The sequence below is a fragment of the Lujinxingia litoralis genome (assembly GCF_003260125.1).
GTDB classification, from domain to species: domain Bacteria; phylum Myxococcota_A; class Bradymonadia; order Bradymonadales; family Bradymonadaceae; genus Lujinxingia; species Lujinxingia litoralis.
The window spans coordinates 173,015-230,685 of record NZ_QHKO01000005.1 but is presented as its reverse complement, the minus strand read 5'-3'; the positions used below and the strand labels follow the sequence as shown (position 1 = coordinate 230,685).

Sequence of the window (57,671 nt, the reverse complement as noted above, 5' to 3'; positions counted from 1 at the left end):
ATGCCGACGAGATCCTGGTCGCCGACGGCTCTCTTCCCCTGCCCATTGAGAGCCTCGTCGCCGGCGAAACCGTGGATGACATCCCGCTGAACTTCCGTGCCCAGCTGCGAGAGCTTCCCCTCTCCAAACTGAGCACCTTCAACTACGAATTTTCCAAGGTCACCGGTGACATCGCCGCCTACCTCACCCTTGACGGAAGCCTGCGCGCCCCCCGCCTCAATGCCCGGGCCGGCCTCTTTGAAACTCGCCTGGGCGACGGATCCACCGGCACGCTCAGCCTGGAAGTAAGCGGCGCCGACAACGCCATTGAGGTCGATGCGCGCCTCTGCCGCCAGTACGAAGACGTGCTTACCCTGGCCGCCTCGCTCCCGGTGAACATGGACACCATCGGACTCGCCACGGGAGCGCCCTGGCAGGCCCCCGGCGAGCTGCGTGTCGATCTGGAGAGCGACCCGCTTCAACTCGACAAAGTCCTGCCCCTGCAACTCCTGACCGATCTTATCAAGGACCCGCAAGGAACCTTTGAGGCCGATCTTAAGGTCCGCGGCGACTGGGAAACCCCCTCGATCGACGGCCAACTGCAGCTCCGCCAGGCCGCCCTCACCCTGGTCGATATGGGCCGACGCTTTGTCGATATCAACGCCGACATCGAACTCGACGACGACCAGCTCCGAATCAACACCTTCGAACTTCACGACGGCCCGGGCCAGGCCTCGCTCACCGGCGCCATCGCCCATGAGCGCTTTGTCCCGGACGAGCTCAACCTCGACCTCAACGCCGACGGATTCAACGTCGAAGGACTCGCCGTCGACTTCCCCGTCTACGTGACCGGCGTCGTGGGCGCCCGGGGCAACCTCCAGGGCTCGCCAGGCAACGTCAACCTGCGCATCAGCGGCCTGGAAGTCCAACTCACCGACACCCAGGACACCGGCCTGCACGCCACGGAACTCAACTCCGACATTGTCGTCCTCGACCGCAGCGGCCGCCGACGGGCCTCCTCCGATGCTGCCGAAGCCAGTGAACTGGCCACTCGCGATCTCAGCGCCCCCTCGGCGCTGAACCTCCGGGTCAACATCCGCGTGGACCGCGACGCCTGGGTGCGCCATCCCATCGGCAACGTCAACCTCCAGGCCGATATCGTCGCCCTGCTCTCCGGCACCAACGTCTCGTTAAGCGGCTCGGCCGAAGCCCTGCGTGGTGATCTCGAATTTCTCGGGCGTCGCTTCAACGTCCAGCCCAGCGAGGTCGCCTTCACCGGCGCCTCCCCGCCCAACCCTCGCCTCCAGCTGGAAGCAACCTACGAGCTCGATCGCGCGATCACCCAATCGCTGGGCCCGCCCTCCGATGGCGACCCGCGCATCATCTTCCGAATCTCGGGCAGCGCCGACAACCCGCGGCTGGTCCTCCAGAGCGACCCGGCCATGACCGACACCGAGATCCTCTTCGTCTTGATGACCGGACGCCCCCCCAGCCGGGGCGAAGTTGGCCGCGACGAAGGCGTGGCAAACCAGGCCCTGGGCGCCGTCAGCGGGCTCTTCTTCGGCCTGCTCCAGGACCAACTCTCGGGCACCGTCCCGGTCGACGTGCTGCGCCTGGAGCCTGGCGAGGGGGGCCTGCAGGGGGGGCGCCTGGAGTTTGGGAAGTACATCACCAACGACATCTTCCTCTCCTACCGCATCCAGCTCGGCGGCGACGAGGATGAGGCCACCAACATCGTGCGCGTGGAATACCACTTCCTGCCCCGCTGGATGGTCGAACTCACCTACACCGACCAGAACGAGGGCGGCGCCAACATCTACTGGGATGTCTACTGAGCGCGCGCCCCGGACCGGTGGCCACAAAAAAACGCCGGGGCGATGGGCCCCGGCGTCTACATCTGCCGCTTCAAAGAACGAGCGCTACGCGCTCGCCTCCTTTAGCTCAGCGCCTGTTCCAGGTCGGCCACCAGGTCATCCACGTCTTCAATGCCCACCGACAGACGCACCAGCCCGTCGTTGATGCCCAGCTCGGCACGCACCTCCGGGGGCACCGAAGCGTGCGTCATGATCGCCGGGTGCTCAATCAGGCTCTCGACCCCGCCCAGGCTCTCGGCCAACGCAAAGACTTTGACCCGCTCCAGCATCTGCCGCGCCGGCTCCAGACCATCTTTGAGAATGAAGGTGATCATCCCGCCAAAGCCCGACATCTGCTTCTTGGCGATCGCGTGCTGCGGGTGGCTCTCCAGCCCCGGGTAAAGCACCCGCTCCACCGCCGGATGCTTCTCCAGGTACGCCGCGATCACCTTGGCGTTGGCCTCGTGCTGGCGCATCCGCACCGCCAGCGTCTTGACCCCGCGCAGCACCAGCCAGCTATCAAAGGGACCGGGCACCGCCCCCATCGAGTTCTGCAAAAAGCGCAACTTCTCCGCAGCCTCATCATCGTTGGTGATCACCACCCCTCCCACCACGTCGGAGTGACCGTTGATAAACTTGGTGGTGGAGTGCACCACCAGATCCGCGCCCAGCATGAGCGGGTTCTGGAAGTAGGGGCTCATAAAGGTGTTATCAACCACCACCGGAATGCCCTGCTCATGGGCGATATCGCAGATCGCCTCGATGTCGCAGATTTTCAGCATCGGGTTGGTCGGACTCTCCAGCCACACCAGCCGGGTGGCCGGGGTCAACGCCGCCTTAAACGCGTCCAGGTTGGTCATGTCCACAAAGCTAAATCCCAGCCCCATCGGACGAAACACTTTGGTGAACAGGCGGTAGGTTCCGCCGTACACATCGTCACCGCTGACCACATGGTCGCCGGCCTTGAGCATATGCAGGATCGTCGTGGTCGCCGCACACCCCGACGCAAACGCCACCCCGTGCTTGCCCTTCTCCAGGCTCGCCAGGCAGTCCTCCAGCGCGTTGCGCGTGGGGTTGTGCGTACGCGTGTACTCAAAGCCCTGGTGCTTGCCCGGCGAGGACTGCACGTAGGTCGAGGTCTGAAAGATCGGCGTCATGATCGCGCCGTTCGACGGGTCCGGCTCCTGGCCCGCGTGAATCGCCCGCGTATCAAAGCCCATCGTGGCGTAATCGAGTTCCGGCTTATGCATGCTCGCTCCTTATAACTAAACAGTAGGCGTCAACATCCTCGGGTTACGCCGCCATCATAGGGCTCGCGCGCCATTTCACAACCGCCACCGCCCCTACTTGAACATCTTCCCCAAGCCCTCTCCGGCTTGGCGCCACAACGCCTCAACGTCCCGGCCCTCCCCCCACTCCGGCGCCGTCGGGCCACCGACACCAACTCGCCACCCCACGCCGACGTAGCGCGGGCAAAAATATCGCCGTCCACACGTTGACAACCTCAAATCTCGTCGTTAACTTCCGGCGTCGCCGCCATGTCCGCGAACACGCGTGGGGTGCGCCCGCAACCCGGGATCACCACCTCAACCTTATCCACGCCGCGGACCCGAGGCGCATAACTGACTGAACGGCGAAGGTCGCCTTCTTCGAGACGCCGGCCATGGTGGCCAGCGGGCGCATCTTCCCAGAACCAACCGTCGCTCCTCGGAGCGATATGTCCAAGGTCGTCAATGACTGTTCAAGAAAACCAAAACTTCCCAACCACCGATGACTTCGCGGCGCTGCTCGACACCCACGAAGACTTCACCAGTGCGGTGCGCGAAAACGAGATCACCACCGGTCGCGTGCTCGAAGTGGGCGAAGACTACGTGCTCGTCGACATCGGATTTAAGTCCGAAGGCCGCATCGACCTCTCGGAGTTCATCAACGAGAAAGGTGAAGTCACCGTCAGCGCCGGCGATGATGTCGACGTCCTGCTTGAGAAGCGCGAGGACGAGTCGGGTCAGTGCATCCTCTCCAAGGAGCGCGCCGATCGCATGAAGGTCTGGGAGATCATCAGCGAGAAGGCCGAAGCCGACGAGCTGGTCCGCGGTACGATCACCAACCGCGTCAAAGGCGGCCTCCAGGTCGACATCGGCGTCAAGGCGTTCCTCCCCGGCAGCCAGGTCGAACTGCGCCCCACGCGCAACCTCGACAAGTACATCGGCCAGGAATTCGCGTTCAAGATCATCAAGTTCAACAAGCAGCGTGGCAACATCGTGCTTAGCCGCCGCGCCCTGCTTGAGAAAGAGCGCGCCGAGCTCAAGAAGAAGACCCTCGAGAAGCTCAAGGCTGGTGCGGTCATCGACGGTATCGTCAAGAACCTTACCGACTACGGTGCCTTCGTGGACCTGGGCGGCATCGACGGCCTGCTGCACATCACCGACATGAGCTGGGGCCGCGTCTCGCACCCCACCGAGCTCTTCAACGTCGGCGACGAAATCCAGGTCAAAGTCCTCAAGTTCAGCCCGGAAAGCGAGCGCGTCAGCCTGGGCTACAAGCAGCTTACCCCCGATCCGTGGGAAGGTGCCGAGGATCGCTACCCCGACGGCGCGCACGTCCTGGGTCGCGTGGTCAGCCTCATCGACTACGGTGCCTTCGTGGAGCTGGAAGAAGGCATCGAAGGTCTTGTCCACATCAGTGAGATGAGCTGGACTCGCCGCATCAAGCACCCCAACCGCGTGGTCAGCGAAGGCGAAATCATTCGCTGCGTCGTGCTCAACCTGGACACCGACGCCAAGAAGGTCAGCCTGGGCATCAAGCAGGTCGAGCCCAACCCCTGGACCCTTCTCGAAGATCGTTACCCGGTCGGTACCCGCATCCTGGGCAAGATCCGCAACATCACCGACTTCGGTATCTTCGTGGGCATCGAGGAAGGCATCGACGGCCTGGTCCACATCAGCGACATCAGCTGGACCCAGAAGATCCGTCACCCCTCCGAAATCTACGAAGTGGGTCAGGAAGTCGAAGCGGTCGTGCTCAACATCGACGTCGAGAACGAGCGCTTCAGCCTGGGCATCAAGCAGCTGGAAAGCGATCCGTGGGAGACCCTGCCCCAGCGTTACCCGCCGGGCAAGATTGTCGACGCCACCATCACCAAGCTCACCGACTTCGGTGCGTTTGCGGAAGTGGAAGAAGGCATCGAAGGGCTCATCCACATCTCCGAGCTGGCTGACGAGCGCATCGAGAACCCGAGCGAAGTCGTCAAGGTTGGCGAAGAGCACAAGGTCGAAGTCATCAGCGTCGATCCCAAGGAGCGCAAAATCGCGCTGTCGATCAAGAACTTCGTGCGTCGTTCGGAGTCGGGTCACCTGCGCGAGTACGCCGAAGAAAGTGGCGCCACCGCGCAGCTCGGCGACCTGCTCAAGGGCAAGCTCGGCGATCTGACGGGCGACGAAGAGGAGTAATCCTCCCGGTGCGACCTCTCCTGCGGAGGTTGCACCCCGTAGCGCCTTTTTGATGCGAGGCGGCCCCCTTATCGGGGCCGCCTTGTTGCGTTTTATTGCCCCCCGGCCCTGCCTTCCTGCCTCATTGACACCTCGCGGGTGCCTCTCTACAACCAGATGGCCCCGGAGCCCCGCCCTTGATATTTGACGTTGCCCACTGCACCGATGTCGCTAGCTTGTCCCTGTTGTTTTGGCCCGCAGTGCAAGGAACTTCCCTACGATGCTGGACCCCCTTCTCGACAAGCGCTTGATCTTTGTCACCGGCAAAGGTGGCGTCGGCAAGAGCACCGTCACCGCCGCCCTGGGCAAAGCCCTGGCTTCCACCGGTCGCCGAACTCTGGTGCTGGAAACCGACACCTTCTCGGCCATGGAAGACCTCTATGGCTACCAGGGCAAAGGCCTCACCCCGACCGAAATCAGCCCCACCCTCTCGGCCGCCAACCTGACCGCCGAAGACTGTTTTGTTGCCACACTCACCCGCTTTGTGCCTGGCGAACGCGTGGCTCGGGCGGTGATCAACAACCGCGTGGCCCGGGTCTTTTTTAAGGCGGCCCCTTCGGTCAATGAGGTCACCATCCTCGATCAGATCCGCGTCTTCTACGAAGCCGAAGATGCGGGCAAACCCCGCTACGATCACATCATCGTCGATCTTCCGGCCAGCGGGCACGCCGTGACCTTCTTAAATGTCCCGGCCACCATGAACGGCATGATGCGCGGCATCGGCCCCATCGCGAAGATGACCGCGCAGGTGGCAGAGTTGGTCAACGACGCCAGCTTAACCGCCATCGTTGCGGTCTGCCTCCCCGAGGAGATGCCGGTCAACGAGACCATTGAACTCGCCACAAACCTGCGCCAGGTCCTCGGTCGCCCGCTGACCCTGGCCCTTGCCAACATGGTTCACCGCGCGCCCCTGCACGACGACGATCGTCCACTCTTCGATGCGCTCCTCACGCGCGTACGCGCCGAGTCGCCTCGCACCAGCTCTTTGCTCTTCGACGAAGAACCCACCGACGAGCGCGATGCCCTGGCCAGACTGGTCGAAGGAAATGCCCTGGCCCTGGGCTGGCACGACCGCGATCAGCGCTACCTCGGCGAACTCCGCCAACGCGTCAATGTCCCCGTGGTCGAGCTGCCGATCTTTTACGAAGGCGCGGGGACCGACGTGGTCAACCGCGTTGCCGATCAGCTGACCGGTGGCGACTCCTCCACTCCCGAACCTCTGGCCCTCTAAGCGCCCCCAGGAGCCCCTCGGTGACAGCCAGTAGCAGCCCCGACCCCAACGCCTCCACGCTTCGCGATCTTCTCGACTCCGGCCGTCTCATCGTCTGCGTCGGACCTGGCGGGGTAGGCAAAACAACCACCTCGGCCGCCATCGGTCTCCGCGCGGCGATGGCCGGCCGCAAGACCATCGTCATGACGATCGATCCGGCGAAGCGCCTGGCCAACAGCCTGGGGCTCGACGATCTCACCAACGATCCCCAGCAAATCGATCTGAGCGACGCGCTCGCCATGGCCGGAGGGGAGGACCAGGGCGGTGAACTCTGGGCAATGATGCTCGACGCCGAAAAAACCTTCGACGACATGGTCACCCGCCACGCTCCCGACAAAGGGGCACTGGCCCGCGCCAAAGAAAACAACATCTACCGCCTGCTCTCCTCCGCGCTACACGGAATGCAGGAGTACATGGCCCTGGAGAAACTCCACGATCTGTACACCGGCGGCTACTTCGACCTGGTCATTCTGGATACACCGCCGACCAAAAACGCCCTGGAGTTTCTCGAAACCCCGGGGCGAGCAAGCACCTTCTTTGATGAGCGCATTATCAAGTGGTTCTTGCCCAACCGGCGCAGCGGTCTGCTCGGACGGGTCTTCAACCCGGGATCCGTTGTGCTCGGCCTGATCTCACGCGTTCTCGGCGAGAGCTTCGTCAACGATCTGGTGGAGTTCTTTGACACCTTCCACTACCTGCAGGAAGCCCTGCAACAAAACGGCGAACTCATTGAGTTCATCTTGCGCGACCCGCTCACGCATTTCTTTGTGATCACCAGCGCCGACCCCCGGCGTATGAAAGAAGCGGTGTATTTCCACGAAAAACTCGGCCAGCTCGACCAACGCGCGGACTTCTTCATCATCAACCGCGTCATCCCGCGCTTTCACCCGGAAGACATCGCCAAAATCGAAGACGCCGATCTCGATGCGTTGCTTACATCGGGTGACCACGGCGCCACATCGACCCAGATCCGAGGTCTGCGCCAACGGCTGGAGACCCACTACCTTCAACTCGCTCGCCTGGCCATTCGCGATCGCGAGGCCATCGCCGGCCTGGCCGCCCGCGTGGGCGAAGAGGCCCTCCGGCTGATCCCACTCCTGGGAGAAGACGTGCATAACCTGAGCAATCTGCTTCGACTCAGCGACTTCATTACCCCGATCGACTCCCCGCCACAGACGGGCACGGCGCAGGGATAAACCTCATGCCGATCTCCGACTTTTTGAAAGGACTCCGCGAGAAGGTCGGCCACGACCTGCTTTTTGTCCCTGCCGTTGCCGCTGTCGTGCGCGATGAGCACCACCGGGTACTCTTTCAACGCCGCAGTGACAACGGGCTCTGGACCCTGCCCTCCGGAACCATCGATCCCGGCGAATCCCCGGCCACAGCAATCGTGCGCGAAGTCTACGAAGAGACCGGACTCGAGGTGCGCCCCACCCACATTTTGGGCGTTTACGGTGGCGATCGCCGTGGCTTTCGCGTCACCTACCCCAACGGCGACCACCTGGAATCGGTGGTCATCGTCTTTGCCGTCGAAGTGCTCGGCGGCACGCTGGGCGGGCTTGATGGCGAGAGCCTTGAGCTCCGCTACATCGACCCAACCCGGCGCCCGGAGCTGATGTCGAACTACCCCGACGAAGTCTTCATCGGCGGGGATCCAGCCCCCGCCCATTTTGATCGCTAAATCTCAGGCGTCGGGACGCAACTCGGCGATGCGCTCACACAACGCGTTGACGATCGCGTCCACCGAAGCCTCAGTGGAGTCGATGCCCAGGGCATCTTCGGCCTTCTTCAACGGCGCGATCTTCCGCTCCGAGTCGCGACGATCACGCGCCACGATCTCACTGAGCACCTGAGCCACGTCCACAACCTCCCCGGCCTGACGCATCTGCTCTACCCGCCGATGGGCGCGTACCTCCGGCGACGCCGTGATGAACACCTTGAGTTCGGCGTCGGGAAACACCACCGTCCCGATATCACGCCCTTCCAGCACGCTGGAGCGCTCTCGCCCGACCTGGCGTTGCTGAGAGACCAGCTCTTCTCGCACCTGGGGATGTGCCGAGATCACGCTGGCATTACGGCTAACTTCCGCGCTGCGGATCTCCTGGTGCAGCGCGCGGCCGTTGCAGTAGATGACGTTCTCGCCATCTTCAAACTTAAACTCAAAACGCAGACTCCGGGCGATCTCCGCTACCGCCTCGGCATCGGCCAGATCCACCCCGGATGCAGAAGACTCAAACGCCACGGCCCGATACATCGCGCCGGTATCTACCAGCTGAAACCCCAGACGTTCGGCAAGCGCCCGCGCGATCGTCGATTTGCCAGCACCAGCAGGCCCATCAATAGCTACAATCACGCCTCCTCCCTTTGCACAAGCGTCGGAAGGACCTCGTAAAGAGAGTTCAGGCAACGCCTCACCTCATCGGGCGTACCGATCGAAATGCGCACATAATCTCCCAGACCGTAGCCCGCCATCGGCCGCACGATCACGCCCTTACGCAGGAGCGCATCGTAGACCTTCACGCCCTCCACCGGCACTTTCACGAGCAAGAAGTTGGTCTGGCTGGGAATCCAGCTCACGCCACTATCGGCCAGGGCCGAAAGCCCCTCTTCAAGGATGCCCCGCCCCTCTTCATTGATGGCGACCGAGCGCTCAACAAACGCCAGATCATCCAGCGCAGCGGCCGCGGCATCCTGAGCGAGCAAGTTCACGTTGAAGGGCTCCCGCACACGGTTCATGCGATCGATCAACGCTGCCGGTGCGATGCCATAGCCGGCCCGAATACCCGCCAGACCATAACACTTACTAAAGGTACGACAGATGATGAGCCGCTCGTGCACATCACGCATCGTTTCCGCGCTGGCGTAATCCTCGGCCTGCACGTACTCGTGGTAGGCCTCGTCCACCACCACGATCACATCGTCGGGCACTTCCCCGAGAAACCAGCGCAGCTCATCGGCCGGCACATACGTCCCGGTGGGGTTGTTGGGGTTTGCCACGAACACGATCTTCGTCTTCGGCGTGATCGTCTCGGCCATCGCCTTAAGATCGAAGGTCAAGGGCTCCTTCATCGGCGCGCGGTGAATCGTCATACCCTGCGCCTGGCAGATGATCGGGTACGCCGCAAAACTATACTGCGACACCACCGCCTCATCGTCGGCCGTGCAGAAGGTGCGTACCGCGATGGTCAGCACTTCATTTGATCCGTTCCCGGTAATCACCTCATCGGGACTCACACCGTGAAACTTCGCCACCGCCGCACGCAGACGGTGAGCGGCGCCGTCCGGGTAGATATGCCCCTTCTCCAGCAGCGCGCGCGCCGCCTCGGTGGCCTTCGGACTGGGTCCCAGCGGGTTTTCATTGCTGGCCAGTTTAATCGACCCTTCAATGCCCAGTTCTCGCTCCAGCTCCTCAATAGGTTTGCCGGGGACGTAGGGCTTGAGCGTCTCGATATGCTCTCCGACTAACGCCTTCATCGTACCTCTTTTCGCTATCTTTCCGGGTGGGAGCGCTACGCGCGCTCCACGTTATACGGGTCGATCTGGGCCCATTCAAGCGCGGGTTTTCCACCGCCGACAAAGCTCCTGAGGTCCCTCTCGATCACCTCGGGAAGCGCCCCGGCACGCAAGAGCGGCGCCATCGCCCAGTGGGTCTGAGGCTCACCACGAAACCAGGAGATCTGCTGTTTGGCATAGCGCCGGGTCTGCTGCTTGATCTCTTGAATGGCCTCCTCCAGTGGCCGTCCCTGGAGCAGGTGTTCCCCCATCTGGCGATACCCCAAACTTTGCATCGGCTTGTGCTGCGGACCGTAACCCCGCGCCAGGAGCTCGCGGTATTCCTCCTCCAGCCCCAGCGCCACCATCTGATCGACCCGCTGGTTGATGCGCTCATAAAGTTCTGGACGCGGGCGTATCAACGCGATCTTCAACGCATGATAGTGCGGCTTCTGAAAACGATGACGACGTTGATGCTCACTTAAGGGAATCCCCGTCTGATCGAAGATCTCTAGCCCCCGCGTCACGCGCACAAAGTCATTGGCGTGAACACGTGCGGCCAGCTCCGGATCCACGTCTTTAAGACGTTCATAAAGTAGCTCCTCCCCTTGCTCATCCGCCAGCGCGCGATACCGCGCACGCAGCGCTTCACTGGGGGGAGGCGCCTCAAAGAGACCATGCACCAACAGACGTACGTAAAGACCGGTGCCCCCCACCAGCAACGGAACTTTTCCACGTGCAACAATCGACTCGATCGCCTCGCTGGCCCGAACGCGAAAGTCCGCCGCATTAAAGTCCTCATCCGGATTCACCACATCAATAAGATGATGTGGCACCCGGGCACGCTCCTCCCGGCTGGCTTTGGCCGTGCCGATGTCCAGGTAGCGGTAGACCTGCAGGCTATCGACACTGACAATCTCGGCATTGAGCGCCTCGGCCAGAGCCAGCGAAAACGCGGTCTTCCCCACCCCGGTGGGCCCGACCAATGCGATAATACGGGTGAGCCCTTCGTAGCTCTCAGGTGTATCGGCAAACTCCATCATCGGCGATCAAATGCCTCTTCAAGTTCCATCAACGGGATTCGGTAATACACCGGGCGGCCATGCGGGCAGTTAGCCCGGAAGTCAATCTGGTCCATCTGCACCAACAACCCATCGCACTCCTCCGCACTCAGCGGCGTCGGGCCCCGCACAACCGAATGGCAGGCCATCCGACTCAGCACCGACTCCATGGCCTCCTCAACCCGGCTTGAGCCACCGAAGTTCGAAAGATCATCCAGTGCGTCTTTGATGATCTTTTCATGAGGAGCCCGCTGCAACACCGCCGGCACTTCTTTTAGAACGTAGGTCGTCCCACCGAAATGCTCGATTTCAAAGCCCGCCTGCGCAAAAAACGCCTGAGATTCGCTCATCGTCTCAGCGCGCAAGGCATCAAGCTCCATACGTAGCGGAAAGAGCAGCGGCTGCGTCTCCTTATGTTCGTGCTTAAAGAGGTTTTTAAGCCGCTCAAACCCCACCCGCTCATGCGCGGCATGCTGATCGATAATGACCAACCCGGACGCATCCTCACAGACGATGTACGCTCGCCGAAACTGACCGATCACCCGCAAGGTAGAGAAGTACGCATCGCGCACCACCGGCCCGTCCTCTCCCGAATCTGCACGACGACCGAGCCCACCCAGATCCACGCGCGGCGGTTCGATCAGCGGCGAAAGCCCCGGAGCCGAAAACCCTCCCTGCCCGGCGTCTCCACCTGACGAGGCGAATGGCGAGCGCAGTTCCCCCAGATCCAGTCGGTCCTGCTCCGAAAAACGCCGATGCCGCACGTTCAAAGGCTCGATTTTTACATCGCCCGGTCGAAGCATCGTCGCCTCGTCAACACCGCCTGTAGACCCACGTTCGCCGTCTCCCCCTGCCAGATGCCCCGAAAGCGTGCGCCGCTCACCAAGCGCATAACTTCGGGAGGGCTCCCCCTCCAGCCAGGGCGCTTCGGCCAGCGCATCGGCAATCGCGTGATAGACGGCCCGATAGATCGGCTGGGTATCGTGAAAGCGCACCTCGGTTTTGGCCGGATGCACGTTGATATCCACCATCGAGAAGGGCACATCGATAAAAAGCACCACGCTGGGGTAACGGCCCCGCTCCAGCAGGTGCTTATATGCCCCGGTCACGGCAGCACGGATCGTGCGGTCATTGACGTAGCGACCATTCACGAAGGTGTACATATTGCCCGGCGAACGCTGAGAGTGCCCCGGACGAGAGAAATACCCCCGGCACACCACGCCATGGATCGCCGGGTACTCAAAGGTCGGATAGAGATCGTCGTAAACCTCGCGACCAAGCACCTCCAGAATCCGATCCTTGAGCCGGTCCACCTGCGGCAGATCCAGGCGCAACTTGCCATCTTTCACAAACTTGATGCGCACATCGGGCCGACTCAGCCCCACCCTCACCAACATCTCGGTGATATGGCGGGTTTCCGTAGCCGGAGTCTTCAAAAATTTGAGCCGCGCCGGCGTATTAAAAAAGAGCTCCTCAACCAGAATCGAGGTTCCGGCGGCCATCCCCACGTCTTCGATCTCCTGCATCACCCCCCCCGCGATATAAATCCGGGTCCCCTCCAACTGATCGGCCGGCCGGGTGCACAGCTCCATGCGCGCCACCGAGGCAATCGAAGGCACAGCTTCGCCCCGAAACCCCAGCGTACCGATCGCAAAGAGATCATCGACCCGGGCAATCTTGCTGGTGGCGTGACGCTCGATCGCCCGGAGTGCATCTTCCCGACGCATACCACACCCGTCATCTTCAACCCGGATCAGATCTCGCCCTCCCCCCTCGATCGTCACCTCAATACGCCGCGCTCCGGCGTCCAGGCTATTTTCGACCAGCTCTTTGACCACCGAAGCCGGGCGTTCCACGACCTCCCCGGCAGCAATCTGGTTGGCAAGCTCCGGTGGTAGTACTGCAACTCGCCTGGGTTCCCCGGCAGCATGTCGGGCCGCGGAGTTTCTCCACAGAGGATCTTCCTGCTTCACACCTGACTCCCTTCTCGAACGCACAACTTGGGCCCTACCATCGTGATCCGGCGGCCCCGGCTGGAAAGCACTGCGCTTCTATCGTAAAAGAGCGCCCCACGCGACTGACCGCCCCTTCTCGCTCTCCCGAGTCTGCTCTCATGATATCTCCCCTCACCAAACTCTGGACGCTGTGCCGACGCGAGATCCGGCGAGTTGAAGTGCAGAGCCGCCACGCCCAGGCAGCCCGCCCCGAGGATGCCATCGACTGGACCACCATGGGCGTGCTGACCCTGGCCGCTTTGATCCTGGCGATTCTCGAGTACTACGGCTCCTCCACGCACTGGAAGAGCCTGGAGATCTTCCTGACTCCATTCTCCGACGACCCCGCGGCCGCACTGAGCGCGGTCTTCACCAATCGCGAGTACGGACGCCTCGCACGCCTCACCTACTGGAGCGCGACCACCTTCATCGGGTACTTCGTCGTGCCCGCGTTGTTCGTAAAGCTGATCATGCGTCGCAACCTCAGCGATTTTGGCATGAAGCTCAGCGGCGCGATGAAGCACTGGAAGATCTACGTCGGACTCTACCTGGTGGTCTTGCCCTTTGTGATTGCCGTAGCCTTCCATCCAAGTTTCCAGCGCACCTACCCCTTCTATCAGGCCGCCGATCGCAGCCTGCTTGACTTCTTCGCCTGGCAGCTTGTCTACGCCGCCCAGTTCTTCGCGTTAGAATTCTTCTATCGAGGCTTTCTGATTCACGGGCTCAAAAACCGCCTCGGGATTTACGCGCTCTTCGTCTCGGCGATCCCCTACTGCATGATCCACTTTGGCAAACCTCTACCCGAGACGGTGGGCGCCATTCTGGCCGGCGTGGCGCTGGGCGGACTCTCCCTCTACACCCGCTCGATCTGGATGGGCGTGGCAATCCATGTTTCTGTGGCTATGACCATGGATATCACCTCCCTGGCCATCCAGAACCGACTCCCCTTCTGAATCCCGGCGGCCCGCAAAAAGCGCCCCACAACAATAAGCGCGGCGCTTTCTGCGCCGCGCTCCCATCTTTTCCCGCCTAGTTCAGACGCCGAAACACCCCGACCACCGGCCCCAGCACCAAGGTCTCGCGCGCATCCTCCTCGTGCACGTAAATCGGCTCCATGCTCTCGTTCGACGGCTGAAGTCGGATTTTACCGGGCTCCCGGAACAGGCGCTTCACTGTCGCCTCCCCGTCGACCATCGCCGCCACGATCACGCCGTCGCGCACATCACTCTGCTTACGCACGAAGATGTAATCCCCATCGAAGATGCCGTCCTCGATCATGCTCTCGCCCTTAACCTTCAGGGCAAAGAGATCCGGATGGCGGCCCAATAACCCCTCCCCGATCGCGACCATCTCTTCGGTCTGCTCAATCGCCGAAATCGGCAGCCCGGCGGCGATACGCCCAACCACCGGGACCTGATGCACCGACTGGTCCGGCTCCATCGCCGCATCCACCTCTCCGGGCGCCCCACCGCTGAGATCAAAAACATCGCCATTGGGCCAGTACAGCGGCTTGAGCGTACGCGACTTGGCATCTTCCCGAGAAAGGTACCCCTTCTTCTCAAGCGCCTTGAGATGATCGTTGACCCCGTTGGTCGAACGGATCCCCAGCTTATCTCCGAGCTCACGAATCGTGGGCGGATACCCCACCGTCTGAATATGCTCGGCGATCAACTCCAATACCTTGGCTTGACGGCTTGTCAGCTTGGTCATCGGCTTCATGGTCGGCCTCGTCCCTGGCCAGCTTACCCTCATTCATACGCCTGGGGCCTTGCCAGCGTTATGGTGAATGTGCCTCTTTTCGGGCAACGATACAGCCCAGACTACTGAACACGTGTGTTCAGGTCAATCAAAGCTGAACACTCATACAGACAAAACAAGCACTCGCCCTTAAAACACCTGCACCTACCATCAGGATGCAGCCGGGATCCTCCCGCCAATGGTGGGCCGCTCCCCTTTGTGAAGGGCCGTGTTTGACACTTCGCGAGATGCCGTGTTAGGCACTCAGCCGGACTGAAATGCGTCGCCCTTTAACGCGATGCAGGCCTCCTTTTTATACCCCGAGGCCACCTGGATGTTCACCCCGTGCACATGAGCGCGCTCCATGGAAATTGCAAATTACTTACCCTTGATCTTGCTGGTGCTGGTGGCCGTCGGCGTCGTCGGCGCCATCATCTTTCTGGCGGAGTTTTTCGGGCCCAAAAACCCGACCCGCGAGAAGCTGATGCCCTACGAGTCGGGTTCCGACCCGCTCTCCGAGCCCCAAGCCTCACGCTTCAGCGTGAAGTTCTACATGGTGGCCATCAGCTTCATCCTCTTCGACCTGGAAACGGTCTTCGTCATCCCGTGGGCGATGAGCTGGCGCGAGAGCGCCGCGCTCGGTCACGGCTTCTACTCTTTTGCAGTCATGGCACTCTTTCTGACGATCCTCACCATCGGTCTCGTCTATGAGTGGAGCCAAGGGGGTCTCGAATGGGACTAGAACATCAACTTCCTGAAGTCATCACCACCCGCCTTGAAAGCGCGGTGGGCTGGGCGCGCAAGCACTCGCTCTTCCAGTACCCCTTTGTCACGGCCTGCTGTGGCATGGAGTACATGGCCACGGCGGCGGCTCGCTACGACATCTCGCGCTTCGGTGCGGAGATCCCGCGTTTTTCGCCGCGCCAGGCCGACCTGCTCTGGGTGGTAGGTACCGTCAACCACAAACTCGCGCCTTTCCTGCGCCGTATTTACGAGCAGATGGCCGAGCCCAAGTGGGTGATCTCCTTTGGGGTCTGTGCCTCCACCGGTGGCTTCTACGACAACTACGCCACGGTCCAGGGCATCGATAAAATCATCCCGGTCGACATGTACATCCCGGGCTGCCCGCCGCGGCCCGAGCAGGTGCTCGACGGTCTTCTCAAACTTCAGGAGAAGATCCAGAACGAGCCCTGGGATAAGTACGCCTACGAAGAGAAGCGCCGCCGACGCCTGGCCGAAGGCATCGAAGAGGAGCCGACCTTCCTGGAGCGCTTCGGTACCAAGGTCTAAACCGGCCTTGCACCAGCACATCGGGACCGTATAACCCGGTCGACCCTCTGTTTTTGGAGCGCTTCGGCGCTCCCCCTTTTGGACTCTGAAATGGCCAAAAAACTCATCGATTTTGTCAAAAAGCACTTCGGCGACGAAGTCCTTGACTCGCATTCGCGTCTGGGCAACGACACCGTGGTCGTGGAGCGCAAGCGCCTGCCCGAGATCATCGAGCGGCTGCGCGATGATGACGCCACGCAGATGAACATGCTGCGCGCGATCACCTGCGTGGACTACCTCCACCGTGAACCGCGCTTTGAGGTGGTCTACATCCTCTACAGCATCGCCAAAAAGCACATGCTCACCGTGCGGGTGGTCGTCAGCGAAGATGACTGCAACGTGCCCACCATTGAGCATCTCTATGGCGCGGCAGCCTGGATGGAGCGCGAGGTCTGGGATATGTACGGCGTCACCTTCGAAGGTCACCCCGATCTGCGCCGCGTCCTCCTCTACGAAGAGTTCGAGGGGCACCCGCTGCGCAAGGACTACGCCAAACAGGCCTCCCAGCCGCGCGTGGAACTGCTCGGCAAAGAGCGCGACAGCGTCGAAGAGTTCAACCAGTACGTCAAAGGCAAGCCCTCCGAGGGCTCTCGCCAGGCCTGAAACCGCCGGCGCGCCCCTCTCCTCTTTTAAGGGTTTTGAATCATGGCCGAAGATATCTACCAGCCGATTGACCAGGACATCCACAGCGAGCCGATGATCCTCCAGATGGGTCCAAGCCACCCTGCCACCCACGGCACCGTGCGCTTCACCCTGACCATGGAAGGCGAAAAGGTCATCAAATGCGAGACCGAGGTCGGCTACCTGCACCGCGGGTTTGAGAAGGAATGTGAAGAGGCCACCTGGACTCAGGTCTTCCCCTACACGGACCGACTCAACTACGTCAGTCCCCTGCTCAACAACTTCGGCTACGCGCTGGCCGTCGAGAAGCTCCTGGGCATCGAGGTTCCGGAACGCTGCGACTGGATCCGCACGATCATGGGCGAACTCAGCCGCCTCTCCGACCACCTGACCTGCATCGGCGCCGGTGGTCTGGAACTCGGCGCGATGACCGCGTTCCTCTACGCCATCGAAGGACGCGAGCTCGTCTGGGACCTCATTGAGCAGGTCACCGGCGCGCGTCTCACCGTAAGCTACGGCCGCATCGGCGGACTCAAGGATGACCTGACCCCCGACTTCGCCGAGCGCTGGGCCTACACCCGCAAGCGTCTCATCGAAATTCACGAGACCACCCACAAGCTGCTCACGCGCAACCGTATCTTCCTCGACCGCATGGAAGGCACCGGCGTAATCACCCCCGAGATGGGCGTCTCCTACGGCTATACCGGAGTCTGCCTGCGCTCGACCGGTGTGGCCTACGACGTGCGTAAAGATCACCCCTACTTCAAGTACGGCGAAGTCGACTTCGACGTCCCCGTGGGCAAGCACGGCGACAACATGGACCGCTACCTCTGCCGTATGGAAGAGGTGGTCCAGTCGATCCGCATCATCGACCAGTGCCTGGAAAAAATGAAACCGGGCCCGATCAACACCGACGATCCCCGGGTGGCCCTTCCCAATAAAGAGAAGGTCTACAACACGATCGAGGGGATGATCTCTCACTTTAAGATCATCTTCGAAGGTGTTCAGGTCCCCGCCGGTGAAGTGTACAGCTACACCGAGGGCGGCAACGGCGAACTGGGCTTCTACATCGTGTCCAACGGCACCGGGAAGCCCTGGAAGATCCACGTTCGCTCGCCGAGCCTGATCGTGATGGGCGGCATCCACAAGCTCTTTGAAGGCGGCCTTCTCGCGGACATCATCCCCACCTTCGACACCATCAATATGATCGGTGGCGAGTGCGATAAGTAATTATGGAGCGTGGTTCAGCGCGCCCTACCCTGATGAGGGGCGCGCCCACCCCTGGAGTAGTCAAATGCCAAAAGTCACCATCAACGGGACCGAGATCGAGGTCGAGAAAGGGACCACCATCCTGCGCGCTGCCGCTCAGGCTGGCTATGAAGTGCCCCACTTCTGCTACCACCCCGCGCTCTCGATCCCGGCCAACTGCCGTATGTGTCTGGTCGAAGTCGAAGGCTCCTGGAAGCTGCAGCCCTCGTGCTACTCCCAGGTCAGCGACGGGATGGTTGTCAACACCAAGAGCGAGCGGGTGATCAAGGCCCAGAAAGCCGTTCTGGAGTTCATCCTGATCAACCACCCGGTCGACTGCCCGATCTGCGACCAGGCCGGTGAGTGCAAGCTCCAGGATTACTACATGGCCTACGACGCGCAGGAATCTCGTCTGCGCACCGAGAAGACCGCCAAAGTCAAAGTCTTCCCGATCGGCCCGGAGGTCCTCTACGATGGCGAGCGCTGCATTCTATGCACCCGCTGCGTGCGCTTCTGCGAAGAGATCACCGGCACCAACGAGCTCACCGTCGTGCAGCGTGGTGACGCCGCCGAGATCCGCCCCTTCCCCGGGCGCACTCTCGACAACCCCTATTCGGTGTGCACGGCCGACATCTGCCCGGTGGGCGCGCTGACCTCGCGGGACTTCCGCTTTAAGTGCCGCGTCTGGCTGCTGAGCTCTACCGATAGCGTCTGCACCGGCTGCTCCAACGGATGCAACATCCACCTGGAGCACTTCCGCAACGAAGTGCAGCGCTACCGTCCGCGCTTCAATCCGGAGGTCAACGACTACTGGATGTGCGATGCCGGTCGCCTGACCTACAAAGCCATTCACGCCGACCGCCTGGTGCGTCCGATGAGCAACGGCGCCGAACTCAACTGGCACGGGGTCTGCGGCACCGCCGCCGACAAGCTGGCCCGGGCTAAAGAAGACTCCGGAACCATCGGATTTGTGCTCAGCCCCCAGGCCAGCTGCGAAGACCTCCACCTGGCCCGACGCTTTGCCACCGAAGTGCTCGGTGCGAATCGACTCTACGTGGGCGGTAACCCCGACGGCTTCGAGGACGACTTCCTCATCAAAGCCGACAAGAACCCCAACCGCCGCGGGCTGGCCACGATCTTCGCCGGCACCGGCGAGTTGCTCGGCTTCGAGGCATTGATCAAAGACATGGAGAGCGGCGCGGTCAAGTCGCTCTACATGATGGAAACGCAGATCCCGGTCGACGGAGACGCCCGTGAGCGTTTCCTGGCGGCGGTCGACAAGCTCGACCTCTTCGTTCTGCAGTCTCAGCACCACGGTGAGTTGTCCACCCGGGCGCATATCGCCCTGCCGGCCTGCTCCCATGCCGAGACCGAAGGCACCTTTGTGAACTTCGACGGCGTCGCCCAGGAGTTTGAGCGTGCCTTCGCGCCCCATGGCGAGTCGCTGCCGCACTGGCAGATCTTCATGCGCCTGGCCCGCGCCATGGATCACAAACTCACCTACACCTTCGTCCATCAGATCCGAAAGGAGATGTTCGAGGGCTCGGCGGCCACCGAAGAGGCGTCTCAGTCTCCTGCTGAGTAATGGAATCGAGCCCTGTTCAAGGCCCTGCTCGTCGTTGAAAGGATGGAATCATCATGATGGTCGAAGTGCTCATTAGCATCGCCAAGATCTTCGTCATCGTCCTGGGGTTTGTCATGGCCGTCGCCGGCCTGCTGACACTCCTGGGCGACCGCAAGCAGTCGTCGAAGATCCAAAACCGCGTGGGACCGAACCAGGCCAAGATCCTGGGCATCGGGATTCTGGGTATCCCCCACTTCCTGGCCGACGGTCTCAAGCTGGTGCTCAAGGAAAACATTACGCCGGCCGGGGCCAACCGCTTCTTGCACACGCTGGCACCGACCCTGGTGCTGGCACCGGCGCTGATCGGCTGGGCGGTGATCCCCTTTATGGATCACTTCTGCACCGGCTCGATCCAAACCACCACCGAGTACACCGAGATCTGCGTGGGGGGAGACTGGAAGAACTACTTCTCCATCATGCATCTCAACGCCGGCCTGCTCTTCGCGTTTGCCATTGCCGCCATCTCGGTCTACGGCGCCGCCATCGCCGGGTGGGCATCCAACAGCAAGTACAGCCTCCTGGGCGGCCTGCGCTCCTCGGCTCAGATGATCTCTTACGAGGTTTCCATGGGGCTGAGCCTGGCTGGCGTCCTCCTGATCTACGGCACCCTGGACCTCAACGAGATGGCCCGCATGCAGGGCTACCTGCTCTGGGACTGGCTGCCGATGTGGGGCGTGGTGGTTCAGCCGCTGGCCTTCTTCCTCTTCTTTTTGGCCGGTATGGCCGAGACCAAGCGTGCGCCCTTCGACCTGCCCGAGGGCGAGTCTGAGATTGTGGCCGGGTACCTCACCGAGTACTCCACGATGAAGTTCGCGATGATGCAGCTGGCGGAGTACGCCGCCACCGTGTTCATCGCCGCGCTCATCGCCGTGATCTTCCTCGGCGGCTGGCAGGTGCCCTTCATCTACGGTGATGGCATCCGCATCTTCGACAACCACTGGGTGCCCTTCGGTGAGCAGGCCTGGTACTGGATCTCGATCTTCCTGCGCATCGGCGCGATGGTCTTCAAGATCCTGCTGCTCGTCTGGCTGCAGTTCATGATGCGCTGGACCCTGCCGCGCTTCCGCTACGACCAGGTCATGACGCTGGGTTGGAAGATTCTGCTCCCGCTGAGCATTGCCAACCTCTTTGTCACCGCGCTGATCGTCACCCTGCTTTAATCCAAGCGCCGGGGCTCCACCGCAGCCCTGGCCTTTCGCCGCCTGAACCGAGGTCGTATATGGCCACCGTGAACGTTAAAGTCATCGATCGCCAGCCGCAGTCGCTCTGGGAGAAAACCTACATCCCCGAGATTATCCGCGGCCTTGCGGTGACCACCGGTCACTTCTTTCGCAACCTCAACCCCAACCACGAAAAGCGCACGATCTTCACGCGCAACTACCCCGAAGAGCCCACGATCTATCCGGAGCGCTACCGGGGACTGCATCGCCTGATGCTTCGTGATGACGGGCAGGTGCGTTGTGTCGCGTGCATGTGCTGCTCGACCATCTGCCCGGCCGACTGCATCCACATCGAAGCCGGCGAGCATGACGATCCGACCATCGAGAAGTACCCGGCGGTCTTTGTCATCGACGAGCTGCGCTGCATCGTCTGCGGTCTCTGCGTGGAGGCCTGTCCCTGCGACGCGATCCGCATGGACTCGGGCACGCATATCCCGCCGTATGGCGCCCGCGAAGACGCGTTCTACAACCGCGACCTGCTCATGAGCCGGGGCGGTCTCTCCATGGCCGCTCAGGGCGGCAAACGCTGAAGAGGCTTTGATGTCCCCAGGGACACCGAACACACAGCCGCAGAGGCCGCATCGCGCAGGCCCGCTCCTCGGGGCGGGCCTGCTCCTTTTGGCCGGAGGCCTGAGCGTCGCCGCTCAACTCTACACCGATTCCGCCCGCCCCTCCGATGACGATTGGCAGGCCGCGGCTGCCTATGTAGTCGACACTGCCGACGCCAGCGATGCCATTCGGGTGGAACCCACCTGGTCGGAGAGCGCGCTGGTACACCTGGGCCCGGTGGGCAATCTCCTGCACCGCCAGCATCGCCCTCAACCCGAAGATTTTCAGTCCATCGAGCGTGTGTGGGTGATCGCCGACGCGTCGCGGGGCGACGACGGTCTTCACCGTCTTCCGCCACAGACCCGGCTCACCGACACTCAGAACTTCGGGCGAGTCACGGTGCGGGCCTACGAACTCGCTGACTGGGTCGATCTGGGCCCCTCCCTTCTCGATCGGCTGCCTGAGGCCCGCGTTCGCCATATAAAAGCCGACGGCAGCCCCCGCACCACCTGCCAACGTTGGGATAAACGACGGCAGCGCTGGATCTGTCCGGGCGGTGACTTCGTGGGCCGGGACCTCAAGGAAGTGGGTGATGATCCGCGGCGTTGCGTACGCGCCCACGCGCTGGCCGACGGAGCCATCCTGCAAGTGAGCTACCCCGGAGAGGTCTTACTCGGGGAGGCCCCCGCCACCGAGCGCTGGTTGCGGCTGCGCGGCGGACTCGATCTCCGTGGCGCTCGCCATGAGCACTCTAAGCCCATGTCTTTCCGTCTGCTGGTCGATGGAGAAGAGAAGGTCGCGCAGCCCATCACCCGATTCGATTCCACCTGGTGGGCCCATACAATCGACCTGAGCGGCGTCTCCCCACAGAGCGAAGTCGTGCTCGAGGTTCGCGCCGAGCCGCCGGCAAGCGCCCGCCAGTTCTGCTTCAACGGCTGGGTCATTAACACGGAGCAGGCCGAGCTTCTCAGAGATCATAGCGGAAGCGTTGAATCGAGCTCTTCGAATTGATCTCGATCTGCGCCTTGCGGCTCTTGTCGCCGGCTCGCAACTCAATGGTGTAGCGCCCCGGCCTCAGGGTCGTCTGGAAGGGAGTCTCCCCGACCTTCTGACCCTCGACAAAGATAGCGGCTGTCGGCTGAGAAGAGATGGCCACGATCTGGCCGTCGGCGTGTCGCCAGGCGGTCGGGGCGGCCGAATTCTGCGGGGCCTCCTCGCCGGCCTGAGCCCCTTCGGTGACCGGGGAAGCATCGTCACCGTCGGCGATGAAAAGGTAGCCCGCGGTGAGAAACGCCGCCACCAGTCCCAGCATCAATAAGGAGAAGCCTCCGATGATCGCCACCGATGCCCCGGTCGAGCGTCCTTTTTCGGCGGGCTCCATCTCAAGCTGCTCCACCGCCCCACTGGCCTGCGTAAGCCCCGGGGCGTTGCGCGGCTGAACCGGCTCCTCCCCTGTATCCTTCGCCGTGAGCCGGGGGCCGGCGGTGGTAACCCCGTGCTTCTCAAACCCGAAGAGCTGCTCGGTGGGACGGGCCATATCCAGCCCCCGGAGCTGACGCACCATAATGGAGAGTTCCCGGGTACCGATCACCTCATCGGAGGTACGCAGGTACGTCTGAAGCGCCCGCTGCATCGTCGCCGCGTTGGCAAAACGAGCTTCGCGATCTTTACTCATCGCTCGGGCAATGATCCGCGCCAGTGCCTCGGGAACATCGTTGCGATAGGTCCGGATGTCGGGTGGATCTTCGCTCAGGATTTTGGAGACCGCGGTAAGCTCTTCACCAAAGGGCTTAATACCGGTCAGCAGCTCGTAGAAAAGCACGCCGACCGAGAAAATGTCTGCCCGCCAGTCCAGCGCTGTGCCCTCGATTTGTTCGGGCGCCATGTAGGCGAACTTGCCCTTGACCGCTCCGGACTCGGTCTTGGTGGTATTGAGCGACGCCTTCGCCACGCCAAAGTCCACCAGCTTGACCACCCCATCATTGGAGATCAGCGCGTTTTGTGGCGAGATATCGCGATGGATCAGCCCCACATGGTTGCCGTCGCGATCCACAAAATCGTGCGCGTAATCGAGCGCCTCCAAGAGGTCGGAGATGATCCGCACGCTGTAGCCAATCGGGATCGCCGATCCCCGTTCTCTCAGCGCTCGGTGGAGCTGCGCGAGATTCAGGCCATCGATGAACTCCATGGCGATGAAATACTCGCCATCGAACTCCCCGAGTTCGAAGACCTGACCAATGTTAGGGTGGGTGAGGTGCGCGACCATGCGCGCCTCATCGAGAAACATCTCGGCCACCTGCCCCTGCTGGGCCAGGTGCGGGAGGATCCTCTTGATCACCAGCTCTTTGTTGAACCCGCCCGGGCCGCGCTGTTCCGCCAACCAGATCTCGGCCATACCACCGGTGGCGATATGGCGGATGAGGGTGTACTTGCCGAATGTCGTGTCGGCGTGCATGGCCGCCGGACCCTTGATTGTGGTCGTCATCAGGAAAGACTCCTTGGGGGCACCTGAAGCCAAGACGGTATGAGAGAGCGCCTCGCCAGGCAAGAGCGTCGCGCGCTCTCCGCCCCCCGACAGGGCAAAAAACTTGGCCCCGCACCTCCCTGACCTACACTGCCCTGGCACCCGCGACGATCCACCGTCGAGGGCCCACGGATGGCCCCTTCGGCGTGTGGCCAGCATATGTTCGGCAGCGACAGAACATGGAGTTCAGAGATGGTATTCAGATCGTGGCAATCGACCCTCGGGGTATTCGCGCTGGCGGTGACGGGCCTGGGATGCGCGACCACGACCAGCGCCCCCTTTCATATGTACGCCTCCCCCATGCTCGAAGACGAACTCAGCCCGCCCATCGCCCGCGGGCTCCCCGGCGGCGATGCGTCCGCCCCGGGCGTGTTGCCCACCCAGGTCTACGTCTACCGCAGCCACAGCTCGCCGACGAGCACAGCTGCACCGCGGCGCAGCCGTCCGGCGGTGGGCCGCGCCCCGATGGACACGATCACCCCTGCGGCGCGTCCGGCGCTGGCCAGCTATCGGCCAACCGCCGCATCGACCGGGGCGGCGACCACCCCGCACCAGAGCGCCTCAGAGGTGACCCCACCGACGCCCGCCCCGACCGGCGAGGGCTCATTGGCGGCGGCCTACGTCCACGCGGTCTTTGCGCTCAACGGAGTCGCCTTTAGCGAGGCGGCCGCCGCCAGCGTGCCGGAACTCTACCGGGCCTGCCGTGCTGAGGGGAAGGTCTACCACTCCAGCCGCCCGGCCGTTGGCGATATGGTCTTCTTTCACAACACCTACGACGCCAACGAAGACCAACGCAATAACGATTGGTACACCCTGGTCGGCATCGTCGAGGCCCACAACGCCGCCGGGACAACCAGCGTGCTGGCCTACCTGGACGAGGGAGTGCGGCGAGTGCAGCTGAACCTGGAGCAGGTCGACAGCAAAGAGGTGGAGGGTGAGGCGGCCAACAGCATGCTTCGCCCCCCGCAGGCCGAAGATCCTCCCTTTACCCAGCACCTGGCCGGTCAACTCTTTGCCGGGTTCTGTAACGCGCTTGGGGAGCGTGATGAGCTGATGGTCGTCGACAACTGGCAGCCGGGCATGACCCTAGAGCCGTGAAGCCGGAGGGGATGATGCCAGATACGCCGGTGTGGATCGCTTTGGACTGAGCAGGCAAAGCTCGCCGAGCGCCCAATCACCCTCCAGCCTGGCCAGCCCTCCCTGTTGCAATAGCTCGCAGAGCGCCGCCGGTCCGAAGGGACCCAGCGCCAGGGTGATGTGCGGTGTCCAGTACGCCGCGCTGTAGAAGGGGTGTAGTCGGTATCCCGCCGCGTTCAGACGCCGGTTGATGGCCTGAAAATAGCGGTCGAGTGCCGGATCGCGCACCACCCCTAAAAAGAGCACTTGCCGGGGGCGCGCAAACACTCCCAGTGCGCTGGTGCGAATGGCCGGGCGCGCCACACTCAGCGGCTCGTGCAGAAGCGCCTCCAGCGCCAGGGGATGCTCGGACTCCACGATCTGAAACGAGAGATGAGGCACCCGCACCGCTCGGGGAATCACGTCGGGGATCAGCGCTTCGGCGTGATCCCAGAAGGTGGCAATCCGGGCGCTGAGTTCGCCTGAGAGTTGTGCGGCTACCGCATACATCGCGACCTCGGAGGTTCGAGGGAATCACGCCGGCCGCTGCTCACCAGTCGCCGGCGCCCTGCTGCGTGACGCACCCTCGATCTTAGTCGCCGGGGCCCTCTCACCAACTCACGGCCCCTCCCCTCCCCGAGTCACGGGCTCTCGGGGGCTGTTAAGACCTCCCCCCGCCGCCTAGGCAGCCCCATGTAGGCATCGAAACGAGCCCTCCCGAGCGCTCCCGGCCTGTTGTAGACCCGATCCAGACTCCTGTGCTGGCGAGTCCGGACCGCCGGGTTCACAGACGCCCCGGACCGGGGGAATAGCCCGGGCCTCTCATCCGTGGTTTAGCTGACGCCGCGATTCCATTGTGATTGTAAGATGTTAACCGGACTAAAAGCCCTTCTGAGCTTGCCGCAGGCGCCTGCGCCCCTAATTTGGCCGTGAACGGGCCTTCCGCCCCGCTTTACCCTGGCGAGCTGGCGGCTTGACAAGGCAGGCCCCCCGTTGCGAGGTTCTGCCCCCCTTCGGGTCATCTTCAGAGCGTCTTTTCGGCGCCGGTGTCCGGAACGCCCGGACGACCTGAGCCCTATCAACATCATCCGTTGAGCTTCATCCTACCCCGAGCCCCCCATGAGTAAGCGCGACTACTACGAGGTTCTTGGCGTCTCCCGAGACGTTGACGACAAAGAGCTCAAAAAGGCCTACCGCCGCCTGGCGATGCAGAATCACCCCGACCGCAACCCGGACGATGCCGAGGCCGAGGCGCGCTTCAAAGAGGCCGCCGAGGCCTACGAGGTGCTAAGCGACGCGCAGAAACGAGCCCGCTACGATCGCTTCGGTCATGAGGGCGTGCGCGGCGCCGCCGGTCCCGGCGCGGGCTTCCATTCGATGGACGATATCTTCTCGCAGTTCGGAGATATTTTCGGGGATATGTTCGGCTTTGGTGGCGGCGGCCGCCGCTCTCGAGGCGGCCCACAGCGCGGATCCGATCTTCGCGAAGACCTCAAGCTCTCTTTTAAAGAGGCGGCCTTCGGGACCAGCAAGACCATCTCGGTGGTCCGTCACGTCGACTGTGAGACCTGCTCCGGAAGCGGCGCGCGCCCGGGCACCGAGCCGGTGACCTGCTCCACCTGTCAGGGCCGCGGGCAGATCAATCACAGCCAGGGCTTCTTCACGCTGACCTCGACCTGCCCGCACTGCCAGGGCAGCGGCAAGCGCATTGAAGATCCCTGCGGCGACTGCCGCGGCTCGGGCAAGCAACGCTCCACCCGGGAGGTCAGCGTCACCATCCCGGCCGGCGTCGACACCGGGATGCGCCTGCGCCTCAGCGGTGAGGGCGAAGCCGGCAGCCGCGGCGGCCCCCCGGGAGATCTCTACGTATTTATTCACGTGGAGCCCAGCGAGGTCTTTGAACGCGATAACGAGCACCTCCATCTTCGCCAGCCGATCAGCTTTGTGCAGGCGATCCTGGGCGCCGAGATCGAGATCCCGACCCTGGAGAATAACGAAACCATCACGGTGAAGGCCGGCACTCAGTACGGCGACACCCTGGTACTCAAGAACCAGGGCCTGGCGCGCGTGCAGGGCTCGGGCCGCGGCAACCTGGTGGTCCATTTCGCCGTGGAGATCCCCTCCAAAGTATCCTCTAAGGAGCGCGAGCTCCTGGAGGGCTACGCCGAGGCCCAGGGCATCCCGGTCAAGAAGGGCGGGTTCTTCAACAAGCTCAAAGACAAGATCGGCTGATGTGTAGCCCGCCCCTCTTCCGGGCATGAAAAAAGCCCCGCGCTTGTCAGCGCGGGGCTTTTTTCATGCCTACAAACCACCGAGGTCGCCCATCCGGAGCCCCGCGCTTAGTTCGAGATATCTTCCTCTCGCCCGAGATAGGGCTCCAGCGCAGCCTGCAGAAAGAGGCGCGCCCGGTGCAGGCGGGTCTTGACCGCGCCGGTGCTCAGCTCCAGCACCGAGGCGATTTGGTCGAGGCTTAACCCCTCGATCTCGCGGAGCAAAAACACCGCCTGATACTTCGGATCAAGCTGATCGATGGCCGCCAGGATCTGGTCGCGGAGCTCCCGGTTTTCGACCGCCTCATCGCCGCGCACTCGCCAGCCCGCCGGCTCCCCGGGAGCCGAGCGCTCCAGGCGAGCACCGTCGTGAACCTCCTCCACGCTGACCTCGTTGCGCCGGCGCGCCTTGCGCAGCCGCATCAGCGCGGCGTTGACCACGATGCGGTACATCCAGCTGGAGAGCTGAGCGTCGCCGGCAAAGGTATCGAGCTTGCGATAGATATTGATAAACGCTTCCTGGACCACGTCCTGGGCGTCGGCCTCGCTCTTGGTGAGACTGAACGCCAGACGGTAGACCTTGTCGCGATGGCGCTCCACGATCTTCTCAAAGGCCGCAAAGTCGCCATCGACCGCGCGCTCAGCGAGCTGAACGTCTTCGAGGGTATCGAGCGCGTCGGCGGAGAGAGGATCGGGCATGAGCACACAGACCTTCGGGGCGAGGGCAAAGGAAGCGACCAGGAAGAGGCTATCCGCGCAGCGGATCGGAGGACGCTTATCGCGGCGACATGCCCCGGGTCAATCGCCGCTGCGATTCTTGATCAATAGTAGACGCGCGGGCCGGATCGCTTAAAGCCGCGCTCTCGTAAGCGCGGCGCGCCAGCTCGGGCTTGCCGCGCTCGGCCAGCAGTCGGGCCAGCGCCAGGTGAGCGTCGGCGCTGAGCGCTTCGATCGCCACCCGGCGTCGAGCGGCCCGCAGCTGGAGCTCTCCGTCGGCGGTCTCGGCAATCACCTGAGCGAGCTTCGGATCGTGGGGGTCGAGCTCAAAGCGCGCCCGGCGCGCCAGCCTGACCGTGGCGGCGTCGTCCAGCGCCCCGGCCCGCTCCTCAAGCAGCGCCCAGGCCGCCGCGCTATAGGGATTGAGCGAGGTGGCGGCCTCCGCGTGGACCGCGGCCTCCACCAGCGCCTCGCGTTGAGCAGCGCTGCGCGCCAGGGCCATCCGGAGCTCGGCGCTTTCTAACCCCTGATCCAGCGCCCGCCATCCGGCCTGGAGCGCCTCTTCGTCGAGTTCCAGTCCGGCCAGCGCGTGCGCCAGAATCGCTTCGACCCGCGCCCGCTCCCCCGCATCCCCGGAAGCCTCGGCCTGGCGACGGGCGGCGCGAATAAGCACCTGCGCCTGATCGGCGCGCCCCTGCATGGCGGCCAGCAGCGCGTGATACGCATCTTCCTCGGCCGCACTCAACTCTGTCAGGTCCCCTCCCCTGGCCAGCGTGCCCAGGCGCCCCCAGTCAACCACGGGCTGGGCCAGCAACGCGCTAAAGCGCCGGCGCAACCACCTGTCGAAGTCCTGATCGAGCGCGGCGCCGGACATGTCTAACACCCGGGGCGCGACCTCTTCAAAGAGCGGGGTCTGTGCAAACGCGCGCAATATCTCGTCGATCGCCTCTCGCCCCCCGATCTCGACGATGTACTCCACGGCCAGGCTGGCCAGCTGGTAGGTCACGACCACATCGCCCCCTCGGCCGGTCAAAAAGGCATCACCGAGCTCGCTGAGCGCGGGAACCCCACCATGCTGGAGGCGACGTGCGATCTCATCGTCATGAAAGCGCCGGTAGGCCGGATCGCGCTCCGCGGTCTCATACTCGGCCAGCCCCTCGGTGAACCAGCGCGGCACGCGCCCTTGGGAAACACGAATATGGTAGGCGTGCGCGATCTCGTGCCACAGGACCAGCTCCCAGTTGAAGTTGGCATCGCTCGGGCTGCGCATCAGCACCGTATCGCCAAAGCAGATGCCATGGGGATCGATCTGGGGCACGCCCACCGAACGCACCGAAAAGGTCTGAGGTTCTGGATAAATCTCCAGCATCAGGGGTTCGATCTGCACTCCATAACGCTGCGAAAACAACGCGTGCGCCTCCTCCACCACTGGCAGGCTCGCCGCACTCAGGGGACGATGCTGATCGAGGTGCGCCCGCAGGCGCAGGCCACCATCAAGCGTTTCGGTTACATAGTCGCGCAGCCCGCTCTCGTAGAGCTGCACCATATTATGAACCCGCACGTGGAAGGGATCCTGACGCGCGGCCTCCCGGAGTACAGTCAGGGCGCGCGCCTCATCGCCGGTACGGGTCAACGCCAACCCGAGTCCGGCCAGCGCCGCGGGGTGCTCGGCATCGCGCGCCAGCGCCTGCTCGAAGAACGCAACCGCTTCGTCGTGACGATTGTTCTGGGCTGCCCCCTGGGCCACCTGCACATCGAGGTCGGGAAGCTCCGCGCGGGGGCCTTCGTAGGCCTTCCTGGCCTCCGCAAAGGCATTCTCGTCGCCGGCTAGATAGGCGGATGCGGCGAGCAGACCGAGCGCCTCTGCATGGCGCGGAGCGCGTGTGAGCAGCTGTGAGACCAGGTCCCGGGTCTGCGCCCACTGCCCCAGGGTCAGCGCCAGCTCGGCCTCAAGCAGGATCAACTCCGGATGGTGCGGCGCAAGCTCCCGCCCGCTCTGGAGCGAGGCTTCGGCGCCGGGGATGTCGCCCCCGACAAAAAATGCGATCTTCGCCATGAGCCGGTGGGCGTCGGGGTGCTGAGGAGCGAGTTCCAAAACGCGCTCCAGCGAATCTTCCGCCTCGGCGTTGTTATAGCCGGCGAGCATCAACTCGGCGAAGGCCAGGTGCACATCGGGACGCTCGGGGGCCTGGCGCGCGGCCCGCCCCAGGGCCCGGTTGGCGTCGCGTAGACGCCCAATAAGGCGCATCGCGCGCGCCACGTATACCAGATCGGCGGGATCTTCGATGAGCCCGTCATTGTAGCGGGCGGCCATCGCCTCCAGCACTTGACGCGCCTCCGGACGGGCGCCCCGATCCCAGAGCATGCGCCCCAGCGCAAAGCGAACCTCCATGCTCTGCGGCTGCTCGGCCAGGAGCGAGCGCAGCAACGCTTCGGCATCGTCCCAGTCGCCGGCAAACCACTGCAAATTCGCCAGCGCCGCGCCCGCCCGGGCGCGGGCTGGCTCATCCGGAGCGCGTTCAAACGCCCGGGCGGCCATGGTCCGCGCGCCCGCATCGTCTCCCTCCCAGCGCGCAAAACGCGCTCGCACCAGCAGGGAGTCGGCATCGTCGTGGGAGCGCGCCAGGACCCTGGCCTCCGCCAGGCGTCCCTCATCAAAGGCCAGACGCGCCGAGCGCTTCTGCACTGACGGGGATTCCGGGCCGATAGAGAGCTGGGCTCGAGCTTCCGGAACCGTGAGCGTCAGGATGGAAAGCGCAAGCCCTCCCACCGCCAGGGCCGCCAGCAGGCGCTGTGGGCGATTCATCGTCTCACCTCCGTGATCCCCGAGAAGGCCATCTCCGGCATAAGAGGAGCTTAGAGGCCACCAACGATACGCCAGCGGTCCCCCTCAAGCGCCAGATTCATACGGTTCACGTCGACGCCGGCGTCCCAGGCGTCTTGCCCACCCAGAGCGTACTGGTAGGCGAAGTCGTACTCGTAATCGATCTGGGCGCGCGGACCCTCGATGTTCAGCCCCTTAACCACAATCGCCATCTGGATGCGATCCGCGTGTTGCGCGGTCAGCTCCAGAATCGAGACCAGCTCCTCCCGACCGTAGTCGTCGGTGGTGGTCTCGGTGGTGCCGGCGTTGTCGTAGTAATCGTCGCTGATGAGCTGATTGAGCGTCCCGTAATCCTTGTCGACGAGCGCCTGGCGGTAGCGATAGAGCACGTCCAGGGCCTGACGAGCCTCGGTGGTGTCGAGGATCTGCGACTCGGGATCGATCTTAAAGTCGGCGTCATCGGCGTAGAGCGAGTCGGGCGTAATGTAGTGCGTGGCGCAACCGAAACTGAGCGAGATCGCCGCCAGCGTCACCAGCATTTTCAGGGCGTTGGCGAATCCTCGAGACATCAACATGCAGGGCTCCTGCTCATGGCAAAGGGAGAGATTCTCCCGGGAGGTCATCAGGGGTGTAGGGGACACGCGCCCCGCAGCGCGGGGTCTAACGGTAGGTCTTTGCGCCGGTATTCCGGCGCCATTGCAGCCGGTCCAGCCAGCGGGTGGCTTCTTGAGCATAACGGGTGATCGACGACTGACTCAGTTCCTCAAAGACTTCTAAGGCATCTTCATCGCGATCCACAAAGTAGTATACCTGACCTAGCATCAGGTCGGCTTCAGCGTCCAGAACCTCGGCGCCAAGTTGCCCGCGAGCCCGCTCCAACCAGGGAAGCGCATCGCGCCATTGCCGGCTCTGCCAGAGGCGGCGGCCCACCAGGTAGGCCGCCCCCGGGTCATCGGGCTCCTCGTGCGCCCAGTGTGCCACCTGATAGAGGCCCATGGCACTGGAGTTGGAACCCACCAGGTATCGCCGCGCCGGGTCATGGGCGCGCTCAGCGTAGTGCGCCCGCAGGCGAAGAGAGCGCTCCAAATCAATGGGGACCCCGGCATCCAGGCACCCAACGTAGGTTCGGGCGGCGTCTTCGGCCTGACCGCTCTGCCAGAGCAGGTCTCCCCGGAGCGCTTCGAGTTCAGCCCGCTCCACAAGACTTATGGGAGCGTTTAGACGCTCATCCAGCAGCGCCAGCCCCTCGTCATAGCGGCCCATCTGCCCCAGCGCCCGGGCGTATTCGGCCACCGCCGTAACCAACCCCGGGCTCGCCGCCAGCACCCGATCCAGGTGCACCAGCGCCTCGGCCGGCAGCCCCTCCCGGGCGGCCAGCGTGGCCAGCCGGCGCCATTCGGCCATCGTACGCGCGCAGACCTTTCCAAAAATACTCGGACGATCGTAGAGGTAGCGGGCCACCTCCCGTTGACGAGCGTCGAGCTCGATCGCGTCGATAAAGTGCTCCCATTCACTCACCAGCTCGACCACCGACTTGCCGTAGGCGCCCGAAAAGTCGCCGTGGCTGTAGGCCTCTTTAAAGGCCTCGATGCCGTAGGTGTCGATCAGGTAGCGCACAAATGAGCCCATCAGGGTGTATGCCCGGCCGGAGGCCTGCGTCCAGAACCCGGAGGCGCCGAGCAACGCCCGCAGGTCAGGGGCGATCGCCAGCTCTCGCATCGCGCGGCTGGCCTGATGGGCGCTGAGGTCGCGCGCGGGCCACTCCGCGGCGAACGCGGCGCCCTCCACCAGCCCCATATTGACGCCGACGCCCCGTTGCATGCTCAGACGCAGCGGCCCACTGCCGAAGGGTTCGGTAAAAATATGCGCCAGCTCGTGCGCGATCATCCGATCGCCGGTGCCGCGCCAGAGAATATGCATCTCATGGAGCCACAGCTTGGCAACCATCGTGTTGCGGCCCCCCATAAGCGCGCCTTTGGAGTCCCGGTCGGCGTACACAAAGCTGCGCACCTTCCGCCCGGTAAACTCCACCGGATCGGTACCAAAGAACTGACGCAGCTCGTCGTAGCGATACTCATGATCTTCGGCGAGTTGCGCGGCGGCCTGCTCCCAGACCCGGGTTTTGGGGTAGAAGATCAGGAAGTGCTCCGTCTCGATCAGGCCGCCGAGTTCGCGGGCGATATGCGTGCGATCGATACCGATGCCGAAATCCTGACGGTAAGCGAATCCGACCGTGAAGACGACCATCGCCACCAGCGCCAGCGCCACGGTCCAACCGGCGCGCAGCCCTCGTTGCCAACGCTGGCGCGCGTCCAGCGCGGCCACGACGGCCACCAGAGCGATCGCGTGAAGGATCCGATACGAAATCAAACTCAGGGGAACTGCCAGCGCTTCGTCATAGATCGAGCCCCCGAAGTAACCGAGAAACCACTGATGTCCCACAATCGGCGGCTCAGTGGCCAGGTGGTAGGCCAGCGCGGCCCCGTCGGCCAGGGGGAGCCCAAACGCCACCCACCAGGTCAGACGCCGGCGCCCCAGCCAGGTCACCGCCACCCAGGCGCTGGCCGTGCCCATCAGCACGGCCATCCCGGCAATCAATCCCCAGAAACTATACCCTGCAGCCCAATCGCAATTGGGTACGCGCAGCCCGTTTAAGGTCAGTAACCCCAGGGGCACCACCAGCAGCCCGAGATTGCGCAGCGCAAAGCGGCCAAAATCGACCGCCCGGCCCGCCAACGCATCCTGGCGTAGCGCATCCGCGACGGTCAGCCCGGTCGCCAGCAGTCCACCGATCACCCCGAAGAGCGCGGCAGATTCATAGCCCACCAGATTGAAGAGGGGCACAAAACACGCCACCGCGGCGACCACCACGCAGAAGGTGGCCGCCAGCAGGTAGCGCCGCGTCAACCTCAGCTCAGCGACGCGGTGTGTGATACGATTCCATCTGCTCAAAGCGCACCCAGGTGCCTTCTCCGATACCGAGTTCGGCGCTGAGCCCGCCGTTGATCTCAAAGACGTATCTCGCCGCGGCATCCACTTGCCGTGGGGTCAACGTCTGCGGCTCGGCGTTCTCGACCACCCCGACCACCCGGCCCGAATCGTTAATAAAGATCATATCGAGCGGAATCAGCGTGTTCTTCATCCAGAACGAGAGCGTACGCTCGGTGGGGTAGATAAAGAGCATCCCCCAGTCATCGAGCATATGCGGGCGATACATCAGCCCCCGGGATTGCTCCGCGGCGGTGAGCGCCAGCTCGGTATAAAATTGCGCCCGCGGGGCTTCGCCAGACTCAGCCTCGTCCCTGGAGTCGAAGAAGCTGAGCACCGGCGTGTCCTCGTCACGCGCCCCGTTCATCGCCGGTGGCACCTGACACCCGCCGTCCAGGCAGCGGTAGAACCCCTCGCACTCCCCATCGACCACACAACGCTCCGCAGCGCCGGAGTTCTGTGGCGCCCCGGCCGCCGGGGGCTGATCGTCGGTTTCTGAAGCGTGCTCGCAGCTAAACGCCAGGGAGGCCATCGCCAGGAGCATTAAGACGAGCAACGCCGGGCGCGGCCGGAGCGCATAGACCATCTCAGATCTCCTGGAGCGTGGTGCGGATCAGTTCTTTGAGCTGGGGATCTTCCTCGGCCTCCAGCCGCGCCTGAAGTCGCGTTTTAGGCGTATTTCCGGGCAACTTTGCCATGGCAAGGATGGCCTCGCGACGCACCTGAGAGGAGCCGTCGCGCAGCGCCGTCTCCACCAGGGGCTGGGCGCTGGCGTGACCGGTATCACCCAGCGCTCGCACCGCGGTGGCCCGCAGCTCCGGGTCCTCCGCGCTGACCTGCAGCGCGATGTTGGTCACTGCGATTCCCAATTCAAAGCGCCCCAGCTGAGTCAGTGCGGTCAGCTTGACCTCGCGAGCCGGATCGTTAACCGCGCCGCCCAGCAAGCCCACATGCTGACGAACCGTCTCAGTGTCGCTCCCCTGCGCAAAGGACGTCAGCGCGCGCAGCGCGGCGGCGCGCACCGCCGCCGACTCGTGCGAGGCCATCGGGCGGATACGCTCAATCGCCCGGGGATCTTCCCGCATCCCAAAGGCATCGACAGCGGCGGCCACTACCTGCGGGTCGCTGTCATCGAGGTAACCCATCAGCGTATCGATCTGCTGGGTTGCCGGGGCCTGCCCCAGCGCCAGCGCCACGCTGCGACGCACCTGCGGGGAGCGATCGCCGGACATCTCGCTGAGACGCTGCAGTGCGCGCTCACCACCGACGGCGCCAAGCGCGCGGGCGGCGGCCCCTCGGATGGCGTTGTCCCGATGCTTCGAGCCCTCCTCCAGACGCGCGAGCACCTCCGACGAGGGCGCGCCGCCCTGGCGAGTCGCCCGTTCGCCGAGCGCCTCGTAGGCCACGCGCTGAACCTTGACATCGCGCACCTGGGTCTGTTCCAGCACCACCTCCGGCGACTGGTTGACCATGATGGCGTAGGCCGCCTGTGCCAGGCGCTCCTGCTCCGCGCCGGAGGCATCTTCGGCCCGCGCGCTCAGCACCGCCACGCTGGCCACATCGTTCTGCAGCACCAGCGCCTCGGTGGCGGCGCTGCGGCGGCGCGCCAGCGCATCGCCCAGATACCCCTCCAGCGCTTCACGCCCCTGATCGGTGCCCAGACGGGCAACCTCGTTGAGGGCCTGATTGATATGCCCTTCACTGCGATGCTCGGCGATGTAACGAAGCCCCGCCAGGCGCACCGCCGCAGGCTTAGCGGACGCCGAGAGATCATCGGCCAACTTCAGGCGCACCGCCGCAGCTACCGCCTCATCGGTCAGCGCCGCCACCCGGACCGGATGCCCGGAAAGTTTCTCGAGCGAATCGGCGGCTTTCATCGCCAGCGCTTCGGTCTCCGAACGCAGCGCCTGGGCCAGCGCATCAAGCACGCGCTCATCTCCCGGCCGATCCCCGAGCGCCTCGGCCGCCGCGAGCTTCTCCTCGGCCTGACCGCGACGCAGCAAAAAGAACTGCTCCTGAACGTTGAAACGGGCCTGGTTCGACTTGCCCAAAAACTCGGCCATCGCCCGCGCCAGCGACGCGCTCCTCTCGTCGGCCATCGCCTCGGCCACCGCCGTGAGCACCGGCTCCTGCCCCGAGACGCCATCGAGAATTCCGAGCGTGGCCTGGCGCACATCACGGCTTTCATGGCCGAGCAGCGGCAACACCTGATCCAGACGAAGATCGCCCACCGAGGGCAGCATCTTCACCGTGGAAAACACCGTAAAGGGCTGACTGGCCCCCAGGTAGGCGTAGAGTTCATCGAGCAGCTCACTGCGGTTGGCGCGCCATTGCTCTTGCACCTGCTCCATCGGCACGAGTTCACCATCGGGCATGATCACCTGCCCGCTGCTCAGACGCCCGGGCGGCAGGACCTTCCACAACGGCACATTGAGCGTGTACGCGGCAAAAGGCACATCCGCGCGAGTCAGCGGACGATCCGCGTAGCCCGGGAAACTCACCGCGGGCACCCCGAACTCAGTCAGCGTGTACACCACCTCGGCGATGATCACGATGGCGTAGTCCGCCTTATTACTGTCGATATGGACCTGCACCTGGGCCCGGTCCGGCACCTGCCCGGAGACCTCCGCGTAGGAATTTCCGTAGGTGGGGCGCTTGGCCCGACGCAGCGCCTCAAAGGCCTGCTCGATCGTCTTGCGGGTCACCTCACCGGAGAGCGAACCTTCGGCACGCGGGACCAGGACGTAGTCTCGCTGATCGGCCAGGCGCACCTCCTCATAGGAGTAACGTACGTTGCCGCCCTCGGCCCAGGCTGCGGGCATGCCCAGCACGCCTCCGGCCGACATGACAAGCCCTGCCACCAGGACACCAATCCCTTTTTTCGCTCTTTTCATCCAGCCTTCTCCTGCACTCGTTCACCAGCACGCTCCGCCTTACCTTCCTAGGGTCTTCTTACCAGGGGCGCGTGTCCTACCTCAGGTATGGAGCCCGCCACCATGACCTATAAGACGAGGCTTCTTCAAGATCATTCCAAAACCAGCCTGTCCGCTCGCCGCTCCATCCCCCGGACGAGCCCACAAAAAAAGCCCGCACAGTGGCGGGCTTTTTCGAATTGACATCGCCTTTTCGGCGGACATCTATTCAAGATCGCGTTCAGGCGCTCTTGTCGAGCAGGCTGCCCACGTGCTGGCCGTGCTTCGACACCAGCGCCAGGCAGGAGTTGCTCGTGCAGGCCCAGAGCATTCCGGTGGGCCCATCGGTAAAGCGCATCACGCGCGTGATTTGCATGTCGGTTTCACACACCGGGCACTGGCGGCCGTTGGCCTTACCCTTCTTCTTGCTCGCGATTTTTGCGGGGCGCTTGCTAGCCATGTCGATTCCCTGCTCTGTTAAGCCGTTTCGAGCGCGCTGCGCTGAACTCGGCGTCTTAAATGGTTAAAAGTGGCGTCATCATTTTCTGGTCAATGACGTCATTCGGGGACTAGGATTCGAACCTAGATTCACGGGACCAGAACCCGTTGTCCTGCCATTAGACGATCCCCGATCACCGCAGGATGACTCACGTGGAGTTCCCAACCGGGACGCGGATAGCTATCCGATGGTCAGCCAGGTGTCAACCGCTTTTGCACCTTGAGGACGTCAAGGGAACGCGAACCACGGTTGAATATTCCGGCGAGCGCCCCCACACTCATAGTCACGATCGGCCTCCCCGGCCCACCATCCCCCCTCATGGCGAGGAGTTTATGCAGCAGCGCAGGTCCGCACCGCCCCCCACCTCCATGACGATCGACGAGCTGCGAGCGCAGCATCAGGCCCTGGAAGAACGCCTCCAGGAACTCGAAGCCCTGCGCTCTCTCTCGCCAGAAGAGCAGTTTGAGACGCGCGTGATTAAGAAGCGCAAACTCTCGATCAAGGACGCCCTCCGTGTGATGGGCGCCGGCGAGGCCTAAAAACTCGCCAGCGTCCCCGGATGAGGTTAGCTTCGCCAGGCACGGAATTGATACGAGCCTGACTCAGGTTGAGACTCTGCCGGGGGCGTCCCCCGATTCCCGAACATCCCATCTGGCACCCAGGGTACCACCGATGACTCGACGACCCCCTGCCTCTCGTCTGGCGGCGGGAGCGCTGGCGGCGACTGCGCTTGCGCTGCTCGTCTTTGGCTCCGGCTCCGCTCCGGCTCAGGACCACGAACGTGGTGACGATACGCTCGCCAGCACCGCGGGCGCACCGCAACGCAGCGCGTTGGACCGAGCGCAGGAGTTGCTCGACCACTCCACCACCCGGGCCACTCGCGCCGCCGAGATCTGCGCCGACACCGACGCCTCGCGCAATCAGGCCCGGGAGCACCTGCTCTGGCAACGCCCCGAGCAGGCCGCCACGCTTCTCGACGAGATCCTCACCACCGAGTGCGCCCATCCGGACGACCGCCATCACCGCACCCTCTTCCAGCGCGCCTACCTGGCCTACACCCGGGGAGACCACGCCGCGGCGCTCGCAGCTCTTGACGCCATCGACGATCGGACCCCGATCGATGACTACGTCGACTACCTGCGCGCCCTCAACCTCCAGGCACTGGAGCGTCACGCCGAGGCCTCCCGGGCCCTGGGCCAGGTCTTTGCTCGCAAGCAGAGCCCGCTGATCTGGCGCGCGCGCGCCCTGCAGGCCGAGACCCTGGTTGCGGCCAGCCTGCACGAGGAAGCCGCCCCGGTCCTCGACCAGATCGCCGAGACCTTCCCTGATTACCCGCGCCGCCACATCATCCTCTATCTGCAGGGACGCACCCGCGAGGCCCTTGGCGAGCACGAGGCCGCCGCCCGCGCCTACCAGCAGGCCTGGTTTGAGTTCCCCTACAAAGACGAAGGCGCGCGCTCCCAGGAGCGCCTCCATGAGTTGCAGGCGCAGGGCGTGTCCATCGCGCCCATCCCCCCCGAAGATCTCCTCAAACGCTTTCGACAGCTCCGGGTCGACAAGTTCTGGCCCCTGGCCCACCAACTCCTGAGCGAACTTCTCGAAACCCATAAAACCCCGACCGGGGACTCGGCCTTTGAGAACGAGATCCTGCTGGAGATCGCGCTCAACCGCTACTACAGCCACCACTTCGAAGACTCGCTGCCCTTCTTCGAGGAAGCCCGGCGACGCTTTGAGTCCGGTAATCAGGCGGGCTTCAGCAAGCGCACCCTGTACCGCTTCCATAGCTTCGCCCTCGCCAGGGTAGAGCGCTTTGACGAAGCCATCGAAGCCCTGGAGACCCTCTACCGCGGCGAATCCCAGCGCGACCTCCTCGAAGCCCTGGCCGGCTTCTACGAGCAGCACGGACGCTACCAGGAAGCCCTGGCCGCCTACGATCGCCTCTACAGCAACTCGCGCAAACGCGGCTGGCACTTTACCTACCTGCTCTACAAGAGTGAGCGCTTTGAGGAGGCCTACGAAAACCTCCAGCGCCTGGCCGAGCGATCCCGCGGGCAAAACCGCGCCAAGTACCTGTACTGGACCGCCCGCACCCTGGAGCGGAGCGGCAACGACGCCGAAGCCCGGCTCATCTTTGACGATATCGCCCAGGCCTACCCCACCAGTTACTACGGGCTACAGGCCCGCGGCCGCGTCCTCGACCAGGAACAGCGCACCCGCTCCTCGCAGACCACGATCGCCCAGGCCGACCGGGTACTCGAGAGCTCCGATGACCTCTTCGAAGCCTTTGACGAAGCGGCCTTCTACGGCTTTGGCGCCTCGCCACAGCCCTACGTCGATCCCCGTGCCGCCCAGCTTTCCGGCGACCTGCCGATCCACGGGCCCTACCGCCGTGATCAAAACGAGCCCTACTTCTCACAGCCCTGCGACCCGGCGGACGACGGCTGCACACCCACGCCCGAGCTTCCCCCCCGCCTCGGGCTGCGCTGGAACGTGGCCCGTCCCCTGCTCGATCCCTCCACGCTGCGCGGCGTGGCGCCCGATCGCTCCCGCGACGAGATCGACGATAGCGACCGCGACAACATCTCCGGCCTCGACGATCGCAACGCTCCCCAGGCGCGTGTCCCCGCCGGGCCCGTCAACTTCGCGCACCCGCCCAGCCGCGTGCGCTACAACGCCGAGGCCCGCATCTACTGGCAGGGCCGCTACGACTCCGATCTGGCCTTTGTGAACTACGCCCGCGGCCAGATGATTGGCCCGGCCCCGGCGACCATCGACGCCTACGACGACGATACCCACCACGGCGGCCTGGCCCGGGCGGTCGAGGAAGCCGGCGAGCTCTTCCCCAACCTGGAGCGCGCCCTGTGGCTCTGGGAGGCGGGATGGACCACCGAAGCCCGCCGCGTCATTCGTGACGTCAGCCTGGAGTTCCGGGGCCTGAGCCGCCGGGCGCGAGCCGGCTCCTCGCCAGTGGAACTGCCCTACATGCGCTGGGGTCACTACATCGACAACCGCCCTCCCCGACGCCAGGCCCAGCTCTGGGGCATGACATCCGAGGAGCTCCGCTTCCCGGTAGCCGAGAGTTCCGCGGCAAAACGCGCCCAGATCTCTCGCCAGCAGACGATCGTTGACCGGCGCCGGCGCCTGGATACCGTCCTGGTAGACGCGTTTCAGGAGGTGGGCGACTACCACCTGGTACGCCGCCACGCGCTGGGCAACACCTGGTGGCTGCGCCGCGCCCCCGAAGGCGAAGCTCGCCGCTACTGGATGATGGCCTACCCCCGGGCGTTCCCCGAGAAGGTCATTCCCCTGGCCCGCCAGCATAACGTCAACCCCTACATGATCTGGGCGTTGATGCTGGTGGAGAGCTCCTTTAACCCCGACTCCCTGAGCCGCGCCGACGCCCTGGGACTCCTCCAGGTCATTCCCCGCACCGGCCTGAAGATCGCGGAGCTCTTCGGCGACGAAGATTTCGGCCCCTACGATCTGCTGGAAGAGGACAACGCCATCGCCCACGGCATCTTCTACTTCAGCCGCCTGGTTCAGAAGTTTCACGGCCAGGAGCTCTTTGCCTTTGCCGGCTACAACGGCGGCCCCCACCGCGTGGGCGCCTGGCTGGAGATGCGTGGCCACCAGATCCCTCTCGACGAGTTCATCGAAGAGATCCCCTACGCCGAGGCGCGCGGCTACGCCAAAAAGGTCCTGCGCTTCGTCAACCTCTACCTGCGCATCTACGAAGACGGCCAACCGCTCTACGTCGGACAGAACATCCGTCAGGACTACCGCGAGATGCCCAACTTCTGAGCCCCCTGTCCGGGCCGCGCGCACCGCCGCGCGGCCCAGGCGAGCTCAAATCTGGTAATTGGGCCGAAAGTCCTCCAGGCGCAACTCCGGCACGCTATCGGCGATCGACTGGATCGAGTAGCACTCCAGCACCCGAATCGTCGCCTCGCGAATCTCGCACCACACCGGGCCGAACGCCCGCTGCCGCTCGGTAGCCTCGCCATCGGCCCGGCTGCGATCCTCATAGCCCAGGGGAGCCACCGGGCCATCTAGGTGACGAATCACGCTCAAAAGCGTGATCTCGCTGGCCGGACGCGAGAGCATGTAGCCGCCGTTGGCGCCTCGCTTGCTGCGCACAAACCCGCCCCGCTTTAAATCCGCCATGATGCCTTCGAGAAACTTCCCCGGGAGGTCCTCCTCCTCGGCGATGCTCTGAATGCTCATCGGATCACACGTGCGGGCGCCGGCCAAAGTCACCAGCGCTCGAAGTCCGTACATCGTGCGCGCGCTAATCTCCATAACACTCTCCTCAACCGGCGGAAGCCACCTGCGGCCTACCGCCGACACATCTCGCTCAGGCGCCTTTCTCAGCCTGGTGCGCACTCCCGATGCGTCCGAGCACCGTGACCAACACCGCGCCCACGATCGCCGCCCCCAGTGACGCCACCACGGTTGCATCAAACGCCGGGGGAAGGACGTTGATCACGCTGCCCTCTTCCATCCCCTGAAAGGGCCAGATCCCGCGCAAACACCCCACCATCAGCCCCACCAGCACGCCCAGCGTGGGCACCGGCCAGCGCTCCAGAAGCCAGCTGAGCACCCGGGCAAAGCTCAAGATCCCGATGGCCGCCCCGGCCATGAAGAGGCCGACATACAACCCCGCGCTCAGCGGCAGACTCCCCGAGGCCAGCCCCGTGATCACGCCCTTAAGGGCGTTGAGCACAAAGAAATAGCCTCCCAGGATCAACAGCAGATAAGAGCCGCTAATGCCCGGGAGGATCATCGCACAGATCGCGATCATCCCGACCACAAAGATGTACCAGGGCGCCGGCTGCGGGACCTGCACCGGCGTGCCCGCCGGGATCGTCAATTCCTCGTAGACCTCGCTGCGGGCTTTGATCGCGTCTTTATCCCGGGCCGCCCCGGGCTGCGGTGGCTCCAGCTCAAGCTCGGGATAGGCCGAGTCCATCGCCAGGCGAAGCGCTTCGTTCTGCGGCGCCCAGTACACCTGCTCCGCCGCCCAGGCGCTGGGCCCCTCCCGCACCACATCGCGCATCGTCTGCTCCTGAGACTCCATCTCCTTCCAGGTCAGACCGGCCTCCACCGTGGTCGAGGGATTGGTCAGTACCCAGCCCACGGCCACGCCCACCACGACCGCCACCGCGGCCACCGCGCGCATCGCCCCGGAGCGAAACTCGATCATCTTAAAGGGCACCGGCACGCTGGCCAGGATCAGCCCGAAGAAGAGCGCCCGCATCACCTCCGGGTAGCGCTCCAGCAGCCCGGGCAAAATCAGCCCGCCCACCACAATTGCGGTGGCGATCCCCGCCCCCAGCACCATCAAAAAAGGCAAATTCAGTCGCTCCAGCGCCCGAATAAGCTCGCGCCGGTCCTCATCCTTGCGCCCCCCGCTCAACCAACGCCACAACGGAGCCACCCAGGCCAGATTCAGCCCCCGGATGGTGTTGACCAACTCCGTATAGATCCCCAGGATCAACGCCAGCGTTCCTCCACTGACCCCGGGGATGATATCGGCCACGCCCATGCAGACGCCTTTGAGGTAAAGCAGCACTCGTTGCATCCCTGCCTCGTCCTTTCGCTACGCGGTCGCCCGGCGGCCGCTTCTCACGTGCGCGCTCGCGCCCGCAAAGGTTGATCGATGTCCAATGACTTCGCCCCATCCATGGAAGATGCCTATCCAGAGGTTGTCGATGACGAAGCCGGATACCTCTACCACGCATGGGAGGTGACCTCCACGGGCGAGGCAGCGCGTCATCACCGCCTGGCCCGGTGGCCCGGCCAGGGCCCGCTGCCGGCGTCCGACGCCCTCAGCGATCTGGAGCGCTGGGCGCTGGCGCGTCGCTGCCTGCAGCTCGGGCGCGTTGAGGACTTTCGGGAGCAGACCCGGCACATCCTCACTGCCCCCTGCGAGCACCCGGCGTTGAATTATATCGAAATCATGCTCCAGGCAGCCGCCCAGCTGGCGCGGGCCGGCGACCTCCCCGACGCACGGGCGATGCTCCAGGTTCCCGAGAGCATGCCCGGCCCCTGGCCCCAACCCCCGGCCCGCGCCGAGGCCTGGCTCACGCTCCTGGCCGGCCAGCCCGACGAGGCCTCCCTTCTCTACGAGCGCTACCTCGCCAGCGCCGAGACCACCGGAGACGAACTCATCGAGATCGCCGAAGACTTCGTACGGGCCGACGCCCTGACGCAGGCCCGTAACTGGCTGACACGCACCCGCGCCCACCTTGAAGCGCACGAGGACCGCCTCAACCTTGTCGACCTGGAACTCTTGCTCGCCGAGCTGGAAGCCCGCGTACGCGCGATGAAACCTGACGCGCACTGATCCCCCGGCGGCAACGTCCTCCCAACGAAAAAGAGCCCGGCGATATCGCCGGGCTCTTGTTATTGCGGGTCGGCACGTCAACGCGCTCCGATCATTGCAGCACAAAGGGCGCGCGCACCTCGATCGGCTCCCCGTTAAACGAAGGGAAGCTCCACCGATCGCGGTGGGTGTTCATGCAACGGCTAAACTCGGTGCCCTCCAGCGAATCGGGCTCCAGCTTGATCCGTCCGATGCGACCGGTATCGAGCACCTGCAGCGTCAGATGAATGCGTCGCGCTTCAATGGTGCCGCCGCGCCACATATGACGCTCGCGACACAGCCCGATGCTCTGCATAACGGTGCGGAAGCCCTGGGCGATCTCTTCAGGCGTCAGCCCCTCGGGCCCCTTGGACCTGCGCCCGGACTCGAGATCGGCGTGCGGGCGGTAGATCTCGCGGTTAGAATCGGTCTTAAGCGCCGCCATGCGCTGAAAACGGTCATCCGCACCCGCCGGGCCGGCAGTGCCGGCACCGGCCAACCCTCCGACCTCAAAACCACCGGCCGTCGCCCCCACACCCTCGCGGTTCACACCGCTCTTGGAGTCGCCCCGGCCGATCTGCGCGCCTTCGGCGGAGCCGCCCTCAAAGCGCAGGGAGTCGGTATCGATCTTCGGAAGCAGACTCGGGTTCTTCTCGGCCAGCGCAACCTGCTCGCGTCGAATCTCGTCGGTGCTCTTGCCCGCCTTACGCGCCGCCTCCTCGTGCTCAAACGCCGCTTTGCCCTCCTCCCGGCTGATGACGATGTCATCCTCCACCACAAAGAGGTTCGTCGCGCGCTTCGCGCGCTCCTTGGAGTAGGTCCGAAACTCCGGGCGTTGCCCGACGTTATCCAGGCGCATCTTCGGCGTATCGTCCACCACTTCGGTCGACTCCGAGGTCGCCACCACGTAGCCCACCGCAGCCACCAGCACCAGGAGCACTGCGGCGCCCGCCCCGAACATCACCAGACGCTTGCGGCTGTCCTGCTTCAGCGTGTTAAGCTGAATGAGCAGACTGCCGGTGATCTCCTCCATACGACTGGACGAGGCCTGCGCCGGATCGCCAAGCCGGGGCGCCGAGGGGAAGAAGGGCACCGAATCCTCGCCCCCTTCCTGCTCCGTCGGCCCGGCCGAGGCCATCGACGCCGCTGGCACACCACTGGACGCGCCGGGAGCATCAACCCCCGAAAAAAGTCCATCGTGCGTCGAAGCGCGCGCTGCCGGCCCCGAAGCACCGTTCCCGGTCTCCGAAGCGTCGACCACCGCTTCCGAGGCACCGAACCCGGGCGCTGCCTGCTCGCTGCGCTCAGCGGCGTCCAGCGTGTCGCCCAGGGCCAGATCAACCCCTCTCTCCTCGGGCTGAGGGCCCGGGGCCACGGCGTCCGCCTCCCCCTCACCATCGAGGTGCAGGCGCTCGCGCAGCTTCGAGAGACGATCCTGTCGCGATTCCTCGGCCCCCTGCCCCAGCGCCGCCTTAAAGCCGGCGACCGCCTCCTCGGTGCTCGCCAGGGGGGCCGGGGATCGATCCGCGGCGCCCTTGAGCAGCTCGGAGCGATTCAGGTCAAAGACCGTCGCTTCGTCGTCGGTCTCGCTGGCCTCGGAGGCTTCGCTGGCTTCGGCAAAACTCGGCTCCGAATCCAGCCCCTCTCCCACCGAAATGGCGCTCAGCGCCTCTTTGACGCCGATGGTCCGGGGCGAAGGCCGCGCCGCCTGAGCCTGACGCAGCGCCGGCGCGAACTCAGCCACACTCGCCAGGGGCTTCCAATCCCCAAAGGTCTCGTTCCACAGGTAGGCCGCATCGCCGACCTCTCCCGAGGCCACCTTCTGACGCAGCGCCTCTTCGTCCATCGGCCCAAAGGACTGCCCGTTGATCGCGTAATGCCAGGCGATCTTTCGGCTCACCGACCGGGGCGCCGCCTCCGGGCGGCTGGCCTCACGTACCGTGATAATGTGGCTGCATTTCTTGCAGCGCACCTTCAGAACCTTCCCTCGAACTTTTTCATCAGCGATCGAGTACTTGGTCTGGCAACTGTCGCAGTAAAACTTCATGCCGTCTGGGCCTCACTCGGACCGGATCATGGCCGGGGGGAAATTCGCGGCACTCTACCCCTTGACACGTTTTGTGACAAGCGCCTCCCGGCGGAGATTCGCCTTCGTTCGTGCCGGGTTCCCTCTCCGGAACCCCCTCTTACGCCGAGTTCACAGACGCGCGCACCACGCGAGCGCCTCGACCACATCGTGACATTCTGACACAGCCGATACCCTTTGCTCAGACTCCCCCCCACCCCGATCTGCCCCTCACTCACGCCGGTCGCCCTTTTCTTAGCCGCGCGCCATCACCCGCATCGGTCCTATCGCAACGACCAGGGTTCACAGCAAAACGAGGGTTGGTGTACTCTGAAGGGCCATACTTTCTGGCTCCTGGCCAGGTCTTTTTCCCGCTACAAGGATGATCCCATGTCGTACAAACCCTGGCGTGCCGCCGGCGCCCTGCTCCTCCTGCTTCTGATGCTCTCCCTGACCAGCTGTGGCATCGCTGCGTTCTCCTTCACCCAGGAGAGCGATGTCATTGAAATCGAAGGCCAGGGCTCATCCCTGCTGGGACTGGGCAGCCTCTTTCCGACCACCATCCCCCTCACAGTCAATCTGGCTCAGGAACTGGAAGCCCAGGACGCCACCGGCGCCAGCGCGGTCTACCTGACCGGAGTGCGTTTTGAACTCGAAGATGACAGCCAGGCTCCCGACTTCGACTTCATCGACGCGGTGACCATCAACATCGCCTCCGCCCAGAGCGGCTCGGAACTTCCGGAGGTCGACCTTGCCTGGCGCGATCCGGCCCCCGAGGGCGCCGGCAGCTTTGAGCTGGAGGTCGCCGAAGGCATCGACCTCAAACCCTACATCGAGGAGGGCATGCGCCTGAACAGTGCAGCCTCCGGCAGCGCTCCCGATGACGACGCCCGCTTCCGCGTCTTCGCGGAGTTTCGCGTGGAAGTCTTCTGAGATTCAGCTCTCCTCACCCTCATCGAGCTCTTCGATGATGGTGCGTACCTGAAACTCGGTCTGCTCGATCTTCCCGCGGCAGACCCGAATGAGCTCGGCGGCGCGGGCCACCCGCTCGCCGAGCTCATCGAGATCGACGGCGTCGCCTTCGATGGCGGCCAGAATCTGGTTGAGCTCCTCCATGGCCTGCCCGTAGCTCAGCGCCTCGATCTTCGTATTTGAATCACTACTCATCATTCCTCCGTGGGGGAATCGTCGCCGGCCCGGGCCGGGATCAGTTCTTCCTGACGCGGCTCGCTGGCCGCAGGTTCATCTTCGCGAATGGCCACAAAGCGCCCGCGCGCCAGCTCCACTTCCATGCGTTGACCGCGGGCCAGACGAGCCGGATCGCGCACAATTCCCTTTTCAGTACGCACGATGGCAAAGCCCCTGGCGAGCACCCGCGCCGGGTCCAGCAGGCGTCGCTGCTCCTCGGCCAGCTCCAGGCGCGCCTTCGCCTGGCGAAGCACCACGCGCTGGGCCCGATCCAGGCGCTCCTTCTGCGCGCGCAGCTCGTCTTCCTTACGGCGCATCCGCAGCTCGATCGCCCCCAGCGAGAGCCCGCCGGCGGCGCGCCAGAGCTCCCGACGCGCCTCCCTCGTACGCAGGTGACTCCCGCGCGCCAGCCGCTCCTCGGCGCGTCGGCCCGCCTGGCGAGCGAGCGCCAGCTGCTCGCGAATCGCGCCCCGGGCCCGCTGACGCGCGCGGGCATCACGCGCTCGGGCCCGTTCCACCTCCCGGGTCACCTCACCGGCGAGCCGGGCGCTGAGCACGCGCAGGTACTGACGCTGCGAGTCCACCTGGCGCAGCGCCTCCCGCGCGATCCGCGCATAGCGCTCTCCCATCGCACTCCAGTAGCGCTCGACCTGCGCGATCAGCAGGTCGGCCGCCGCCGTCGGGGTCTTGGTCGACTCGCTGATCAAATCGAGCAGGCACACATCGCGCTGGTGCCCTACCCCGCAGATCACCTTGATCGGCAAGCGGCACACCGCCTGACCGATGGCCTCGGTATCAAAGTACGCCAGATCGGAACGCGAGCCCCCACCGCGCACAATCGCCACCACATCGACCTGATCAGCACGACGCTCAAAGTAGCGCAGCGCCCTGAGCACCGAGGCCTCGGTACGAGCGCCCTGCACGTTGGCGTGATGCACGCATAACTCAAACCCCAGACCGCTGCGCGCGAGTTGATGGGCGAAGTCATTGTAGGCGTCGCTCTCATAGCTGGTGATCAACCCCACGCGCAGCGGGCAAAGAGGCAGCGGCCGGGCCAGGTTCAGCCCCGCCAGCCCCGCCGACTCCAGTGCCCGAAACGCGCGCTCGCGATTCATCTCCAACTCACCGGCGGTATAACGAGGATCGATCCCCTCGACCACCACCTGAAAGCGACCGTTTTGCGGGTAGAGCTCCACCTTGACCAGCAGGCGCACCGCCAGCCCGTCGCGTAGCGTCACATCGAGCGCACTCTCCTGCAGCGTCTCCTCGATCAAGCGACGGGCCCCATCAAAGAGCACCGCCTTGATACGCGCCACCTCGCTGGCCCCGGCGTAGGGACGCTCCACCAGATCAAAGAAAAAGGTGCGATAACCGCTGGCCCGGTTCTTATCGAAATCCTGCAACTCCCCCACCAGCCAGACCGGCTCAGCGAAACGCTCCCGCAACACCTGCCGGGCCTGGTGGTTGAGTTGAGCGACGCTGAGCGTGCCCTCGGGCAGCGGAGGGAGCGCCGGCTCCGGAAGCTGCTGCACCACGGCCTGATGCTGCGAGCAATAGGCCCGAAGCGCCTCACTATGCTTAAAATGGTGCGCATTTAGCCGATCGATCACAAAGGCCAGATGCTCCAGCGGCACAAGCCAGCTGCGGGTGTGCTTGTCGTACCACCGCTCCGGCAGAGTACGCACCACAGCCACCAGTTCCCGGTCGTAGGGAAAGCTGATCCGAAGCCGGGAGTGCTGCTCCTCAATGTCGATCATTCGCGCCATCATCATCCCCGCAGGCTCCAAGCCCGGTATCACGCGCGCCGTCCTGGGTTCGACGCCTTCTGGGCTTGTAACATATCTGCTCGCCATCACAACCAACGCTACGCGCCGCTCAGCCGGCTCCCCGGCCCACGCGTAAACTCGACACCCCCTGCAACAGTGTTTAGGTTGCTGCCACTTCATCATCTCCATCTCATCCGGGAGTGCCCCCATGCTGCGTGCGCCCTTTGCGCTGTTCATCAACCTTTTGAAGCTGCTGCGTTACGTCTGGAAGTGGAGTTTTTTCAAACTGGGACGCGCCCTGAGCCATAACCCACTCTGGGTACGCCTTGATATGAGTTCCCGACGCCCCTTCGGTCCGGCCCGGGGGCTGGCCACGCACTTTCAACGCCAGGAGTCCTTCCTGCGTCTGCGCGATGACGTCGACGCCCTGGCCCGCGCTACAGACGTCGACGGCATTATCCTGATTGCCGACGACTTCGGCGAAGGGGCGGCACGTACGGCTGACATGCGAGCGCTCATCGAAAGGTTGCGCCGCTCCGGAAAGCGTGTGGTCATGCACGCACACAGCCTCCACGGCAACGACTTCGATCTGGCCACCGCCTGCGACGAGGTCACCCTGACCCCGGGCGGCCGTCTCTACCTCTTTGGACGCCGCTTCGAAGAAATCTTCGCCGCGGAACTCCTGGAGAAAGTCGGGATCGTCGCTCAGTTCATCCACATCGGCCCCTTCAAGACCGCAGCTCACCGCATCATCCATCGCCAGGGTACCCTCCCACAGCGTTTGATGATGACGCAGCTCCTAAGCAGCCTGGAAGACGAGCGTATCAACCGCCAGGCCCGCACCCTGGAACTTGCTCCCGAGCTGCTGGCGGCCAGTGTCGGGCACATGCCGCTCGACGCCGAGAGTGCCCAGGCCATGGGGCTGACCGGCCCCCAGGTGCACCGCGCGCGCCAGCGTGACTATCTGGCCCTGGGCGACGACGCCGACGCATTCGTTTCCCGGCCCGACCTCGCTCGCCAGAACGACGGTCAGGAGCAGCCCGACACCACTGCCTCAGCGGCCTCCAAGCGTTCAACCCGAGGCATCGAGATTCGCGCCGCCGAAGACTATGTCCGCGCCGACCCGGGACGTTTTAAACCCCTGCCACTCTTTTCGGCCCGGCCCAGAGTCGCCATCATGGATCTCGCCGGAATGATCGTGATGTCCGGCGCGGAACTCCCCGGCAGATCGTCGGCGAGCGTCGATCCGGCCGAAGTGCTACCGGTGCTTCATCGGCTGCGCGCTGACTCCCGCGTGCGCGCCGTCGTGCTGCACATCAACTCTCCGGGGGGCAGCGCGCTGGCCAGCGAAGTTCTCTGGGAGGCCATCGAACGCCTGCGCCAGATTAAGCCCGTGGTGGCCTACTGCTCCGACGTCGCGGCCAGCGGCGGCTACTATATGGCAGTCGCCTGCGACCGGATCATATGCCAGCCCGAAACCCTGACCGGCTCCATCGGCGTGATCGCCGGAAAGCTCGCCCTTCCCGGCGTGTTCGAACATCTGGATCTTCACGTGGAACACCGTGAACGCGACCCGGTGGGACGTTTTCAAAGCGTCTCAGCGCCCCTGCCACCTCGCGCGATGGAGAACCTCCAGCACGACGCCCGGGCCTTCTATCGGATGTTCTTGCGACGCGTGGGTGAAGCCCGTCAGATTCCCCGCCGACGACTCCATCGCTACGCACGCGGCCGCGTCTACACCGGACGCGATGCCCTGGACCGTGCGCTGGTAGACGAGCTCGGAGGCTTTGAGCGCGCCTTCGCCCTGGCCTGCGAACTCGCCAAACTCTCTCCCGACAATGCCGCCCTGCACTTCGCTGGCCACAGGCGCATCAGCCTCCCGGCCCTGCTGCGCCGACAGATTCGCACCGAGCTCCCGGCGCTTTCCGCCCTGGATAGCGCCCGCGCCGCCCACGCCCTCCTCAAGAAAGAGCAGCTCCTGGCCCTGAGCACACTCCGCCTTACGAATTCACCTTCATCTTGAAACCTTCCCGCGGACCACGCATCTTAGCGGTGCAATACAGCGTCTTTTCCCAACTATGGAGTCTCTTATGGCCGAAGTGATCATCTACCGCACCCAGTACTGCCCCTATTGTGACATGGCCAAGCGCCTCTTCCGCGAGATGGAAGTCCCCTTCGAAGAGATCGACATTACCCACGATCCCGAAGCCCGCGCCGAGCTCATTCAACGCACGGGAGGCAAGCGCACCGTGCCCCAGATCTTTATCAACGGCACCTCGGTCGGCGGTTTCACCGACGTTCAGGCCCTGCGGCGAAGCGGTGAACTCGACACCATGCTCGCCACACAATAAGCCTCGCGCCGCGCAGCGCCCCTTCCCGACATCCGACCCGAGGGCGAAGCTCAACACCAGCGGCTCGGAGCCCGATTCAACACCACGAAGGCCGCCTTTCAAAGAGGCGGCCTTTTTGTGTTCCACGCCTCCACAACATTCTCGACTCTACCTCCATAAAAAAAGCCGCACCCGATAAGGGTGCGGCTTTCTTGGTGTAGCGCGACGCCAGACCAGGCGCCCGCTAACTTACTCGATACCCGAGAACACGAAGGGGTAGTTGATCACGCAGATACCACCATCGGGCTTCTCAAAGCGCAGGCGATCCACCACGCGCACGATGCAGCTTTCAACCGCCGAGTTGCCCATCGTCGAGCTGGCAATGGAGGCGTTAGACGCCGAACCGTCCAGCTGCACACGCCAGGTCACCGAGATGTTACCACTGAGCGTGGGATTGGTCTGAAGCTCGCGCTCAAAGCAGTGGCGAATCGCGGGCTGACGGCGGTTCACCACCTGACGGATGTTGCCCGGGTCGCAGAAGTCACCCACGGCCGGAGCTCCAGTCGACATACGAGCTTCAACCTTACGCTCTTTCTTCTTACCAAGCGCCGCACCGGTCCCTTTACCACCACCGGTATCCACTTTACCCAGCCCACCGACGCGACCAAAACCTTCGCCACCACCGCCGCTGCCGCTGCCGCGCATACCCATGCCACCCTGGCCGCGACCAATCTGCAGCTCGCCGCCTTCACCGCTAAAGGCAACCTGCATCTTGGAGTCGAACCCTTCCGAGTTTCCAAAGAGGTTCGCCAGCGGACCGTCGCTGATGATGTTGTTGCTCAGCGCCTCGTGCACACCGATGTTTTTCACGTCGATCTGATCGACCATCGGGCCATCAACTTTGGGGATCTTGGAGTCAGGCATCTCTTCGTCCGGGTCGCCGAACTCACCCTCTTCGCCGCCGGCCTTCTTACCGGTGGTATCCTCCGAGGGAACATCGACCTCTTCCTCTTCTTCAATGGCGACGTCCACATCGTCCACCGCAAAGCGCGCGAAGCGGTCCATCACCTCAAGCTCAGTGAGTTCTGGCTCAATCGGCTGCATGAACGCGGTGATCAGGAACACCAGGTGCGCGATCGCCGCAAACACCAGTGAGAGCGAGAGCGGGCCGTCAAACATCTCTTTCGGACTGGTCCCGACAATGGCTTCGCCACGCTCCACCAGCTGGAAGAAGATATTAACGCTGCCCAGGTTGAGCACACCCCAGTCACCGAACTGAAGGTCAACCTCGTAGACCGAGGCCTGGCCTTTCTCAGTCGAGACGCTCTCGCTCTTCTTGGCCTTTCCTTCGTCGATCAACTCTTCAAGATCGAACTCTTCATCATCGAGATGCAGAGAGGACTCGATCTTGTCGGTGATCCGGATTTTATAACCCGAGTCCTGACGCTCAAACATCTTCAGCGACTCGGGCAGTCCCGGCGCGGGGACTGAGAAGATGTTTTTATCGCCTTCACCAATGGTGACTTCCGACGCGCTGTCTTTGGTGAACGTCAACTCTTGATAAATTGTCCCGTTCCAGACAAGCGCGACGCGCAGGTTATGATTTTTCGGCTTCACCAGGAGCTCCGTTCACTCGTTTTTTCACCATCCGGCCGCACACGGTGCGACGACACTCGCCGACGAGGTCGGCCCGATTTCCACGTCGCTGGCCCCGGAATCAAGGCGTGAACGCGGACAAGAGAAGATACTTTTTGAGATTTCCGGCGTCAAGCACTCGATATCTCGCGCCTGCGCTCTCGGAAGTCCTAACAAAACCTACATCATCCGACACCTTATCTACAAGGCGGCTTTGCAGTTCGACGCGCTCGAGCCCCTTTCTATCCCCAATAAAGGTTAGAATTTGCGGGTTCCCTTTGCGTCTTCTACCGTCGCTCTGGCGCCTGATACGTAAGGCCATCCTTCTTCTCCCGAGCACCTCGATGCGAACTCCTCTTATTCAACATCATTCATACGCCCTGGCCCTGCTCGTACTTGGGGCAGCGTCCCTCCTGGCATCGCCCGCTGCAGGCCAGCAAGCGCCCCCCTCCCCCGCCGCTCAAAGTGACGACATTCAGCGCTTTGAAGAAGTCCACGTGAAGCGCCTGAGCCCGCATCAACTCAGCGAGATCATGCCCGGACTCACCACGCCCCGAGCTGCAGGCACCGAGCCCGACGAGCTCCCCCGTCTGCTCAATCGCCAGGAGATGGAAGAGCTTCGCCAGGAGGCCGCCGTGCGCACAGTTCGGATCATGGCGCTCGTCATGCCTCCCAGACCCTACCGCCAGGAAGCGATGGTGTACGTCGGTCACGCCGCGTGGATAGGACAGCAGGCCGATGGTTCGCACCCTGCCCTGATCTCGAGTACCGACTGGCTCCAGAACGCCCAACAGATCTTCCTGATTGATGACGCCACCCGCCAGGCGCTGCGCGACTTCGGAGTTCCCCTTGCCGGCGACACACACCCCGGCGCCTCCCGCTCGCGGAAACGGGGCATCAGCGCACTCCTCAAGGATCGGCCAGAGTCACTTGTGGAGCTGCGCGCGACCCGCCAGGAACCCACCCTTAACCTGGCGCGACTTGAATTCGCGTCGGAGCGTCACGCCCGCGAGCACACGCCCGCCACAGGCTGGCAACTTCACGACCACCGTAGCGGCCGCGTCCCCGCGCAGATCTTTTCGTATTCTCCAGAACGCCCCGAGGTCATCGAACCCGTGATCTTCTACGATGCCGGCGGAATCGACGAGGCCTATCAGTTTTATGTCCCCAACAGCTCGATGGCGATTCTGGGAGCGCCTCTCTTCTCACATAGCGGCAAACTGATCGCGCTCAACGCCCTGCGAAACCCCGAGCGCGCTGACATGGGGCTTGCGGTACCTCCCGCCGCGCTGAACCACTTCATGAAGTCGCTCTCCGGCGACTGACCCAGCGAGACGATCATGGGCCCCACCCTTCTCCGTGAGGATCCCCTGTATAGAGGCGTGCGCCAGGCACTCCTAAAGGCAGCTCTTCCCCCCGACGCGACGCTGGTGCTGGCCTGGAGTGGCGGCCAAGACTCTACGGTCCTCCTCGATCTTTTGATGCACCTGGCTCCCGAGCTGAGCTATGGCCTCGTGGCAGCTCACATTGACCATGGCATGCGTCCGACCTCGGTCCGCGATGCGGCGTTCTGCCGCGCGCTGGCCCGCGAGCGGGGGATTGCCCTGGAAGTCATACACCTGACGCCAGGCGAACTCTCCGGCCAGGCGGCGGCTCGCCAGGCTCGATACGCCGCGTTGGCCGACCTCGCCAGCCAGCACCGCGCCGCGGCGCTACTGACCGCGCACCACGGAGACGATCTTCTGGAGAGCGCCCTGATGAACCTCCTTCGCGGCAGCGGGCTCGACGGCCTGGCCTCCCTGCGCGCCGACGCCCTCATCCCCCACCGCGGTGCAACCGGGCGTCTTCTGCGCCCCTTGCTCTTTGCCGAGTCCGCCGACCTCTCAGACTACGCCCGGCGCCACGGGCTCACCTGGGTCGAAGACCCCACGAATGCCGAAGACACCTACCTGCGAAACCGCCTGCGCCAACGCGTCACCCCGGCGCTCCGAGAGATCGCCGGCGACTTAAAACCGGCACGCCGAACCCTGCACAACCTGGAGATGGAACGTGACGCAGCTCGTCATGCCGCCGACCAACTCTACCAGCGCGCCCGCCGACCAACGCTGACCCCGGACGCTCGGGCCTTTGATGCCCACACCCTCCTGGAGGCCCCCCGGGCCACCGCCACACGGATGCTCCTGACGCTGGAGCCCGCCTGGGACGCCGCCACCCTGGAGCGCATCCTCGCGCTCCTCCCACGCGCATTCACCACAACCCCCGCTCGCCATTGCGTACGGGGCCACCTGGTGTGGGCAAGTCACGGGCGTCTGAGCATTGAGCCCTGCGCCGAACGCGGCGCGCAAGACCTTCTCCGCCGCCGCGCCCCACTCCTCCGCCTACCCACCACCGAGCGCGGACAGGTCGAGTGGCTGGGCACTCGCCTGCGCTGGAGCACACTCGCAGCCAGGCAAGTCGCTCCCGACTGCCCACAGCGCCCCTGGCGCCACCTCATCACCGAAGCAGACTGGTCCCAGGGCCTCGTCCTGCGCGCTCCTCGCCAGGGCGATCGCCTGGAGGCGCAACGCCCCGAGGGCACCACCTGGCACCGGGACGCCCGCACGATCTTTCAGAGCCACCACCTGGGCACCGATGTGCGCTGGGCCTGGCCCTGCCTGGCCCACGCCGACGATCGCCTGATCTGGATCTGCGGCCTGGCAGCCGAGCCTTTTCCTCGTCCCCACTCCCCAAACGCCCGCTGGGTGGAGGTGATCGTGGAGCCTGCGACCGCCCTGAGTGCAATTCTTCAATGGCAGCGGAAATAACCCCCTCTTTTTACCCCTTCTCCCATCAACGCCGCATGATGCATCGGCGGCCTCGCCAGCGGGCGTCCCGGCAGCTCAGACGCTGTTGAACGCCCCCATGCGAGGTGTTATAGCTTGTCGGTCCGGAAGCGGCCCTTTTGTGCCTGCTTCCGGCCTCTCGCGTGGCGCCCCCTCTCCTCCGGGGGCATGCTCGCTTTTGATTCGACTTCGACGAGGCCAAACGTGCTCAACAAAATCCCCCTTAGAGCTGCACTCATCTGGGGTATTCTCATCATCATGGTCGTGGTGGTCTTCAACGTTCTGACCGACACCACGGTCGACTCCTCCGAGATCTCATTTAGCCAGTTCCGCAACGCCGTGGAGACCGGCCAGGTCGAAGCGGTCACCATTAAAGACCTCGAGGTCCAGGGTACCTTCTCCGAAGCGTTCGCCCGCGAGAACCACGAAGGCAAAACCGAATTCAGCACGGTGGGCCCGGTCGGTGAAGACCTCCAGGACATGCTCGCTGCCCAACAGATCGAGTTCTCCTTTGATAAGGCCGATGAAGACGGCGCCTGGAAGACGATCCTGGTGACCACGATCCCACTGCTCCTGCTGGTGATGGTGCTGATCTTTTTCATGCGCCAGTTCCAGGGCGGCGGCGGTGGTCGGGCGATGACCTTCGGGAAGTCGCGTGCGCGCCTGCTCAACGAAAACCAGAACAAAGTCACGTTCAACGACATCGCCGGGATCGATGAAGCCAAAGAAGAGCTTCAGGAGATCGTCGAGTTCCTCAAAAATCCCAAAAAATATACCCGCCTGGGCGGACGCATCCCCAAGGGCGTGTTGCTGATGGGCTCTCCGGGGACCGGTAAAACCCTGCTGGCCCGTGGTGTGGCCGGTGAGGCCGGCGTCCCCTTCTTCTCCATCTCGGGTTCCGACTTCGTAGAGATGTTTGTCGGCGTGGGTGCCTCGCGGGTCCGCGACCTCTTTGAGCAAGGCAAGAAGAACGCCCCCTGCATCATCTTCATCGACGAGATCGATGCGGTCGGTCGCCATCGCGGCTCCGGTATGGGTGGTGGCCACGACGAGCGCGAGCAGACGCTGAACCAGCTTCTGGTTGAAATGGACGGCTTTGAGTCCAACGAAGGTGTCATCCTGATCGCAGCGACCAACCGTGCCGACGTGCTCGACCCGGCCCTGTTGCGCCCCGGGCGCTTTGACCGCCGCGTGATGGTCGCGCCGCCCGATGTGCGCGGTCGTGAGCAGATCCTCAAAATTCACACTCGCCGCACGCCCATTGGCAAGTCGGTCGATCTCAAAGATATCGCCCGCGGCACCCCTGGCTTCTCCGGCGCCGACCTGGAGAACCTGGTCAACGAAGCCGCCCTGCTGGCAGCGCGCGCCAGCAAAGACCGCGTCGATGCCATTGACTTCGAAGAGGCCAAGGACAAAGTCCTGATGGGTGCCGAGCGCAAGTCGATCGTGCTCACCGACGAAGAGAAGGCGATCACCGCCTATCACGAGTCCGGCCACGCCATCGTCGCGCTACGCCAGCCCAACACCGACCCGGTGCACAAGGTTACGATCATTCCACGTGGTCGCGCCCTGGGGGTCACGCAGCAGCTGCCGACCAAGGATCGCTACAACCTCAACCGCGACTACGTGCTGGAGCGCATCGCGGTGATGATGGGCGGTCGGGCCGCCGAAGAACTGATCTACAACCAGTTCACCACCGGCGCCGGCCAGGACATCAAGGTCGCCACCGATCTGGCGCGCCAGATGGTCTGTGAATGGGGCATGAGCGAGAAGATCGGCCCCCTCTTCTACGGCCAATCGCAGGAGGCCAGCCTGGCCACCTCGCGTCCCTACAGCGAAGACCTCGCCAGGGAGATCGACGCCGAGGTCCGCCGCATCGTCAAAGAGGCCTATCAGCGCGCGTACGACATGTTGATCGAGAACCGCGAGCTGCTCGAGCTGATGACCCAGGCGCTCCTGGAGTTTGAAGCCCTCGACGCCAACGAAATCCGCTACCTGGCTGAAGAAGGCAAACTCGACTGGATTCGCGAAGAACGGCAGAAGAAGGCCGCGGAGCAAGCCGAAGAGGCCGAACGCGCCCCGAAGACCGGCTTTGCCTCCAAGATCAAGGACCAGGTCCCGCCGACGGTCGGCCCCAACCTGGCGCCGTCGAACACCTGATGCACTGGAGCAATCCATGACCCTTT

At 63.8% G+C, this 57,671-nt stretch carries 47 protein-coding genes and 1 tRNA gene (2 of these 48 running past the window's edge); 26 read left to right on the top strand and 22 right to left on the bottom strand.

What is annotated here, in order from left to right; all coding sequences use genetic code 11:
• On the top strand, nucleotides 1-1,814 hold the end of the coding sequence (locus tag DL240_RS20740) for a translocation/assembly module TamB domain-containing protein (protein WP_158542532.1). Its footprint begins 3,586 nt before the window's first position; the window shows 1,814 of its 5,400 coding nt (coding positions 3,587-5,400); its start codon lies off the left edge, out of view; the stop codon is at nucleotides 1,812-1,814.
• 101 nt (nucleotides 1,815-1,915) lie between these two features.
• On the opposite strand, the gene DL240_RS12475 is transcribed toward DL240_RS20740, so the two are convergent.
• Nucleotides 1,916-3,052, bottom strand: a complete 1,137-nt coding sequence (locus DL240_RS12475; RefSeq protein WP_111730396.1) for a cystathionine gamma-synthase — start codon at nucleotides 3,050-3,052, stop codon at nucleotides 1,916-1,918.
• 513 nt (nucleotides 3,053-3,565) lie between these two features.
• On the opposite strand from DL240_RS12475, the gene rpsA reads away from it, so the two are divergent.
• The 4 genes from rpsA (at nucleotide 3,566) to DL240_RS12455 (ending at nucleotide 8,271) form a co-directional block, all read left to right on the top strand.
• Nucleotides 3,566-5,281, top strand: a complete 1,716-nt coding sequence (gene rpsA / locus DL240_RS12470; protein WP_111730231.1) for a 30S ribosomal protein S1 — start codon at nucleotides 3,566-3,568, stop codon at nucleotides 5,279-5,281.
• 259 nt (nucleotides 5,282-5,540) lie between these two features.
• Nucleotides 5,541-6,551: an ArsA family ATPase gene (locus tag DL240_RS12465; protein ID WP_111730230.1), complete on the top strand. Its 1,011-nt coding sequence runs from the start codon at nucleotides 5,541-5,543 to the stop codon at nucleotides 6,549-6,551.
• A gap of 20 nt (nucleotides 6,552-6,571) precedes the next feature.
• On the top strand, nucleotides 6,572-7,786 hold the full coding sequence (locus tag DL240_RS12460) for an ArsA family ATPase (RefSeq protein WP_158542531.1): 1,215 nt from the start codon (nucleotides 6,572-6,574) through the stop codon (nucleotides 7,784-7,786).
• Between the two features lie 5 nt (nucleotides 7,787-7,791).
• On the top strand, nucleotides 7,792-8,271 hold the full coding sequence (locus DL240_RS12455) for an NUDIX domain-containing protein (RefSeq protein ID WP_111730228.1): 480 nt from the start codon (nucleotides 7,792-7,794) through the stop codon (nucleotides 8,269-8,271).
• A gap of 3 nt (nucleotides 8,272-8,274) precedes the next feature.
• On the opposite strand, the gene cmk is transcribed toward DL240_RS12455, so the two are convergent.
• The 4 genes from cmk to mutL are packed head-to-tail and all read right to left on the bottom strand — an operon-like array spanning nucleotide 8,275 to nucleotide 13,116.
• On the bottom strand, nucleotides 8,275-8,943 hold the full coding sequence (gene cmk / locus DL240_RS12450; RefSeq protein ID WP_111730227.1) for a (d)CMP kinase: 669 nt from the start codon (nucleotides 8,941-8,943) through the stop codon (nucleotides 8,275-8,277).
• A complete protein-coding gene (gene hisC / locus DL240_RS12445) occupies nucleotides 8,940-10,064 on the bottom strand; it encodes a histidinol-phosphate transaminase (protein ID WP_111730226.1) in 1,125 nt (374 codons plus the stop codon). The genes cmk and hisC overlap by 4 nt, the downstream gene beginning before the upstream one ends.
• Before the next feature lie 35 nt (nucleotides 10,065-10,099).
• Entirely contained in the window at nucleotides 10,100-11,125 is a 1,026-nt protein-coding gene (gene miaA, locus DL240_RS12440; protein ID WP_111730225.1) for a tRNA (adenosine(37)-N6)-dimethylallyltransferase MiaA, read from the bottom strand.
• Nucleotides 11,122-13,116, bottom strand: a complete 1,995-nt coding sequence (gene mutL / locus DL240_RS12435; protein ID WP_158542530.1) for a DNA mismatch repair endonuclease MutL — start codon at nucleotides 13,114-13,116, stop codon at nucleotides 11,122-11,124. The genes miaA and mutL overlap by 4 nt, the downstream gene beginning before the upstream one ends.
• Before the next feature lie 140 nt (nucleotides 13,117-13,256).
• Between mutL and DL240_RS12430 the strand changes: the two genes are divergently transcribed.
• The gene (locus tag DL240_RS12430) at nucleotides 13,257-14,090 is read left to right on the top strand and encodes a type II CAAX endopeptidase family protein (RefSeq protein ID WP_111730223.1); all 834 of its coding nucleotides are present in this window, start codon (nucleotides 13,257-13,259) and stop codon (nucleotides 14,088-14,090) included.
• A 76-nt stretch (nucleotides 14,091-14,166) separates the two neighbouring features.
• Here DL240_RS12430 and lexA read toward each other — a convergent pair whose 3' ends face one another.
• Complete coding sequence (gene lexA / locus DL240_RS12425) at nucleotides 14,167-14,856, bottom strand: transcriptional repressor LexA (protein ID WP_199589805.1); 690 nt, start codon at nucleotides 14,854-14,856, stop codon at nucleotides 14,167-14,169.
• 382 nt (nucleotides 14,857-15,238) lie between these two features.
• Between lexA and DL240_RS12420 the strand changes: the two genes are divergently transcribed.
• The 8 genes from DL240_RS12420 (at nucleotide 15,239) to DL240_RS12385 (ending at nucleotide 22,476) form a co-directional block, all read left to right on the top strand.
• Nucleotides 15,239-15,616, top strand: coding sequence for an NADH-quinone oxidoreductase subunit A (locus tag DL240_RS12420; protein WP_111730222.1), 378 nt, complete (start codon nucleotides 15,239-15,241; stop codon nucleotides 15,614-15,616).
• Nucleotides 15,607-16,164, top strand: a complete 558-nt coding sequence (locus DL240_RS12415) for an NADH-quinone oxidoreductase subunit B (RefSeq protein WP_111730221.1) — start codon at nucleotides 15,607-15,609, stop codon at nucleotides 16,162-16,164. Before DL240_RS12420 ends, DL240_RS12415 begins: the two co-directional genes overlap by 10 nt.
• A gap of 90 nt (nucleotides 16,165-16,254) precedes the next feature.
• Nucleotides 16,255-16,806 (top strand): NADH-quinone oxidoreductase subunit C, encoded by a 552-nt coding sequence (locus DL240_RS12410; protein ID WP_111730220.1) that lies wholly within the window; start codon nucleotides 16,255-16,257, stop codon nucleotides 16,804-16,806.
• Between the two features lie 42 nt (nucleotides 16,807-16,848).
• The gene (gene nuoD, locus DL240_RS12405; RefSeq protein ID WP_111730219.1) at nucleotides 16,849-18,054 is read left to right on the top strand and encodes an NADH dehydrogenase (quinone) subunit D; all 1,206 of its coding nucleotides are present in this window, start codon (nucleotides 16,849-16,851) and stop codon (nucleotides 18,052-18,054) included.
• A gap of 64 nt (nucleotides 18,055-18,118) precedes the next feature.
• Nucleotides 18,119-19,657 (top strand): NADH-quinone oxidoreductase subunit G, encoded by a 1,539-nt coding sequence (locus DL240_RS12400; protein WP_111730218.1) that lies wholly within the window; start codon nucleotides 18,119-18,121, stop codon nucleotides 19,655-19,657.
• A gap of 53 nt (nucleotides 19,658-19,710) precedes the next feature.
• On the top strand, nucleotides 19,711-20,856 hold the full coding sequence (locus DL240_RS12395) for a complex I subunit 1/NuoH family protein (RefSeq protein ID WP_111730217.1): 1,146 nt from the start codon (nucleotides 19,711-19,713) through the stop codon (nucleotides 20,854-20,856).
• A gap of 59 nt (nucleotides 20,857-20,915) precedes the next feature.
• Entirely contained in the window at nucleotides 20,916-21,446 is a 531-nt protein-coding gene (locus DL240_RS12390; protein WP_111730216.1) for a NuoI/complex I 23 kDa subunit family protein, read from the top strand.
• A 10-nt stretch (nucleotides 21,447-21,456) separates the two neighbouring features.
• A complete protein-coding gene (locus DL240_RS12385) occupies nucleotides 21,457-22,476 on the top strand; it encodes a hypothetical protein (protein WP_111730215.1) in 1,020 nt (339 codons plus the stop codon).
• Here DL240_RS12385 and DL240_RS12380 read toward each other — a convergent pair.
• Entirely contained in the window at nucleotides 22,433-23,950 is a 1,518-nt protein-coding gene (locus DL240_RS12380; protein ID WP_158542529.1) for a serine/threonine protein kinase, read from the bottom strand. The genes DL240_RS12385 and DL240_RS12380 overlap by 44 nt on opposite strands.
• Nucleotides 23,951-24,181: 231 nt before the next feature.
• Between DL240_RS12380 and DL240_RS12375 the strand changes: the two genes are divergently transcribed.
• On the top strand, nucleotides 24,182-25,087 hold the full coding sequence (locus DL240_RS12375; protein ID WP_111730213.1) for a hypothetical protein: 906 nt from the start codon (nucleotides 24,182-24,184) through the stop codon (nucleotides 25,085-25,087).
• Here DL240_RS12375 and DL240_RS12370 read toward each other — a convergent pair.
• The gene (locus DL240_RS12370) at nucleotides 25,076-25,615 is read right to left on the bottom strand and encodes a 2'-5' RNA ligase family protein (protein WP_111730212.1); all 540 of its coding nucleotides are present in this window, start codon (nucleotides 25,613-25,615) and stop codon (nucleotides 25,076-25,078) included. The genes DL240_RS12375 and DL240_RS12370 overlap by 12 nt on opposite strands.
• 609 nt (nucleotides 25,616-26,224) lie before the next feature.
• Between DL240_RS12370 and dnaJ the strand changes: the two genes are divergently transcribed.
• Nucleotides 26,225-27,337 (top strand): molecular chaperone DnaJ, encoded by a 1,113-nt coding sequence (gene dnaJ / locus DL240_RS12365; RefSeq protein ID WP_111730211.1) that lies wholly within the window; start codon nucleotides 26,225-26,227, stop codon nucleotides 27,335-27,337.
• A gap of 107 nt (nucleotides 27,338-27,444) precedes the next feature.
• On the opposite strand, the gene DL240_RS12360 is transcribed toward dnaJ, so the two are convergent.
• The 8 genes from DL240_RS12360 to DL240_RS12325 all read right to left on the bottom strand — a co-directional run bounded on the left by DL240_RS12360 (nucleotide 27,445) and on the right by DL240_RS12325 (nucleotide 37,448).
• A complete protein-coding gene (locus DL240_RS12360; RefSeq protein WP_111730210.1) occupies nucleotides 27,445-28,074 on the bottom strand; it encodes an RNA polymerase sigma factor in 630 nt (209 codons plus the stop codon).
• Nucleotides 28,075-28,150: 76 nt separating this feature from the next.
• Complete coding sequence (locus DL240_RS12355) at nucleotides 28,151-30,898, bottom strand: tetratricopeptide repeat protein (protein WP_111730209.1); 2,748 nt, start codon at nucleotides 30,896-30,898, stop codon at nucleotides 28,151-28,153.
• 50 nt (nucleotides 30,899-30,948) lie between these two features.
• Complete coding sequence (locus DL240_RS12350) at nucleotides 30,949-31,491, bottom strand: hypothetical protein (RefSeq protein ID WP_111730208.1); 543 nt, start codon at nucleotides 31,489-31,491, stop codon at nucleotides 30,949-30,951.
• A gap of 85 nt (nucleotides 31,492-31,576) precedes the next feature.
• The gene (locus DL240_RS12345) at nucleotides 31,577-33,823 is read right to left on the bottom strand and encodes a hypothetical protein (protein WP_111730207.1); all 2,247 of its coding nucleotides are present in this window, start codon (nucleotides 33,821-33,823) and stop codon (nucleotides 31,577-31,579) included.
• Nucleotides 33,824-33,830: 7 nt separating this feature from the next.
• Complete coding sequence (locus DL240_RS12340; RefSeq protein ID WP_111730206.1) at nucleotides 33,831-34,490, bottom strand: DUF192 domain-containing protein; 660 nt, start codon at nucleotides 34,488-34,490, stop codon at nucleotides 33,831-33,833.
• A 1-nt stretch (nucleotide 34,491) separates the two neighbouring features.
• Nucleotides 34,492-36,798 carry a HEAT repeat domain-containing protein gene (locus DL240_RS12335; protein ID WP_111730205.1) on the bottom strand — a complete coding sequence of 769 codons (2,307 nt, stop codon included), beginning with the start codon at nucleotides 36,796-36,798 and terminating at the stop codon, nucleotides 34,492-34,494.
• 259 nt (nucleotides 36,799-37,057) lie between these two features.
• Nucleotides 37,058-37,276, bottom strand: a complete 219-nt coding sequence (locus DL240_RS12330) for a hypothetical protein (protein ID WP_111730204.1) — start codon at nucleotides 37,274-37,276, stop codon at nucleotides 37,058-37,060.
• A 101-nt stretch (nucleotides 37,277-37,377) separates the two neighbouring features.
• Nucleotides 37,378-37,448 (bottom strand) — tRNA-Gln (locus DL240_RS12325).
• A gap of 199 nt (nucleotides 37,449-37,647) precedes the next feature.
• Between DL240_RS12325 and DL240_RS19995 the strand changes: the two genes are divergently transcribed.
• Together DL240_RS19995 and DL240_RS12315 are read left to right on the top strand one after the other, a co-directional pair.
• Nucleotides 37,648-37,854, top strand: a complete 207-nt coding sequence (locus tag DL240_RS19995; protein ID WP_158542528.1) for an HP1242/YdcH family protein — start codon at nucleotides 37,648-37,650, stop codon at nucleotides 37,852-37,854.
• 133 nt (nucleotides 37,855-37,987) lie between these two features.
• Nucleotides 37,988-41,116, top strand: a complete 3,129-nt coding sequence (locus tag DL240_RS12315; RefSeq protein WP_111730202.1) for a transglycosylase SLT domain-containing protein — start codon at nucleotides 37,988-37,990, stop codon at nucleotides 41,114-41,116.
• Between the two features lie 45 nt (nucleotides 41,117-41,161).
• Here the strand turns inward: DL240_RS12315 and DL240_RS12310 are convergent, their stop codons facing one another.
• Both DL240_RS12310 and DL240_RS12305 read right to left on the bottom strand, forming a co-directional pair.
• The gene (locus DL240_RS12310) at nucleotides 41,162-41,614 is read right to left on the bottom strand and encodes an RrF2 family transcriptional regulator (protein ID WP_158542527.1); all 453 of its coding nucleotides are present in this window, start codon (nucleotides 41,612-41,614) and stop codon (nucleotides 41,162-41,164) included.
• 55 nt (nucleotides 41,615-41,669) lie between these two features.
• Nucleotides 41,670-42,896: a DUF368 domain-containing protein gene (locus tag DL240_RS12305; protein WP_111730200.1), complete on the bottom strand. Its 1,227-nt coding sequence runs from the start codon at nucleotides 42,894-42,896 to the stop codon at nucleotides 41,670-41,672.
• 78 nt (nucleotides 42,897-42,974) lie between these two features.
• Here DL240_RS12305 and DL240_RS12300 point away from each other — a divergent pair, with 78 nt between their 5' ends.
• Nucleotides 42,975-43,661 carry a hypothetical protein gene (locus DL240_RS12300; RefSeq protein WP_146618271.1) on the top strand — a complete coding sequence of 229 codons (687 nt, stop codon included), beginning with the start codon at nucleotides 42,975-42,977 and terminating at the stop codon, nucleotides 43,659-43,661.
• Nucleotides 43,662-43,752: 91 nt separating this feature from the next.
• On the opposite strand, the gene DL240_RS12295 is transcribed toward DL240_RS12300, so the two are convergent.
• On the bottom strand, nucleotides 43,753-45,726 hold the full coding sequence (locus tag DL240_RS12295) for a GYF domain-containing protein (protein ID WP_111730198.1): 1,974 nt from the start codon (nucleotides 45,724-45,726) through the stop codon (nucleotides 43,753-43,755).
• Nucleotides 45,727-46,134: 408 nt separating this feature from the next.
• Between DL240_RS12295 and DL240_RS12290 the strand changes: the two genes are divergently transcribed.
• Entirely contained in the window at nucleotides 46,135-46,677 is a 543-nt protein-coding gene (locus DL240_RS12290) for a hypothetical protein (RefSeq protein ID WP_111730197.1), read from the top strand.
• A 3-nt stretch (nucleotides 46,678-46,680) separates the two neighbouring features.
• Here the strand turns inward: DL240_RS12290 and xseB are convergent, their stop codons facing one another.
• Nucleotides 46,681-46,911 (bottom strand): exodeoxyribonuclease VII small subunit, encoded by a 231-nt coding sequence (xseB, locus tag DL240_RS12285; protein WP_158542526.1) that lies wholly within the window; start codon nucleotides 46,909-46,911, stop codon nucleotides 46,681-46,683.
• Nucleotides 46,911-48,704, bottom strand: a complete 1,794-nt coding sequence (gene xseA / locus DL240_RS12280; protein WP_158542525.1) for an exodeoxyribonuclease VII large subunit — start codon at nucleotides 48,702-48,704, stop codon at nucleotides 46,911-46,913. The genes xseB and xseA overlap by 1 nt, the downstream gene beginning before the upstream one ends.
• Before the next feature lie 202 nt (nucleotides 48,705-48,906).
• Between xseA and DL240_RS12275 the strand changes: the two genes are divergently transcribed.
• A complete protein-coding gene (locus tag DL240_RS12275; RefSeq protein WP_111730194.1) occupies nucleotides 48,907-50,721 on the top strand; it encodes a S49 family peptidase in 1,815 nt (604 codons plus the stop codon).
• Nucleotides 50,722-50,788: 67 nt separating this feature from the next.
• A complete protein-coding gene (grxC, locus tag DL240_RS12270; protein ID WP_111730193.1) occupies nucleotides 50,789-51,049 on the top strand; it encodes a glutaredoxin 3 in 261 nt (86 codons plus the stop codon).
• A 228-nt stretch (nucleotides 51,050-51,277) separates the two neighbouring features.
• Here the strand turns inward: grxC and DL240_RS12265 are convergent, their stop codons facing one another.
• On the bottom strand, nucleotides 51,278-52,645 hold the full coding sequence (locus DL240_RS12265; RefSeq protein ID WP_111730192.1) for an AgmX/PglI C-terminal domain-containing protein: 1,368 nt from the start codon (nucleotides 52,643-52,645) through the stop codon (nucleotides 51,278-51,280).
• 362 nt (nucleotides 52,646-53,007) lie between these two features.
• On the opposite strand from DL240_RS12265, the gene DL240_RS12260 reads away from it, so the two are divergent.
• The 4 genes from DL240_RS12260 to folP form a co-directional block, all read left to right on the top strand.
• Complete coding sequence (locus tag DL240_RS12260) at nucleotides 53,008-53,988, top strand: hypothetical protein (protein WP_146618270.1); 981 nt, start codon at nucleotides 53,008-53,010, stop codon at nucleotides 53,986-53,988.
• 15 nt (nucleotides 53,989-54,003) lie between these two features.
• Nucleotides 54,004-55,467 carry a tRNA lysidine(34) synthetase TilS gene (tilS, locus tag DL240_RS12255; protein ID WP_111730190.1) on the top strand — a complete coding sequence of 488 codons (1,464 nt, stop codon included), beginning with the start codon at nucleotides 54,004-54,006 and terminating at the stop codon, nucleotides 55,465-55,467.
• A gap of 222 nt (nucleotides 55,468-55,689) precedes the next feature.
• Entirely contained in the window at nucleotides 55,690-57,645 is a 1,956-nt protein-coding gene (ftsH, locus tag DL240_RS12250) for an ATP-dependent zinc metalloprotease FtsH (RefSeq protein WP_233497063.1), read from the top strand.
• A 16-nt stretch (nucleotides 57,646-57,661) separates the two neighbouring features.
• A protein-coding gene (folP, locus tag DL240_RS12245; protein WP_111730188.1) for a dihydropteroate synthase crosses the window boundary here: on the top strand, nucleotides 57,662-57,671 show its 5' portion. 875 nt of this gene lie beyond the right edge of the window; the window shows 10 of its 885 coding nt (coding positions 1-10); its start codon is at nucleotides 57,662-57,664; the stop codon falls past the right edge of the window.

Coding starts and splice junctions, on each gene's coding strand:
- DL240_RS12295 (WP_111730198.1), bottom strand. CDS start 45,726: ATGAAGTTTTACTGCGACAGTTGCCAGACCAAGTACTCGATCGCTGAT.
- DL240_RS12315 (WP_111730202.1), top strand. CDS start 37,988: ATGACTCGACGACCCCCTGCCTCTCGTCTGGCGGCGGGAGCGCTGGCG.
- DL240_RS12420 (WP_111730222.1), top strand. CDS start 15,239: ATGGAAATTGCAAATTACTTACCCTTGATCTTGCTGGTGCTGGTGGCC.
- DL240_RS12300 (WP_146618271.1), top strand. CDS start 42,975: ATGTCCAATGACTTCGCCCCATCCATGGAAGATGCCTATCCAGAGGTT.
- DL240_RS12385 (WP_111730215.1), top strand. CDS start 21,457: ATGTCCCCAGGGACACCGAACACACAGCCGCAGAGGCCGCATCGCGCA.
- DL240_RS12260 (WP_146618270.1), top strand. CDS start 53,008: ATGCGAACTCCTCTTATTCAACATCATTCATACGCCCTGGCCCTGCTC.
- DL240_RS12380 (WP_158542529.1), bottom strand. CDS start 23,950: ATGACGACCACAATCAAGGGTCCGGCGGCCATGCACGCCGACACGACA.
- xseB (WP_158542526.1), bottom strand. CDS start 46,911: ATGAGTAGTGATTCAAATACGAAGATCGAGGCGCTGAGCTACGGGCAG.
- DL240_RS12335 (WP_111730205.1), bottom strand. CDS start 36,798: ATGAAAAGAGCGAAAAAAGGGATTGGTGTCCTGGTGGCAGGGCTTGTC.
- DL240_RS12395 (WP_111730217.1), top strand. CDS start 19,711: ATGATGGTCGAAGTGCTCATTAGCATCGCCAAGATCTTCGTCATCGTC.
- miaA (WP_111730225.1), bottom strand. CDS start 11,125: ATGATGGAGTTTGCCGATACACCTGAGAGCTACGAAGGGCTCACCCGT.
- DL240_RS12275 (WP_111730194.1), top strand. CDS start 48,907: ATGCTGCGTGCGCCCTTTGCGCTGTTCATCAACCTTTTGAAGCTGCTG.
- xseA (WP_158542525.1), bottom strand. CDS start 48,704: ATGATGATGGCGCGAATGATCGACATTGAGGAGCAGCACTCCCGGCTT.
- nuoD (WP_111730219.1), top strand. CDS start 16,849: ATGGCCGAAGATATCTACCAGCCGATTGACCAGGACATCCACAGCGAG.
- DL240_RS12370 (WP_111730212.1), bottom strand. CDS start 25,615: ATGTATGCGGTAGCCGCACAACTCTCAGGCGAACTCAGCGCCCGGATT.
- hisC (WP_111730226.1), bottom strand. CDS start 10,064: ATGAAGGCGTTAGTCGGAGAGCATATCGAGACGCTCAAGCCCTACGTC.
- DL240_RS12400 (WP_111730218.1), top strand. CDS start 18,119: ATGCCAAAAGTCACCATCAACGGGACCGAGATCGAGGTCGAGAAAGGG.
- DL240_RS12465 (WP_111730230.1), top strand. CDS start 5,541: ATGCTGGACCCCCTTCTCGACAAGCGCTTGATCTTTGTCACCGGCAAA.
- DL240_RS12430 (WP_111730223.1), top strand. CDS start 13,257: ATGATATCTCCCCTCACCAAACTCTGGACGCTGTGCCGACGCGAGATC.
- tilS (WP_111730190.1), top strand. CDS start 54,004: ATGGGCCCCACCCTTCTCCGTGAGGATCCCCTGTATAGAGGCGTGCGC.
- rpsA (WP_111730231.1), top strand. CDS start 3,566: ATGACTGTTCAAGAAAACCAAAACTTCCCAACCACCGATGACTTCGCG.
- DL240_RS12455 (WP_111730228.1), top strand. CDS start 7,792: ATGCCGATCTCCGACTTTTTGAAAGGACTCCGCGAGAAGGTCGGCCAC.
- DL240_RS12330 (WP_111730204.1), bottom strand. CDS start 37,276: ATGGCTAGCAAGCGCCCCGCAAAAATCGCGAGCAAGAAGAAGGGTAAG.
- grxC (WP_111730193.1), top strand. CDS start 50,789: ATGGCCGAAGTGATCATCTACCGCACCCAGTACTGCCCCTATTGTGAC.
- DL240_RS19995 (WP_158542528.1), top strand. CDS start 37,648: ATGCAGCAGCGCAGGTCCGCACCGCCCCCCACCTCCATGACGATCGAC.
- lexA (WP_199589805.1), bottom strand. CDS start 14,856: ATGAAGCCGATGACCAAGCTGACAAGCCGTCAAGCCAAGGTATTGGAG.
- DL240_RS12340 (WP_111730206.1), bottom strand. CDS start 34,490: ATGGTCTATGCGCTCCGGCCGCGCCCGGCGTTGCTCGTCTTAATGCTC.
- DL240_RS12290 (WP_111730197.1), top strand. CDS start 46,135: ATGTCGTACAAACCCTGGCGTGCCGCCGGCGCCCTGCTCCTCCTGCTT.
- DL240_RS12305 (WP_111730200.1), bottom strand. CDS start 42,896: ATGCAACGAGTGCTGCTTTACCTCAAAGGCGTCTGCATGGGCGTGGCC.
- DL240_RS12475 (WP_111730396.1), bottom strand. CDS start 3,052: ATGGGCTTTGATACGCGGGCGATTCACGCGGGCCAGGAGCCGGACCCG.
- DL240_RS12410 (WP_111730220.1), top strand. CDS start 16,255: ATGGCCAAAAAACTCATCGATTTTGTCAAAAAGCACTTCGGCGACGAA.
- DL240_RS12350 (WP_111730208.1), bottom strand. CDS start 31,491: ATGTTGATGTCTCGAGGATTCGCCAACGCCCTGAAAATGCTGGTGACG.
- DL240_RS12360 (WP_111730210.1), bottom strand. CDS start 28,074: ATGCCCGATCCTCTCTCCGCCGACGCGCTCGATACCCTCGAAGACGTT.
- DL240_RS12310 (WP_158542527.1), bottom strand. CDS start 41,614: ATGGAGATTAGCGCGCGCACGATGTACGGACTTCGAGCGCTGGTGACT.
- DL240_RS12375 (WP_111730213.1), top strand. CDS start 24,182: ATGGTATTCAGATCGTGGCAATCGACCCTCGGGGTATTCGCGCTGGCG.
- DL240_RS12355 (WP_111730209.1), bottom strand. CDS start 30,898: ATGAATCGCCCACAGCGCCTGCTGGCGGCCCTGGCGGTGGGAGGGCTT.
- DL240_RS12415 (WP_111730221.1), top strand. CDS start 15,607: ATGGGACTAGAACATCAACTTCCTGAAGTCATCACCACCCGCCTTGAA.
- DL240_RS12390 (WP_111730216.1), top strand. CDS start 20,916: ATGGCCACCGTGAACGTTAAAGTCATCGATCGCCAGCCGCAGTCGCTC.
- dnaJ (WP_111730211.1), top strand. CDS start 26,225: ATGAGTAAGCGCGACTACTACGAGGTTCTTGGCGTCTCCCGAGACGTT.